Annotated in this window: 57 protein-coding genes and 5 tRNA genes (1 of these 62 only partly in view); 42 read left to right on the forward strand and 20 right to left on the reverse strand. The window is 65.4% G+C overall.

All coding sequences use genetic code 11. From position 1 onward, the window contains the following. From CR919_RS04580 to CR919_RS04685, 22 genes are all read left to right on the forward strand, one after another. On the forward strand, window positions 1-236 hold the final stretch of the coding sequence (locus CR919_RS04580; protein ID WP_099819055.1) for an NADH-quinone oxidoreductase subunit C. Its footprint begins 511 nt before the window's first position; the window shows 236 of its 747 coding nt (coding positions 512-747); the start codon falls outside the window, past its left edge; it ends in the stop codon at window positions 234-236. Then, a complete protein-coding gene (locus tag CR919_RS04585; RefSeq protein ID WP_025876202.1) occupies window positions 233-1,540 on the forward strand; it encodes an NADH-quinone oxidoreductase subunit D in 1,308 nt (435 codons plus the stop codon). Before CR919_RS04580 ends, CR919_RS04585 begins: the two co-directional genes overlap by 4 nt. A gap of 97 nt (window positions 1,541-1,637) precedes the next feature. Beyond that, window positions 1,638-2,165: an NADH-quinone oxidoreductase subunit NuoE gene (gene nuoE, locus CR919_RS04590; RefSeq protein WP_025876204.1), complete on the forward strand. Its 528-nt coding sequence runs from the start codon at window positions 1,638-1,640 to the stop codon at window positions 2,163-2,165. A gap of 4 nt (window positions 2,166-2,169) precedes the next feature. After that, a complete protein-coding gene (gene nuoF, locus CR919_RS04595) occupies window positions 2,170-3,510 on the forward strand; it encodes an NADH-quinone oxidoreductase subunit NuoF (protein WP_025876206.1) in 1,341 nt (446 codons plus the stop codon). Then, window positions 3,507-5,753 (forward strand): NADH-quinone oxidoreductase subunit NuoG, encoded by a 2,247-nt coding sequence (nuoG, locus tag CR919_RS04600; protein ID WP_099819056.1) that lies wholly within the window; start codon window positions 3,507-3,509, stop codon window positions 5,751-5,753. The genes nuoF and nuoG overlap by 4 nt, the downstream gene beginning before the upstream one ends. Then, complete coding sequence (nuoH, locus tag CR919_RS04605) at window positions 5,750-6,844, forward strand: NADH-quinone oxidoreductase subunit NuoH (protein WP_099819057.1); 1,095 nt, start codon at window positions 5,750-5,752, stop codon at window positions 6,842-6,844. Before nuoG ends, nuoH begins: the two co-directional genes overlap by 4 nt. A 3-nt stretch (window positions 6,845-6,847) precedes the next feature. Continuing rightward, window positions 6,848-7,336: an NADH-quinone oxidoreductase subunit NuoI gene (gene nuoI / locus CR919_RS04610; protein ID WP_005417924.1), complete on the forward strand. Its 489-nt coding sequence runs from the start codon at window positions 6,848-6,850 to the stop codon at window positions 7,334-7,336. 9 nt (window positions 7,337-7,345) lie between these two features. Next, window positions 7,346-8,002: an NADH-quinone oxidoreductase subunit J gene (locus CR919_RS04615; RefSeq protein ID WP_099819058.1), complete on the forward strand. Its 657-nt coding sequence runs from the start codon at window positions 7,346-7,348 to the stop codon at window positions 8,000-8,002. Further along, window positions 7,999-8,304 (forward strand): NADH-quinone oxidoreductase subunit NuoK, encoded by a 306-nt coding sequence (gene nuoK / locus CR919_RS04620; protein WP_006381125.1) that lies wholly within the window; start codon window positions 7,999-8,001, stop codon window positions 8,302-8,304. The genes CR919_RS04615 and nuoK overlap by 4 nt, the downstream gene beginning before the upstream one ends. Before the next feature lie 7 nt (window positions 8,305-8,311). Further along, window positions 8,312-10,471, forward strand: a complete 2,160-nt coding sequence (gene nuoL / locus CR919_RS04625) for an NADH-quinone oxidoreductase subunit L (protein WP_099819059.1) — start codon at window positions 8,312-8,314, stop codon at window positions 10,469-10,471. A 23-nt stretch (window positions 10,472-10,494) separates the two neighbouring features. Further along, window positions 10,495-12,003, forward strand: coding sequence for an NADH-quinone oxidoreductase subunit M (locus tag CR919_RS04630; protein WP_099819060.1), 1,509 nt, complete (start codon window positions 10,495-10,497; stop codon window positions 12,001-12,003). A 15-nt stretch (window positions 12,004-12,018) separates the two neighbouring features. Beyond that, window positions 12,019-13,479: an NADH-quinone oxidoreductase subunit NuoN gene (nuoN, locus tag CR919_RS04635; RefSeq protein ID WP_099819061.1), complete on the forward strand. Its 1,461-nt coding sequence runs from the start codon at window positions 12,019-12,021 to the stop codon at window positions 13,477-13,479. 129 nt (window positions 13,480-13,608) lie between these two features. Further along, window positions 13,609-13,685 (forward strand) — tRNA-Met (locus tag CR919_RS04640). Between the two features lie 84 nt (window positions 13,686-13,769). Beyond that, a tRNA-Met gene (locus CR919_RS04645) sits at window positions 13,770-13,846 on the forward strand. A gap of 400 nt (window positions 13,847-14,246) precedes the next feature. Then, window positions 14,247-14,837, forward strand: a complete 591-nt coding sequence (gene rimP, locus CR919_RS04650; protein WP_089236292.1) for a ribosome maturation factor RimP — start codon at window positions 14,247-14,249, stop codon at window positions 14,835-14,837. A gap of 4 nt (window positions 14,838-14,841) precedes the next feature. Beyond that, window positions 14,842-16,353: a transcription termination factor NusA gene (gene nusA / locus CR919_RS04655; protein WP_099819062.1), complete on the forward strand. Its 1,512-nt coding sequence runs from the start codon at window positions 14,842-14,844 to the stop codon at window positions 16,351-16,353. 92 nt (window positions 16,354-16,445) lie between these two features. Continuing rightward, entirely contained in the window at window positions 16,446-19,091 is a 2,646-nt protein-coding gene (infB, locus tag CR919_RS04660; RefSeq protein ID WP_099819063.1) for a translation initiation factor IF-2, read from the forward strand. Between the two features lie 99 nt (window positions 19,092-19,190). Beyond that, the gene (rbfA, locus tag CR919_RS04665; RefSeq protein WP_025876229.1) at window positions 19,191-19,574 is read left to right on the forward strand and encodes a 30S ribosome-binding factor RbfA; all 384 of its coding nucleotides are present in this window, start codon (window positions 19,191-19,193) and stop codon (window positions 19,572-19,574) included. A gap of 109 nt (window positions 19,575-19,683) precedes the next feature. Next, a complete protein-coding gene (truB, locus tag CR919_RS04670; protein ID WP_099819064.1) occupies window positions 19,684-20,592 on the forward strand; it encodes a tRNA pseudouridine(55) synthase TruB in 909 nt (302 codons plus the stop codon). Window positions 20,593-20,770: 178 nt separating this feature from the next. Next, a complete protein-coding gene (gene rpsO, locus CR919_RS04675; protein WP_005410445.1) occupies window positions 20,771-21,031 on the forward strand; it encodes a 30S ribosomal protein S15 in 261 nt (86 codons plus the stop codon). 147 nt (window positions 21,032-21,178) lie between these two features. Further along, window positions 21,179-23,287 carry a polyribonucleotide nucleotidyltransferase gene (pnp, locus tag CR919_RS04680; RefSeq protein WP_099819065.1) on the forward strand — a complete coding sequence of 703 codons (2,109 nt, stop codon included), beginning with the start codon at window positions 21,179-21,181 and terminating at the stop codon, window positions 23,285-23,287. 161 nt (window positions 23,288-23,448) lie between these two features. Beyond that, window positions 23,449-25,008: a winged helix-turn-helix transcriptional regulator gene (locus CR919_RS04685; RefSeq protein WP_099819120.1), complete on the forward strand. Its 1,560-nt coding sequence runs from the start codon at window positions 23,449-23,451 to the stop codon at window positions 25,006-25,008. On the opposite strand, the gene CR919_RS04690 is transcribed toward CR919_RS04685, so the two are convergent. Both CR919_RS04690 and CR919_RS04695 read right to left on the reverse strand, forming a co-directional pair. Beyond that, window positions 24,977-26,035, reverse strand: a complete 1,059-nt coding sequence (locus CR919_RS04690; protein WP_099819066.1) for a serine hydrolase — start codon at window positions 26,033-26,035, stop codon at window positions 24,977-24,979. The two genes, CR919_RS04685 and CR919_RS04690, sit on opposite strands and share 32 nt — an antisense overlap. Window positions 26,036-26,138: 103 nt before the next feature. Further along, the gene (locus CR919_RS04695; protein WP_099819067.1) at window positions 26,139-27,125 is read right to left on the reverse strand and encodes a hypothetical protein; all 987 of its coding nucleotides are present in this window, start codon (window positions 27,123-27,125) and stop codon (window positions 26,139-26,141) included. A gap of 205 nt (window positions 27,126-27,330) precedes the next feature. On the opposite strand from CR919_RS04695, the gene CR919_RS04700 reads away from it, so the two are divergent. Further along, window positions 27,331-28,521 (forward strand): glycoside hydrolase family 18 protein, encoded by a 1,191-nt coding sequence (locus CR919_RS04700; protein WP_099819068.1) that lies wholly within the window; start codon window positions 27,331-27,333, stop codon window positions 28,519-28,521. Window positions 28,522-28,624: 103 nt separating this feature from the next. Further along, complete coding sequence (locus tag CR919_RS04705; RefSeq protein ID WP_099819069.1) at window positions 28,625-29,017, forward strand: VOC family protein; 393 nt, start codon at window positions 28,625-28,627, stop codon at window positions 29,015-29,017. A gap of 25 nt (window positions 29,018-29,042) precedes the next feature. On the opposite strand, the gene CR919_RS04710 is transcribed toward CR919_RS04705, so the two are convergent. Genes CR919_RS04710 through CR919_RS04720 form a run of 3 tightly spaced genes read right to left on the reverse strand, consistent with a single transcriptional unit; the run spans window position 29,043 to window position 31,172 of the window. After that, complete coding sequence (locus tag CR919_RS04710) at window positions 29,043-30,602, reverse strand: PepSY-associated TM helix domain-containing protein (RefSeq protein ID WP_099819070.1); 1,560 nt, start codon at window positions 30,600-30,602, stop codon at window positions 29,043-29,045. Window positions 30,603-30,612: 10 nt separating this feature from the next. Next, window positions 30,613-30,876 carry a hypothetical protein gene (locus tag CR919_RS04715; protein WP_099819071.1) on the reverse strand — a complete coding sequence of 88 codons (264 nt, stop codon included), beginning with the start codon at window positions 30,874-30,876 and terminating at the stop codon, window positions 30,613-30,615. Next, window positions 30,876-31,172 carry a hypothetical protein gene (locus CR919_RS04720; protein ID WP_025876254.1) on the reverse strand — a complete coding sequence of 99 codons (297 nt, stop codon included), beginning with the start codon at window positions 31,170-31,172 and terminating at the stop codon, window positions 30,876-30,878. Before CR919_RS04720 ends, CR919_RS04715 begins: the two co-directional genes overlap by 1 nt. A gap of 417 nt (window positions 31,173-31,589) precedes the next feature. On the opposite strand from CR919_RS04720, the gene thrS reads away from it, so the two are divergent. From thrS to CR919_RS04775, 11 genes are all read left to right on the forward strand, one after another. Further along, window positions 31,590-33,491, forward strand: coding sequence for a threonine--tRNA ligase (thrS, locus tag CR919_RS04725; RefSeq protein WP_099819072.1), 1,902 nt, complete (start codon window positions 31,590-31,592; stop codon window positions 33,489-33,491). Between the two features lie 49 nt (window positions 33,492-33,540). Further along, window positions 33,541-34,083: a translation initiation factor IF-3 gene (infC, locus tag CR919_RS04730; protein WP_089236282.1), complete on the forward strand. Its 543-nt coding sequence runs from the start codon at window positions 33,541-33,543 to the stop codon at window positions 34,081-34,083. 274 nt (window positions 34,084-34,357) lie between these two features. Further along, the gene (gene rpmI / locus CR919_RS04735; protein WP_002811096.1) at window positions 34,358-34,555 is read left to right on the forward strand and encodes a 50S ribosomal protein L35; all 198 of its coding nucleotides are present in this window, start codon (window positions 34,358-34,360) and stop codon (window positions 34,553-34,555) included. An 11-nt stretch (window positions 34,556-34,566) separates the two neighbouring features. Next, a complete protein-coding gene (rplT, locus tag CR919_RS04740) occupies window positions 34,567-34,926 on the forward strand; it encodes a 50S ribosomal protein L20 (RefSeq protein WP_005410435.1) in 360 nt (119 codons plus the stop codon). Window positions 34,927-35,120: 194 nt separating this feature from the next. After that, complete coding sequence (pheS, locus tag CR919_RS04745) at window positions 35,121-36,116, forward strand: phenylalanine--tRNA ligase subunit alpha (RefSeq protein WP_049468839.1); 996 nt, start codon at window positions 35,121-35,123, stop codon at window positions 36,114-36,116. A gap of 83 nt (window positions 36,117-36,199) precedes the next feature. Further along, entirely contained in the window at window positions 36,200-38,596 is a 2,397-nt protein-coding gene (gene pheT, locus CR919_RS04750) for a phenylalanine--tRNA ligase subunit beta (protein WP_099819121.1), read from the forward strand. Between the two features lie 27 nt (window positions 38,597-38,623). After that, the gene (locus CR919_RS04755) at window positions 38,624-38,923 is read left to right on the forward strand and encodes an integration host factor subunit alpha (protein ID WP_005410432.1); all 300 of its coding nucleotides are present in this window, start codon (window positions 38,624-38,626) and stop codon (window positions 38,921-38,923) included. Continuing rightward, a complete protein-coding gene (locus CR919_RS04760; protein ID WP_005410431.1) occupies window positions 38,904-39,260 on the forward strand; it encodes a MerR family transcriptional regulator in 357 nt (118 codons plus the stop codon). Before CR919_RS04755 ends, CR919_RS04760 begins: the two co-directional genes overlap by 20 nt. A gap of 67 nt (window positions 39,261-39,327) precedes the next feature. Next, a tRNA-Pro gene (locus CR919_RS04765) sits at window positions 39,328-39,404 on the forward strand. A gap of 118 nt (window positions 39,405-39,522) precedes the next feature. Continuing rightward, the gene (locus CR919_RS04770) at window positions 39,523-39,726 is read left to right on the forward strand and encodes a hypothetical protein (protein WP_099819073.1); all 204 of its coding nucleotides are present in this window, start codon (window positions 39,523-39,525) and stop codon (window positions 39,724-39,726) included. Further along, on the forward strand, window positions 39,720-40,061 hold the full coding sequence (locus tag CR919_RS04775; RefSeq protein ID WP_099819074.1) for a phosphotyrosine protein phosphatase: 342 nt from the start codon (window positions 39,720-39,722) through the stop codon (window positions 40,059-40,061). The genes CR919_RS04770 and CR919_RS04775 overlap by 7 nt, the downstream gene beginning before the upstream one ends. Here CR919_RS04775 and CR919_RS04780 read toward each other — a convergent pair. Further along, a complete protein-coding gene (locus tag CR919_RS04780; RefSeq protein ID WP_099819075.1) occupies window positions 40,031-40,480 on the reverse strand; it encodes a GNAT family N-acetyltransferase in 450 nt (149 codons plus the stop codon). The two genes, CR919_RS04775 and CR919_RS04780, sit on opposite strands and share 31 nt — an antisense overlap. 115 nt (window positions 40,481-40,595) lie before the next feature. After that, window positions 40,596-41,105, reverse strand: coding sequence for a DUF3011 domain-containing protein (locus tag CR919_RS04785; RefSeq protein ID WP_099819076.1), 510 nt, complete (start codon window positions 41,103-41,105; stop codon window positions 40,596-40,598). A 275-nt stretch (window positions 41,106-41,380) separates the two neighbouring features. Here CR919_RS04785 and CR919_RS04790 point away from each other — a divergent pair, with 275 nt between their 5' ends. Further along, window positions 41,381-41,749 (forward strand): hypothetical protein, encoded by a 369-nt coding sequence (locus CR919_RS04790; RefSeq protein WP_243379908.1) that lies wholly within the window; start codon window positions 41,381-41,383, stop codon window positions 41,747-41,749. 7 nt (window positions 41,750-41,756) lie between these two features. Here CR919_RS04790 and CR919_RS04795 read toward each other — a convergent pair whose 3' ends face one another. Beyond that, window positions 41,757-42,449 (reverse strand): aspartate/glutamate racemase family protein, encoded by a 693-nt coding sequence (locus CR919_RS04795; RefSeq protein WP_099819078.1) that lies wholly within the window; start codon window positions 42,447-42,449, stop codon window positions 41,757-41,759. A gap of 136 nt (window positions 42,450-42,585) precedes the next feature. On the opposite strand from CR919_RS04795, the gene CR919_RS04800 reads away from it, so the two are divergent. From CR919_RS04800 to CR919_RS04810, 3 genes are all read left to right on the forward strand, one after another. Next, window positions 42,586-43,218: a cation transporter gene (locus CR919_RS04800; RefSeq protein ID WP_099819079.1), complete on the forward strand. Its 633-nt coding sequence runs from the start codon at window positions 42,586-42,588 to the stop codon at window positions 43,216-43,218. 99 nt (window positions 43,219-43,317) lie between these two features. Next, a complete protein-coding gene (locus CR919_RS04805; protein ID WP_099819122.1) occupies window positions 43,318-43,956 on the forward strand; it encodes a LysE family translocator in 639 nt (212 codons plus the stop codon). Window positions 43,957-44,060: 104 nt separating this feature from the next. Beyond that, window positions 44,061-44,234 carry a DUF1328 domain-containing protein gene (locus CR919_RS04810; RefSeq protein WP_025876319.1) on the forward strand — a complete coding sequence of 58 codons (174 nt, stop codon included), beginning with the start codon at window positions 44,061-44,063 and terminating at the stop codon, window positions 44,232-44,234. Between the two features lie 25 nt (window positions 44,235-44,259). On the opposite strand, the gene CR919_RS04815 is transcribed toward CR919_RS04810, so the two are convergent. The 5 genes from CR919_RS04815 to CR919_RS04835 all read right to left on the reverse strand — a co-directional run bounded on the left by CR919_RS04815 (window position 44,260) and on the right by CR919_RS04835 (window position 46,590). Then, complete coding sequence (locus CR919_RS04815; RefSeq protein ID WP_089236273.1) at window positions 44,260-44,592, reverse strand: SMR family transporter; 333 nt, start codon at window positions 44,590-44,592, stop codon at window positions 44,260-44,262. 13 nt (window positions 44,593-44,605) lie between these two features. Then, the gene (locus CR919_RS04820) at window positions 44,606-45,178 is read right to left on the reverse strand and encodes a TetR/AcrR family transcriptional regulator (protein ID WP_099819080.1); all 573 of its coding nucleotides are present in this window, start codon (window positions 45,176-45,178) and stop codon (window positions 44,606-44,608) included. A gap of 77 nt (window positions 45,179-45,255) precedes the next feature. Beyond that, window positions 45,256-46,011 (reverse strand): transporter, encoded by a 756-nt coding sequence (locus tag CR919_RS04825; RefSeq protein WP_099819081.1) that lies wholly within the window; start codon window positions 46,009-46,011, stop codon window positions 45,256-45,258. Between the two features lie 69 nt (window positions 46,012-46,080). After that, a complete protein-coding gene (locus CR919_RS04830; RefSeq protein WP_099819082.1) occupies window positions 46,081-46,314 on the reverse strand; it encodes a DUF1653 domain-containing protein in 234 nt (77 codons plus the stop codon). Window positions 46,315-46,326: 12 nt separating this feature from the next. Further along, window positions 46,327-46,590: a hypothetical protein gene (locus CR919_RS04835; RefSeq protein ID WP_099819083.1), complete on the reverse strand. Its 264-nt coding sequence runs from the start codon at window positions 46,588-46,590 to the stop codon at window positions 46,327-46,329. Window positions 46,591-47,006: 416 nt separating this feature from the next. Here CR919_RS04835 and CR919_RS04840 point away from each other — a divergent pair, with 416 nt between their 5' ends. The 3 genes from CR919_RS04840 (at window position 47,007) to CR919_RS04850 (ending at window position 48,285) form a co-directional block, all read left to right on the forward strand. Then, window positions 47,007-47,213, forward strand: coding sequence for a hypothetical protein (locus CR919_RS04840; protein WP_099819084.1), 207 nt, complete (start codon window positions 47,007-47,009; stop codon window positions 47,211-47,213). Between the two features lie 130 nt (window positions 47,214-47,343). Continuing rightward, window positions 47,344-47,907, forward strand: a complete 564-nt coding sequence (locus tag CR919_RS04845; RefSeq protein WP_099819085.1) for a DUF3011 domain-containing protein — start codon at window positions 47,344-47,346, stop codon at window positions 47,905-47,907. Window positions 47,908-48,081: 174 nt separating this feature from the next. After that, on the forward strand, window positions 48,082-48,285 hold the full coding sequence (locus CR919_RS04850; protein ID WP_032978640.1) for a hypothetical protein: 204 nt from the start codon (window positions 48,082-48,084) through the stop codon (window positions 48,283-48,285). A gap of 277 nt (window positions 48,286-48,562) precedes the next feature. On the opposite strand, the gene dxs is transcribed toward CR919_RS04850, so the two are convergent. The 7 genes from dxs to CR919_RS04885 form a co-directional block, all read right to left on the reverse strand. Further along, on the reverse strand, window positions 48,563-50,470 hold the full coding sequence (dxs, locus tag CR919_RS04855) for a 1-deoxy-D-xylulose-5-phosphate synthase (RefSeq protein ID WP_099819123.1): 1,908 nt from the start codon (window positions 50,468-50,470) through the stop codon (window positions 48,563-48,565). 105 nt (window positions 50,471-50,575) lie between these two features. After that, on the reverse strand, window positions 50,576-51,241 hold the full coding sequence (locus CR919_RS04860; RefSeq protein WP_025876340.1) for an HNH endonuclease: 666 nt from the start codon (window positions 51,239-51,241) through the stop codon (window positions 50,576-50,578). 431 nt (window positions 51,242-51,672) lie between these two features. Further along, the gene (locus tag CR919_RS04865; RefSeq protein WP_099819086.1) at window positions 51,673-53,463 is read right to left on the reverse strand and encodes an acyl-CoA dehydrogenase C-terminal domain-containing protein; all 1,791 of its coding nucleotides are present in this window, start codon (window positions 53,461-53,463) and stop codon (window positions 51,673-51,675) included. A gap of 65 nt (window positions 53,464-53,528) precedes the next feature. After that, window positions 53,529-54,005, reverse strand: coding sequence for an LEA type 2 family protein (locus tag CR919_RS04870; RefSeq protein WP_099819087.1), 477 nt, complete (start codon window positions 54,003-54,005; stop codon window positions 53,529-53,531). Between the two features lie 162 nt (window positions 54,006-54,167). Continuing rightward, window positions 54,168-54,719, reverse strand: coding sequence for a lipocalin family protein (locus CR919_RS04875; RefSeq protein WP_099819088.1), 552 nt, complete (start codon window positions 54,717-54,719; stop codon window positions 54,168-54,170). A 174-nt stretch (window positions 54,720-54,893) separates the two neighbouring features. Continuing rightward, a tRNA-Phe gene (locus CR919_RS04880) sits at window positions 54,894-54,969 on the reverse strand. A gap of 42 nt (window positions 54,970-55,011) precedes the next feature. Beyond that, a tRNA-Phe gene (locus tag CR919_RS04885) sits at window positions 55,012-55,087 on the reverse strand. Between the last annotated feature and the right edge of the window lie 78 nt (window positions 55,088-55,165).

The following is a 55,165-nucleotide window of genomic DNA, read 5'->3' on the forward strand; positions in this document are numbered from 1 at the left end:
AAGGTCACCCGGACCTGCGCCGGATCCTGACCGACTACGGTTTCGTCGGCCATCCGTTCCGCAAGGACTTCCCGCTGATCGGCAACGTCGAAGTCCGCTACGACGAAGAAAAGAAGCGTGTCATCTACGAACCGGTCACCTCGGTGGAGCCGCGTGTCGGCGTGCCGCGCGTGATCCGCGACGACGCCCGCCTGCAGACCGCTGCCGGCGAGCGCTCGCAGGAGGCAGTGAAGTGAGTCACGTACACCAGGCCGGCGAAGCATTCGCCAGCAATGCTGCCGAAAGCCGGCAGGAAATCCGCAACTACACCATGAACTTCGGCCCGCAGCATCCGGCCGCGCACGGTGTGCTGCGCCTGATCCTGGAAATGGACGGCGAGACCATCATGCGTGCCGACCCGCACGTGGGTCTGCTGCACCGGGGCACCGAGAAGCTGGCCGAGTCCAAGCCCTTCAACCAGTCGATCGGCTACATGGATCGCCTGGATTACGTGTCGATGATGTGCAACGAGCACGCCTACGTGCGCTCGATCGAGACCCTGATGGGCATCGAGGCGCCGGAGCGTGCGCAGTACATCCGCACGATGTTCGACGAGATCACCCGCATCCTGAACCACCTGATGTGGCTGGGCTCCAACGCCCTCGACCTGGGTGCGATGGCGGTGATGCTGTACGCCTTCCGCGAACGCGAAGAGCTGATGGACTGCTACGAAGCGGTCTCCGGCGCGCGCATGCACGCGGCGTACTACCGTCCGGGCGGCGTTTACCGCGACCTGCCGGACCACATGCCGAAGTACAAGGAATCGCGCTGGCACAAGGGCAAGGCCCTGAAGAACCTCAACGCCTCGCGCGAAGGTTCGCTGCTGGACTTCCTGGAAAACTTCACCAATGAGTTCCCGGGCCGTGTCGACGAATACGAGACCCTGCTGACCGACAACCGTATCTGGAAGCAGCGTACCGTTGGCATCGGCGTGGTCACCCCGGAACTGGCCCACCAGTGGGGCATGACCGGCGTGATGCTGCGTGGCTCGGGCGTTGCCTGGGACCTGCGCAAGAAGCGTCCGTACGCGAAGTACGATGCCGTCGATTTCGACATCCCGCTGGGCAAGGAAGGCGACTGCTACGATCGCTACCTGTGCCGCGTGGCCGAAATGCGCGAGTCCAACCGCATCATCAAGCAGTGCGTGGCATGGCTGAAGGCCAACCCCGGCCCGGTCATGGTCAAGAACTTCAAGGTCGCTCCGCCCAAGCGCGAGGACATGAAGGACGACATGGAAGCGCTGATCCATCACTTCAAGCTGTTCAGTGAAGGCTATTGCGTGCCGGCCGGCGAAACCTACGCCGCGGTTGAAGCGCCCAAGGGCGAATTCGGCTGCTACCTGGTTTCCGACGGCGCCAACAAGCCGTTCCGCGTACACCTCCGTGCGCCGGGCTTCGCCCACCTGTCCTCGATCGATTCGATCGTGCGCGGCCACATGCTGGCCGACGTGGTGGCGATGATCGGTACCTACGATCTGGTGTTCGGCGAGGTTGACCGGTAATGCCGTCCGCCACGCCAACGCCCGCTGCAGGCAGCCGGCGCAAGCCGGCGCCGCAGTTTCTGCAATTTCACGTTATGCATTTCGCTGAGGTCGGCCGATGAAGGCGACAGGTAATTTCGAGGCGGCGCGCGACGTCGACCCGATGGTGGTGTTGAGCGACAAAACCCGCGCTCACATCGATCACTGGCTGTCCAAGTTCCCGCCGGACCGCAAGCGCTCTGCCGTGCTGCAGGGTCTGCATGCTGCCCAGGAGCAGAACCAGGGCTGGCTGACCGACGAGCTGATCGCCGGCGTGGCCAAGTACCTGGATCTGCCGCCGGTGTGGGCCTACGAGGTTGCCAGCTTCTACTCGATGTTCGAGACCGAGAAGGTGGGCCGCAACAACGTGGCCATCTGCACGAACATCAGCTGCTGGCTCAATGGCGCCGAAGACATCGTGCGCCATTGCGAGAAGAAGCTGGGCATCAAGAACGGTCAGTCGACCGCTGACGGCCGCGTCTACCTCAAGCGTGAGGAAGAGTGCCTGGCCGGCTGCGCGGGTGCACCGATGATGGTCATCAATGGTCACTACCATGAGCGTCTGACCCTGGAAAAGGTCGACGAGCTTCTGGACGGGCTGGAGTAAGGGCATGGCACATCACCACGAATCCAAGGGTCCGGTCGGCCCCGCGCCGCTGCCGCACCAGGTGGTCTACACCACCCTGCATTACGACACCCCGTGGTCGTACGAAAGCTATCTGAAGACCGGTGGCTACGCCGCCCTGCGCAAGATCCTCGAAGAGAAGATCCCGCCGGAGCAGGTCATCGAGATGGTCAAGGCCTCGGGCCTGCGCGGCCGTGGCGGCGCTGGTTTCCCGACCGGCCTGAAGTGGTCCTTCATGCCCAAGGGCAACGTGCAGAAGTACATCCTCTGCAACTCGGATGAATCCGAGCCGGGCACCTGCAAGGATCGCGACATCCTGCGTTACAACCCGCATTCGGTGGTGGAAGGCATGGCGATCGCCTGCTACGCCACCGGTTCCACCGTGGGCTACAACTACCTGCGCGGTGAGTTCCATCACGAGCCGTTCGAGCACTTCGAGCAGGCCCTGGCCGATGCCTATGCAAACGGCTGGCTGGGCAAGAACGTGCTGGGCTCGGGCGTGGATATCGACATCTACGGCGCCCTCGGTGCCGGCGCCTACATCTGCGGCGAAGAAACCGCACTGATGGAATCGCTGGAAGGCAAGAAGGGCCAGCCGCGCTACAAGCCGCCGTTCCCGGCCAACTTCGGTCTGTATGGCAAGCCGTCGACGATCAACAACACCGAAACGTACGGTTCGGTGCCGGCGATCATCCGCAATGGCCCCGAGTGGTTCAAGGGCCTGAGCCTGACCGCCAATGGCGGCCCGAAGTGCTTCTCGGTGTCCGGCTGCGTGCAGAAGGGCGGCAACTTCGAAGTGCCGCTCGGCACCACCTTCGACGACCTGCTGGAAATGGCTGGCGGCCTCAAGCCGGGCCGCAAGCTCAAGGGCGCGATCCCGGGCGGCGTGTCCATGCCGGTGCTGACCGCGGCCGAGCTGAAGGGCCTGCCGATGGACTACGACACCATCCGTGCGCTGGGCTCCGGCCTGGGTTCCGGTGCGGTCGTGGTGCTGGATGACAGCGTCTGCTGCGTCAAGTTCGCTTGCCGCATCAGCCAGTTCTTCCACAAGGAATCCTGTGGCCAGTGCACCCCGTGCCGTGAAGGTACCGGCTGGATGCACCGCGTGCTGGAGCGCATCGTCGCCGGCAAGGCCACGATGGAAGACCTGCACCAGTTGAAGACCGTGGCCGGTCAGATCGAAGGTCACACCATCTGTGCGTTCGGCGAAGCGGCGGCGTGGCCCATCCAGGGCTTCCTGCGCCAGTTCTGGGACGAATTCGAGTACTACATCGTCAACGGTCATTCGATGGTTGACGGCAAGAAGGTGGAGGCAGCCGCTGCATGAGCGCGCAACCCAATAATCCTGGAGTGACCCCCAGCGTGCCACCGGATCACGTCACCATCGAGATCGATGGCAAGGCGCTGGTCGTGCCCAAGGGTTCGATGATCATCCAGGCCGCCGACAAGGCGGGCATTTCGATTCCGCGCTTCTGCTACCACGAGAAGCTGCCGATCGCTGCCAACTGCCGCATGTGCCTGGTCGACGTGGAAAAGTCGCCGAAGCCGGCGCCGGCTTGCGCCACGCCGGTGATGGACGGCATGAAGGTCGCCACCCGCAGTGAGAAGGCGCTGAAGTTCCAGCGCTCGGTGATGGAGTTTCTGCTGATCAACCACCCGCTGGATTGCCCGATCTGCGATCAGGGCGGCGAGTGCGAACTGCAGGACGTGTCGCTGGGTTATGGCCGTTCGGTCAGCCGCTTCAACGAGCGCAAGCGCGTGGTGGCCGACGAGGACATGGGGCCGCTGGTCGCCACCGAGATGACCCGCTGCATCCAGTGCACCCGCTGCGTCCGCTTCACCGCCGACGTCGCCGGTACCTACGAACTGGGTGGCATGTACCGCGGTGAAAACCTGCAGATCGGCACCTACGACGGCAAGCCGCTGACCACCGAGCTTTCGGGCAATGTGGTCGACGTGTGCCCGGTCGGCGCGCTGACCAACAAGGTGTTCCAGTTCCGCGCCCGTCCGTGGGAACTGACCGCGCGCGAATCGCTGGGCTACCACGACGCGATGGGCTCGAACCTGTTCCTGCACGTGCGTCGCGGCGAAGTGCTGCGTACCGTGCCGCGCGACAACGAGTCGGTCAACGAGTGCTGGCTGTCCGATCGTGACCGTTATTCGCACCAGGGCCTGTACAGCGAAGACCGTGCGGTCAAGCCGCTGCGCAAGGTCAATGGCGAGTGGAAGGAAGTGAGCTGGGCCGAAGGCCTGGCCGCGGCCGCCGAGATCCTCAAGGCCAACCAGGGCGACAACCTGGGCGTGCTGGTGCACCCGTCGACCTCGAACGAAGAGGGCGCACTGCTGGCCCGCCTGGCCACTGGCCTGGGTTCGAGCAACATCGACCACCGCATCAACAACCGCGACTTCTCCGACGCCGCCACCGCCGAAGTGTTCGGCCTGCCGCTGGCCGAGATCGAAGGCGCCGACCGCATCGTCGTTCTGGGCAGCAACATCCGCCACGAACTGCCGCTGCTGCACGCCCGCCTGCGCAAGGCGCAGACGACCAACGGCGCGAAGATCCACGTCGTCAACCCGGTCGACTTCGACTTCGCGTTCAGCGTTGCCGGCAAGCAGATCGTGGCCCCGTCGAAGTTCGTCGATGCGCTGGCCAACGCCGAGCTGCGTTCGGCGGTGCAGGGCGGTACCAACACCGTGCTGATCGTCGGTGGCATCGCCGAGAACCACCCGCAGGCTGCCGCGATCCGCGCCGCTGCGCGTGATTTCGCCGCCGCTACCGGTGCCAAGCTGTGCCGTATCCCGCAGGGCGCCAACGCCATCGGCCTGACCCGCGCCGGCGTGCTGCCGGCCGGCAAGGACGTCGCCGCGATGCTGGCCGATCCGCGCAAGGCCTACGTGGTCTACGGCCTGGAACCGGGCCTGGACTTCGCCGATGCTCCGGCCGCGCGCAAGGCGCTGGTCGGCGCACAGGTGGTGGCCTTCAGCCAGTTCGCCTGCGCCTCGACCCGCGACGTTGCCGACGTGATCCTGCCGATCGGTGCGCTGCCGGAAATCGATGCCACCCTGACCAACCTCGATGGTCGTGAGCAGTCGGCGCGTGCCGGCGGCAAGCTGCCGGGCGAGGCTCGCGAGGGCTGGCGCGTGCTGCGTGCGCTCGGCGGTGAGCTGGCCGTCGCCGGTTTCGAGTTCATCGACCTGGCCGGCCTGCGCGCCAGCCTGGCCCCGGTGACTGTTGCCGTCGCTGCCTCGGCCCAGCCGGCCCTTGCCGGCGAAGGCCTGGAAGTGGCCTCGACCGCTGCGATCTACCGCACCGATGCGGTGGTCCGTCGCGCCGCGGCGCTGCAGTCGCATCCGCTCAACAACGCCCCGCGCATCGTGCTCAACGCTGACGATGCCGCCCGCCTGCAGCTGCAGGAAGGGCAGATGGCCAAGGTCGGCACCGATGCCGGCAAGGCCACCCTGCCGGTGGTGGTCGACGCCCGCGTCGCTGCGGGTTTGGTCTGGATTGAATCGGGCCACGGCGCAACCGCGCCGCTGGGTGCCGCTCGTGTTTCGGTGGTGGCTGCATGAACGAATTGCTGATTAACGCGGTCGATCCGCTGCACCAGTGGCTGCTTGGCCTCGGTGACATCGGCGCGCTGATCTGGATCATCCTGAAGATCCTGGTGATCACCGTTCCGGTGATCGTCTCGGTGGCCTTCTACGTGGTCTGGGAACGCAAGCTGATCGGCTGGATGCACGTCCGCCACGGCCCGATGTATGTGGGCATGGGCATCTTCCAGGCCTTCGCCGACGTCTTCAAGCTGCTGTTCAAGGAAGTCCTGCAGCCGAGCAGCGCCAACAAGGCGATCTTCCTGCTGGCGCCGCTGATCACCCTGGCGCCGGCCTTCGCGGCCTGGTCGGTGGTGCCGTTCGATTCGCAGATCGTGCTGTCCAACGCCAACGCCGGCCTGCTGTATCTGTTGGCGATGACCTCGCTCGGCATCTACGGCATCATCCTGGCCGGTTGGGCATCCAACTCGAAGTATGCCTTCCTGGGTGCGATGCGCGCCTCGGCGCAGATGATCAGCTACGAAATCGCGATGGGCTTCGCCCTGGTCGGCGTGATGATCGCTGCGGGCAGCCTGAATCTGAGCAACATCGTGATGGCGCAGGCCGGCAATTCCGGTTTCTTCGACTGGTTCCTGCTGCCGCTGTTCCCGCTGTTCGTCATCTACTGGGTGTCGGGCGTTGCTGAAACCAACCGCGCGCCGTTCGACGTGGTGGAAGGTGAATCGGAAATCGTCGCCGGTCACATGGTCGAGTACTCGGGCGGTGCGTTCGCGCTGTTCTTCCTGGCCGAATACGCGAACATGATCCTGATCAGCTTCCTGATCTCGATCTTCTTCCTCGGCGGCTGGCTGAGCCCGATCCAGGGCTGGGTCAACCCGGGCGATATCTCGCCGCTGGTCGACTGGATCTGGAAGGGCGGTGCACCGTGGCTGTTCGTCAAGGTGTTCTTCTTCGCCAGTGCCTACATCTGGTTCCGTGCCAGCTTCCCGCGCTTCCGCTATGACCAGATCATGCGCCTGGGCTGGAAGGTCTTCATCCCGCTGGCCATTTTGTGGATTGCGGTTACCGCCGTCATGGTGTTCTTCGGCGTGATTCAAAAGGGCGTCTAAGTGATGAACAGGATTACCCATTACTTCAAGAGCCTGCTGCTGCTCGAACTGCTGGCCGGTCTCTGGCTGACGCTGAAGTACAGCTTCAAGCCGAAGTACACGATGATGTACCCGATGGAGAAGTTCCCGCAGTCGCCGCGCTTCCGTGGCCTGCACGCCCTGCGCCGTTATCCCAACGGTGAAGAGCGCTGCATCGCCTGCAAGCTGTGCGAAGCGGTGTGCCCGGCATTGGCCATCACCATCGATTCGGCCAAGCGCGAGGACGGCACCCGCCGTACCACCCGCTACGACATCGATCTGTTCAAGTGCATCTTCTGCGGCTTCTGTGAGGAAAGCTGCCCGGTGGACTCGATCGTCGAGACCCACATCCTCGAGTACCACTTCGAGAATCGTGGCGAAAACATCGTTACCAAGCCGCAGCTGCTGGCCCTGGGCGACCGTCTCGAATCCGAGATCGCCGAGCGTCGTGCCGCCGATGCCGCTTACCGCTGAGGTCGAGAGATGGATTGGGTAAATATCGCTTTCTGGGTCTTCGCCATCGCGGCAACGGTTTCGGCCGCTGCGGTGATCAGCGTGCGCAACCCCGTGCATGCTGTCCTGTGCCTGGTGCTGACCTTCTTCTCCATCGCCTGCGTGTGGCTGCTGGTCGGCGCCGAGTTCCTCGGCGTTGCGCTGGTGCTGGTCTACGTCGGGGCGGTGATGGTGCTGTTCCTGTTTGTGGTGATGATGCTGGACATCGATCCTACGAAGATGCGTGAAGGCTGGGTGCGCTACCTGCCGGTCGGCCTCATCGTTGCCGTGGCGATGCTGGTGCAGATGCTGACCCTGATCGGCGTGAAGAGCAGGGCGGTCACTCCGTTCCCGGCCGACAACGCCGCTGCGCTCGCCGCCGACAGCTCCAACGTCACCTGGCTGGCCCGCACCCTGTTCACTGAATACCTGCTGCCGTTCGAGTTCGCTGCCGTCATCCTGACCGTGGCCGTGGTCGCCGCGGTGATGCTGACCCTGCGCCGTCGTACCGGTGTAAAGAGCCAGAACCCGGGTGAGCAGACCATGGTCAAGGCGGGCGACCGTCTGCGCATGGTCAAGATGGGCGCCGAAGTGCCGGTCGTGCACAGCAACAGCAAGCCGGTTGCCGGCGAGGAGACCCAGCCGTGATTACCCTTGGCCACATGCTTGCGCTCGGCGCGGTGCTGTTCGCCATCAGCCTGGCCGGTATCTTCCTCAACCGGAAGAACGTCATCGTCCTGCTGATGTCGATCGAACTGATGCTGCTGTCGGTGAACGTCAATTTCGTCGCGTTCTCGCGTCAGTTGGGTGATCCGTCCGGTCAGCTGTTCGTGTTCTTCATCCTGACCGTCGCCGCAGCCGAGGCCGCCATCGGCCTGGCGATCCTGGTGACCCTGTTCCGTACACGCCGAACGATCAATGTCGGCGAAGTCGATTCGTTGAAGGGCTGATCCACAGATGGAAATCACTCTCTCCAAGAGTCTGTTGATCGCAGTGGTGCTTGCACCGCTGTTCGGCAGCATCATCGCCGGCCTGTTCGGTCGCCAGGTCAAGCGCTTCGGCGCGCAGACCATCACCATCCTCGGTGTCGCCGTTGCCTGCGGCCTGTCGATGCACACGCTCTACCAGCTGCTGTGGGGCGGGGCGCAGCCGTTCAACGAGAACCTGTACACGTTCTTCGAAGTCGGCCAGTACTCGGCCCACGTCGGTTTCATGGTCGACAAGCTGACCGCGATGATGATGGTGGTGGTGACCTTCGTGTCGCTGCTGGTCCACATCTACACGATCGGCTACATGCAGGACGATCCGGGTTACCAGCGGTTCTTCAGCTACATCTCGCTGTTCACCTTCTCGATGCTCACCCTGGTGATGAGCAACAACTTCCTGCAGCTGTTCTTCGGCTGGGAAGCAGTGGGTCTGGTGTCGTACCTGCTGATCGGTTTCTGGTTCAAGCGCCCGACCGCGATCTTCGCCAACATGAAGGCGTTCCTGGTCAACCGCGTCGGTGACTTCGGCTTCCTGCTGGGCATCGCCGGTGTGTTGTGGGTGTTCGGTACCCTGGATTACTCGCAGGTGTTCTCGCAGGCCGGCATGCTCGCCGACCCGCGCACCCAGCTGCAGATCTGGGACGGCACCATGTTCGGCATGCAGCTGCTCAACGAGCCTGTGATCTGGTCGATCGCCACCGTGATCTGCATCGGCCTGTTCATCGGCGCCATGGGCAAGTCGGCGCAGGTTCCGCTGCACGTGTGGCTGCCGGATTCGATGGAAGGCCCGACCCCGATCTCGGCACTGATCCACGCCGCGACGATGGTGACCGCCGGTATCTTCATGGTCACCCGCATGTCGCCGCTGTTCGAGCTGTCGCAGACCGCGCTGAACTTCATCCTGTTCATCGGTGCCACCACTGCGTTCTTCACCGGCCTGATCGGCATCGTGCAGAACGACATCAAGCGCGTCGTCGCGTACTCCACGCTGTCGCAGCTGGGTTACATGACCGTGGCGCTGGGCGTGTCGGCGTATTCCGCTGCCGTGTTCCACCTGATGACCCACGCCTTCTTCAAGGCGCTGCTGTTCCTCGGTGCCGGCTCGGTCATCATCGCGATGCACCACGAGCAGGACATGCGCAAGATGGGCGGCCTGCGCAAGTACATGCCGATCACCTTCATCACCATGTGGATCGGTACCCTGGCCCTGGTCGGTACGCCGTTCTTCTCCGGCTTCTACTCGAAGGACACCATCATCGAGGCCGCCGAGATCCACGCCCACATGCAGAACAGCTGGGTGGCCACCTATGGCTACTGGGCCGTGCTGGGTGGCGTGCTGGTGACCAGCTTCTACAGCTTCCGCCTGCTGTTCCTGACCTTCCATGGCAAGGAACGCTTCCGCGATGCACACGATGATCACGGCCATGGTCATGACGACCACCATGCCGCCGACGCGCACCATGCCGACGCGCATGACGACCACGGCCACGGCCACGGTCCGCATGAGCCGCATGAAACGCCGTGGGTGGTGACGCTGCCGCTGATCCTGCTGGCCATCCCGTCGATCGCCATCGGTTTCTTCAGCATCGGTCCGATGCTGCACGGCACCGACTGGGCCGGTCATCACGCCCACGAGGCGATCAAGGGCCAGGTCAACACGTTCTTCACCGGCATCGTCGATTTCTACGATCCGGCCAAGAACACCGTGGCCTTCCTGGGCGAGGAGTTCCATGGTCCGGTGGCGTTCGCGCTGCACGGCATGATGCTGCCGCCGTTCTGGCTGACCCTGGCAGGCTTCCTGCTGGCTGCGTTGTTCTACCTGTGGAAGCCGGACCTGTCGGGCAAGGCGCGCAAGACCTTCGCCCCGGTGGTGTCCGTGCTGGAAAACAAGTACGGCTTCGACAAGCTGTGGATCGATGGCCTCGCCGGTGGCAGCGTCAAGCTGGGCAAGGTCTCGCGCTGGATCGACAGCAATATCGTCGACGGCGTGGTCAATCTCTCGGCACGTGTTGTGGACGTCGCAGCCAGCGTGCTGCGCCGTACCCAATCCGGTTTCCTCTATCACTACGCCTTCGCGATGATCATCGGCCTGATTGCCCTCCTGGGCGTGCTGATGCATTACCTGCGTTGATGACCTGTACGGAATAAGAAGACGTGTCGAACTGGCCTCTACTCAGTGTCCTCATCTGGCTGCCGATCCTCGGCGGTGCCCTGATCCTTGCGATCCGTGATGCGCAGACCGCCCGCTGGGCGTCGCTGGGCGTCGCGGTGCTGACCTTCGTGGCGAGTCTCTCGCTGCTGGGCGGCTACAACCCGGGCATCGACGCGCTGCAGTTCGTCGAGACCCGCGCCTGGATCCCGACCTACAACATCGGCTACAACCTGGGCGTGGACGGCATCGCCGTAGCGCTGATCCTGCTGACCACGCTGGTCAGCGTGCTCGCCCTGATCGGTGCCTGGAGCGCGATCGACAAGCGCGTGAACCAGTACGTGGCTGCCTTCCTGATCCTGGAAGGTGTCACCGTCGGTATCTTCTCGGCCACGGACGCGATGCTGTTCTACGTGTTCTTCGAGGCGATGCTGATCCCGATGTTCCTGATCATCGGTGTCTGGGGCGGCCCGCGCCGCATCTACGCCGCGCTGAAGTTCTTCCTGTACACCTTCCTCGGCTCGGTGCTGATGCTGGTGGCGCTGATCTACCTGTACATGAAGGGTGGCAGCTTCCAGCTGGCCGACCTGTATGCACTGCAGCTGTCGGGCAAGGAGCAGACCTGGATCTTCTTCGCCTTCCTGATCGCGTTCGCGGTCAAGGTGCCGATGTTCCCGGTGCACACCTGGCTGCCGGACGCGCACGTGGAAGCGCCGACCGCCGGTTCGGTGATCCTGGCCGCCATTGCACTGAAGATCGGTGGCTACGGCTTCCTGCGCTTCAACCTGCCGATCGTCCCCGATGCGTCGCAGGAATGGGCATGGCTGGTCATCGCACTGTCGCTGATCGCGGTGATCTACGTCGGCCTGGTCGCCCTGGTGCAGGACGACATGAAGAAGCTGATCGCCTATTCGTCGATCGCGCACATGGGCTTCGTCACCCTGGGCACCTTCATCGCCCTGTGGCTGGTGCGTGAAGCCGGCAACGTCGATGCGGCCCGCCTGGGCCTGCAGGGCGCCATGGTGCAGATGATCTCGCACGGCTTCGTGTCCGGCGCGATGTTCTCCTGCGTCGGCGTGCTGTACGACCGCATGCACAGCCGCCGCATCGCCGATTACGGCGGCGTGGTCAACGTGATGCCCTGGTTCGCCACCTTCGCCATGCTGTTCTTCATGGCCAACGCGGGCCTGCCGGGTACCAGCGGTTTTGTCGGTGAATTCATGGTCATCCTCGCGGCGTTCCAGCGGAACCCGTGGATCGCCCTGGGCGCAGCCACCACCCTGATCATCGGCGCGGCCTACACCCTGTGGCTGTACAAGCGCGTCTTCTTCGGCGAGGTGGCCAACAGCCACGTCGCCGAACTGAAGGACATCAACGGCCGCGAATGGCTGGTGCTGGGCGTGTTCGCCATTGGCGTGCTGGCCCTGGGCATCTACCCCAAGCCGCTGACCGACCTGATGGAGCCCTCGATCGCAAAGCTGGCGATGCAGATCGCATCCAGCAAGTTGCTGTAATTCCAGGATTTGATGATGACCACCTCGCCGCTGCTGCCACTGACCGCCGCTGACCTGCCACCGCTCGCTCCCGAGCTGGTGCTGATCGGCAGCGCCTTCGCCCTGATGATCCTCGACCTGTTCGTCAGTGAACGGAACAAGATCGTCACCCACCTGTTCTCGGTCGCCGCACTGGCCGTGGTGCTGTTCATGCTGGCCACCGGCGTGGGCGGGCAGGGGGAGGTCTTCCATGGCATGTTCGTGCGCGATACCGCCGCGGACGTGATGAAGACCGGGATCGTGCTGCTCAGCGGCCTGACCCTGATCTATGGCTGGGGCTACCTGCGCGAGCGCAAGCTGTTCCAGGGTGAGATCCCGGTGCTGATCCTGTTCGGCACCGCCGGCATGATGATCCTGGTCTCCGCCGGCAGCCTGCTGATGGTGTACCTGGGCCTGGAACTGCTGGCACTGTGCTCCTACGCGCTGGTCGCCAGCAACCGCGAAAGCGGCTTGGCCTCGGAAGCGGCGATGAAGTACATCGTCCTCGGCTCGCTGGCCTCGGGCCTGCTGCTGTACGGCATGTCGCTGATCTACGGCGCCACCGGCAGCCTCCACCTGGATGCCATCCAGGCCGCCATCCCGCACTCGGAAGAGCGCGTGCTGCTGATCACCGGCGCGGTATTCATGATTGCCGGTGTCGCCTTCAAGCTGGGTGCCGCACCGTTCCACATGTGGCTGCCGGACGTGTACCAGGGTGCTCCGGCACCGATCGCGCTGTTCATCAGCTCGGCACCGAAGCTGGCCGCCTTCGGCATGGCCTATCGCCTGCTGGAAATGGGCGTGGGCCCGCTGTCGACCGAACTGCAGCTGATGATTGCCGGCCTGGCCGCGTTGTCGCTGGTGATCGGCAACCTGATGGCCATCGCGCAGAGCAACCTCAAGCGCCTGCTGGCGTTCTCCACCGTGTCGCACATCGGCTTCCTGCTGATGGGCATCGCCGGCGGCGGTTCGCAGGGCTATGCGGCGGCGCTGTTCTACGCTCTGGCTTACGCGATCATGTCGACCGCAGCCTTCGGCGCGATCATTGCCCTGTCGCGTGCCGGCTTCGAGGCGGAGAACATCGAGGACTTCAAGGGCCTGAACGCCCGCAACCCGTGGATGGCCGGCCTGGTGCTGTGCATCATGGCGTCGCTGGCGGGCATCCCGCCGTTCCTCGGCTTCTGGACCAAGCTGGCCGTGCTCGGCGCCGCCGTCAACGGTGGCCTGCTGTGGCTGGCGATCCTGGGCGTGCTGTGCGCCGTGGTCGGCTGCTTCTACTACCTGCGTGTCATCAAGGTCATGTACTTCGATGAGCCGGTGGGCGAGGCCATGCCGCGCAGCAAGGACCGCGTGCTGGGTGTGGTGCTGGGCGTGAACGCACTGGCATTGCTGGTGCTGGGCCTGGCCTGGAACCCGATCATGGTCTGGTGCCAGCAGGCATTTGCGCATCTTGCATAAAAGTTGACACAAAGCTGCGCGATTCGTGTAATATACGCAGCTTGAGTTGTCACTGCAGCGGTTCAGCCAGAACATCGTTGCGGGGCGCCTCCCTCGCCAGAGTGGAGGCGGCGGTTCAAACACTTCCGGTGCGGGGTGGAGCAGTCTGGCAGCTCGTCGGGCTCATAACCCGAAGGTCGCAGGTTCAAATCCTGCCCCCGCTACCAACACATCGAATCGGCGCCAACCAGTTCGATGAATGAGGAAAAGCTTGCAGGTTTTGAAGTTATCCCTCATAATTCCGCTTCTGATGCGGGGTGGAGCAGTCTGGCAGCTCGTCGGGCTCATAACCCGAAGGTCGCAGGTTCAAATCCTGCCCCCGCTACCAAGTAAAGAATGCGCCTTCGAAGTTCTGCTTCGAAGGCGTTTTTCTTTGGCGCTTCCGCTGATCCACCGGGCATGGCCCGGCGCTGCCATCGCGCGGTCATCCGGTAGCGCCGGGCCATGCCCGGCGAGCGCAGCGGAGGGTTTCAGCACGGCCGCAGCCTTGCACCAGAGCGGTGCAGGGGCTATCATCAGCGGCCTAGAAGTACCCCTGACGGCGGCGCTCCCCATCGGAGATCCACCCGGAAGGAGGGCCGCAACACGCTTGTTCAGCGCGTTGCAACCGGAATCCAGTCACCGGAGTCTTTCCGGAAAAGGGGCCCAGCGGGCCCTTCGTCGTTTTCGGGGCGTCATGTTTCCATGCTGGCCACGGCCGGCACCCAACCAAGAGATCAAGGCAGGCTGTGAGCGACAAGGCAACCGACATCGCGAATCTGCTCGCCCCGACCGTTGTGTCGCTGGGCCTGGAGCTGCTGGGCGTTGAGTATCTGCCGGCCCCCGGCGGTGCGACCCTTCGCCTTTACATCGACGTGCCGCTGGCGGAACAGCCGGAGCGCATCATCAATGTGGACGACTGTGAGCGGGTAAGCCGCGAAGTCTCCGCACAGATGGACGTCGAAGACCCGATCAGCGGCAATTACACGCTGGAAGTGTCTTCGCCGGGCGTGGATCGCCCGCTGTTCAACCTGGAGCAGTTCGGTCGTCACCTCGGCGAATCGGCCAAGGTCACCCTGAAGCTGCCGCAGGAAAACCGCCGCCGCCTGCAGGGTCGCATCGACGCGATCGACGAGGCGCAGGGCAGCATCACTTTCATCGTCGACAATACCGCACTGGTGGTGTCGGCCGACAACATCGACAAGGCGCGGATCATGCCTGACTGGGTGGCGCTGGGGCTGGCCCCGAGCAAGCCGACCGGTCCGGCACCGAAGCGTCCGAAGCCGAACAAGAATTCTTCTTCCAACGAGCCGGCGGCAAAGAAGCCGCGCGCGGAGTGAGCCAATGAGCAAGGAACTGTTGCTGGTAGTGGACGCGGTCGCCAACGAGAAGGGCGTGCCGCGTGAAGTGATCTTCGATGCCATCGAGGCCGCCCTGGCCTCGGCAGCGAAGAAGCGCTATCCCGACGAGGAAGTGCTGACCCGCGTGGTCATCGACCACAAGGATGGCAACTACGAAACCTACCGCCGCTGGGAAGTGGTGGCCGATGACGTGGTGATGGAATCGCCGGATCGCCAGATCCGCCTGATGGACGCGATCGACGAAGCCGAAGGCGTGGACGTCGGCGATTACATCGAAGAGCAGATCGAGAACCCGGACTTCGGTCGCATCGCCGCCCAGGCCGCCAAGCAGGTGATCGTGCAGCGCGTGCGCGAAGCCGAGCGCCAGCAGGTGGTCGATGCATGGGCCGACCGTGTGGGCGAGCTGATCACCGGTGTGGTCAAGCGCGCCGAGCGCGGCAACATCTATGTCGACCTTGGCGGCAACGCCGAAGGCTTCATTCCGAAGGACAAGGGCATTCCGCGTGACGTCCTGCGTGCCGGCGACCGCGTCCGCGGGTACCTGGCCGAAGTGCGTTCGGAGCCGCGTGGCCCGCAGCTGTTCATCAGCCGCGCCGCGCCGGAATTCATGATCGAGCTGTTCAAGCTGGAAGTGCCGGAAGTCGGCCAGGGCCTGGTGGAAATCAAGGCCTGTGCCCGCGACCCGGGCGACCGCGCCAAGATCGCCGTGCTCGCCCACGATGCCCGCACCGATCCGATCGGCGCCTGCATCGGCATGCGCGGTTCGCGCGTGCAGGCCGTGTCCAACGAGCTCAATGGCGAGCGCGTGGACATCGTCCTGTGGAACGAGAACCCGGCCAACTTCGTCATCAACGCGATGGCACCGGCCGAAGTGCAGTCGATCATCGTCGATGAAGACAAGCATTCGATGGACCTGGCCGTTGCTGAAGACCGCCTGGCGCAGGCGATCGGCAAGGGCGGCCAGAACGTGCGCCTGGCCAGCCGCCTGACCGGTTGGCAGCTGAACGTGATGACCCAGGACCAGGTGACCGCCAAGTCGGAAGCCGAACAGGCCTCTGCCCGCCAGCTGTTCATGGACAAGCTGGAAGTGGACGAGGAAATCGCCGGCATCCTGGTCAGCGAAGGCTTCGGCACGGTCGAGGAAATTGCATATGTACCGGTCGGCGAACTGCTGGCCGTGGAAGGTTTCGACGAAGACATCGTCGAAGAGCTGCGCGCACGTGCCCGCGATGCGCTGCTCAATGAGGCCCTGGCAGTCGAGGAAGGCCTGGAGGACGGCCAGCCGGCGCAGGACCTGCTGTCCCTGAAGGGCATGGACGAAGCCACCGCATATGCGTTGGCCGGCCACGGCGTGCGTACCAGCGAGGACTTGTCCGACCTGGCCGCCGACGAGGTCATGGACTTCGGCATCGAAGGGCTGGACCAGGAGCGCGCCGCGGCGCTGATCCTGGCCGCGCGTGCCGAGGAAATCGCCCGACTGGAACGCGGCGAATGAGCCGGCAATGAACAGGGCCCTGAGCCGATCAGGGCGTAGAATCCGCGCCACCTCCAGATGCGGGGGGGCGCCCACAAGATCATAGGATCCGAATGTCGCAGCAAACCACCATCCGCAAGCTTGCTGAACTGGTCAATACACCGGTCGAAAAACTGCTGGAACAGCTGGCTGGTGCCGGCATGAAGTTCAGCGGTCCCGACCAGGTCGTGACCAGCTCCGAGAAAGTGAAGCTCCTGGGCTTCCTTCGTCGCTCGCATGGCAAGCCCGAGCAGGCCCCGGAAGAGACTGATCAGTCTGCCAAGAAGATCACCCTCAACCGTCGCAAGCAGCAGGAAGTGACGGTCAATTCCGGTCGCAGCAAGACAACCGTGAACGTGGAAGTGCGCCAGAAGCGCACCTACGTCAAGGCCGATGGTGGTCGTGCGATGACCCCGGACGAAGAGCGTGCCGACATCCTGCGCAAGCTGGAAGAGTCGCGCGCACGCAACCTCGCCGAGCAGCAGGCCCTGGCCGAGAAGGACCGCCTGCGTGACGAGGAAATCGTCCGCAAGCGCGAGGAAGAGGTCGCTGCCAAGGAGCGTGCCGAGGCCGAGAAGAAGGCGGCCGAGGAAGCTGCGGTTGCCGCCAAGGCTGCCGAGGCCCTGGCTGCCAGCAAGCCCAAGGTGCGTGCTCCGATCGACGAAACCGCGCCGCGCCCGCCGCGCGCTCCGGCCGCAGCCCCGGCTGCTCCGCGTAGTGCAGCGCCGCCGCGCAGCGACGACCGCAACAACCGCAACGCGCCGCGCAACGAGCGTGGTCCGGGTGACCGCTTTGCCGGTCAGATGCACCTGTCCGCCGCCGATCGTGCGCGCCGTGGCAACAGCAACAACAGCAACAACCGTGGTCGCCCGGGCAGCCGCCCGACGTCCGGCCGTCGCGACATGTCGCGCGGCGGTGGCAACTCCGGCCCGCACGCCTTCGAGCGTCCGACCGCACCGGTCGTGCGTGAAGTGGCGATCGGCGACACCATCACCGTGGCCGACCTGGCGCAGAAGCTCGCGCTGAAGGGCGGCGAGGTGGTGAAGGCGCTGTTCAAGATGGGCGTGATGGCCACCATCACCCAGTCCATCGACCACGACACCGCGGCACTGGTCACCGAAGAGCTGGGCCACAAGGCGATCCGCGCCAGCGACAACGACGCCGAAGACGCGCTGTTGGCGTCGGCCGGTGAGAACCAGGGCGAGGCCGTGCAGCGTCCGCCGGTGGTCACCATCATGGGCCACGTCGACCACGGCAAGACCTCGCTGCTGGATTACATCCGTCGCACCAAGGTCGCCACCGGCGAAGCCGGCGGCATCACCCAGCACATCGGTGCGTACCACGTTGAAACGCCGAAGGGCGTCATCAGCTTCCTGGATACCCCGGGCCACGCTGCGTTCACCTCGATGCGTGCCCGCGGTGCCAAGCTGACCGATATCGTGGTGCTGGTCGTGGCGGCCGATGACGGCGTCATGCCGCAGACCAAGGAAGCGATCCAGCACGCCCGTTCGGCGGGTGTGCCGCTGATCGTGGCGATCAACAAGATCGACAAGTCCGGCGCCGACCCGATGCGGGTCAAGAACGAGCTGCTCTCCGAGCAGGTCGTGGCCGAAGATTTCGGTGGCGACACCCAGATGGTGGAGATCTCGGCCAAGACCGGCCTGGGCATCGACGATCTGCTGGAAGCTGTTTCGGTCCAGGCTGAGCTGCTGGAACTGAAGGCGGTCGACGACGGTCGTGCCAACGGCGTGGTCATCGAGTCGTCGCTGGACAAGGGCCGTGGCCCGATCGCGACGGTGCTGGTGCAGCAGGGCCGCCTGAAGAAGGGCGATTACCTGGTGTGCGGCATCCAGTACGGCCGCGTGCGTGCGCTGTTCGACGAAACCGGCAAGCAGCCGGAGTTCGCGGGCCCGTCCATCCCGGTGCAGGTCCTGGGCCTGTCCGGCGTGCCGGAAGCCGGTGACGACTTCGTCGTCGTCGACGACGAGCGTCTGGCCAAGGACGTTGCCCAGCAGCGTGAGACCAAGCGCCGCGAATCGCGCCTGGTCGCTACCGCTGGCAGCCGCATGGAAGACATCATGGCGACCCTCGGCAAGGGCGAGGGCCAGCAGGTCCTCAACCTGGTCATCAAGGCCGACGTGCAGGGTTCGGTGCAGGCGTTGAGCCAGGCTCTGGTGGCGCTGTCCAACGACGACATCCGCATCAACGTGATCCACTCCGGCGTGGGCGGCATCACCGAGTCGGACGCCAATTCGGCGGCCGCTTCGAAGGCGACCGTCATCGGCTTCAACGTGCGTGCGGATGCTTCGGCCCGTCGCATCATCGAATCCAACGGCGTGGACCTGCGTTACTTCTCGATCATCTATGACGTGATCGATCAGGTGAAGCAGGTGGCCTCCGGTCTGCTGGGCGTGGAGATCCGCGAAGAGATCATCGGTATCGCCGAGGTCCGCGACGTCTTCCGCAGCTCCAAGCTGGGTGCCGTCGCCGGCAGCATGGTCATCGAGGGTGTGGTCAAGCGCAACAAGCCGATCCGCGTCCTGCGCGACAGCGTGGTGATCTTCGAAGGCGAACTGGAATCGCTGCGCCGCTTCAAGGAAAACGTCGAGGAAGTCCGCAACGGTACCGAGTGTGGTATCGCGGTGAAGGCCTACAACGACGTCAAGCCGGGTGACCAGATCGAGTGCTTCGAGCGTATCGAAGTGCCGCGCACCCTGTAATGCTGCAACGGACCGGCCCTCACGGGCCGGTCTCGTTTCATCCCGTAAACTGTAGTGCCTGACCTCGGTCGGGCCACAATCGAATCAAGAGCCTGCCGCGTGCCCAAGACTTTCCACCGAACCGACCGTGTATCCGCCCAGCTGCGCCGTGAACTCGGCACCCTGGTGCACAACGCCGTGCGCGAGCACGGGTTGCCCTCGGTGAGCGTGTCCGACGTGGAAATCACCCGCGACATGGCCCACGCCAAGGTGTTCGTCACCGCGCTGATGCCGGAACGTTCGGTGGAAGCAGTGAAGGGCCTGAAGGAACTGGCCTGGGGCCTGCGCATGGAGCTGGCGCGCGCAATGAAGCTGCGGCATGTGCCGGAGCTGCATTTCCACTACGACGACTCGGTCGATCGTGGCGAGCGCATCGACAACCTGCTGCGCGACCTGCCCGATACCGTGGCTGCCGAAAAGCGTCGCGAAGGCGACGAAGAATAACCGCGCGACGCCGGGCATGCCCGGCGTTGCTGCATTCCGGCTGCGCGATGTCTGATGCAGACCGCGCTGCGCGCTCGCCGGGCATGGCCCGGCGCTACCCGTACCTGTCATGACCCGAATTCAGTTCCGCCGCCTGGATGGCATCCTGCTGCTCGACAAGCCGACCGGCATGAGCTCCAACGCCGCGCTGCAGGTCGCCCGTCGCCTGTTCCGTGCGGAAAAGGGCGGCCACACCGGCAGCCTTGACCCGCTGGCCACCGGCCTGTTGCCGTTGTGCTTCGGTGAGGCCACCAAGATCGCCGGCCTGCTGCTGGGCTCGGCCAAGGCCTACGACGCCGAGATCGTGCTGGGCCAGACCACCGATACCGATGACGCCGAGGGCCAGGTGCTGCTCGAGCGGCCGGTGCCCGCGATCAGCCCCGAGACCCTGCAGGCGGCGATCGCGCCGTTGCTGGGCGACATCCTGCAGCGTGCGCCGATCTATTCCGCACTCAAGCAGGGTGGGGAGCCGCTCTATGTGAAGGCCCGCCGTGGCGACGCCATCGAAGCGCCCGAGCGCCAGGTCAAGGTCCACGCCATCGAGATACTGGAGCAGCAGCCCGAGCGGCTGCGGCTGCGGGTCACCTGCGGCTCGGGCACCTATATCCGCAGTCTGGCCCGTGACCTGGGTGAAACGCTGGGCTGCGGCGCACACATCAGTGCCCTGCGCCGGTTGTGGGTGGAGCCGTTCCGCGAACCGGCGATGGTCACCCTGGATCAGTTGAGGGCCTTGGTGGCCGCACAGGACGAGGCCGCCCTGGACGCGCTGCTGCTGCCGTTGGCGGCGGGTCTGTCCGAGTACCCCCGGGTCGACCTGGACGCCGAGCAGGTCCAGCGTTTCTGCGTGGGCCAGCGCCAGCGCGACCCTTCCTGGCCGCGCGGCCTGGTGGCCGTGTTCGGTCCCGGATCGGCGGCGCAGGGCCTGGGCCAGGTCGACGATAGCGGTCTGCTGGCCCCGCAGCGCCGCTTCAACCTCTGAACGGGGAAGCCCGGTTCAGCCCCGGACCTTGTTCCAAAGCCCCCTGGCCGTTACAATTCCGCGGCCGTTTTACGGCAGCCTGCCGAAGGCGGGTTTCATCCATTTGTTGGTTCACGGCGAGCCAGGCGGTGCGCGAAAGCGCGTTCCTGCCGGCCACGCATCACAGAGAAAAAAAGACATGTCGATCGACACCCAGAAGGTCATTGAAGACAACAAGCGCAGCTCGGCTGACACCGGCTCCCCGGAAGTCCAGGTTGCACTGCTGACCGCCCGCATCGAACTGCTGACCGGCCACTTCAAGACCCACAAGAAGGATCACCACAGCCGCCGTGGTCTGCTGCAGATGGTCAACCGCCGCCGCAGCCTGCTCGACTACCTGAAGAAGAAGGACGTCGAGCGTTACAAGGCCCTGATCGAGAAGCTTGGCCTGCGTCGCTAAGCAACGAATCCCCCGCGGCGCAGCGATGCGCCGCGGTTTTGTTTTGTAGCACCGCAATACCTTTTTCAGACCGGAACGACCGGTCATCCGTTGGCGGCAAGGGTCGCCCCCGGTCCATTCGCAGACAGCATCCCCAAGGACACCCCCGTGGCAAAAATCACCAAAACCTTCCAGTACGGCAAGCACACCGTCACGCTTGAGACCGGCGAAATCGCCCGCCAGGCCGGTGGCGCCGTCATCGTCAAGTTCGACGATACCGTGCTGCTGGTCTCCGCCGTTGCCGCCAAGAGCGCGCGTGAGGGCCAGGACTTCTTCCCCCTGACCTGTGACTACCAGGAGAAGTTCTACGCCGGTGGCCGTATCCCGGGTGGCTTCTTCAAGCGCGAAGGCCGCGCGACCGAGAAGGAAACCCTGATCTCGCGTCTGATCGATCGTCCGATCCGCCCGCTGTTCCCGGAAGACTACAAGAACGAAGTCCAGATCATCGCCACGGTGATGTCGCTGAACCCGGACATCGACGGTGACATCCCGGCGCTGATCGGTGCCTCGGCTGCGCTGTCGCTGGCCGGTACCCCGTTCAAGGGTCCGATCGCCGCCGCCAAGGTGGGTTACAAGAACGGTGAGTACATCCTCAACCCGACCGTGACCGAGCTGAAGGATTCGGAGCTGGAGCTGGTCGTTGCCGGTACCGCCAACGCCGTGCTGATGGTGGAATCCGAAGCGGCGCTGCTGTCCGAAGACGTGATGCTGGGCGCTGTGACCTTCGGTCACCGCGAAATGCAGAAGGTCATCAACGCCATCAACGAGCTGACCGTCGAAGCCGGCACCAAGCCGTCGACCTGGGAAGCCCCGGCCAAGAACACCGCGCTGATCAGCGCCCTGCAGGAAGCCATCGGCCCGCGTCTGGGCGAAGCCTTCCAGGTGCGCGACAAGCTGCAGCGCCGTGACGCCATCTCGGCGATCAAGAAGGACGTGACCGAGTCGCTGGCTGGCCGCGTTGCCGCCGACGGCTGGAACCCGGCCGAGCTGTCGAAGGAATTCGGTGAGCTGGAATACAGCACCATGCGCAACTCGGTGCTGGACACCAAGGTCCGCATCGACGGCCGTGCGCTGGACACCGTCCGCCCGATCGCCGTGAAGACCGGCATCCTGCCGCGTACCCATGGTTCCTCGCTGTTCACCCGCGGCGAAACGCAGGCCATCGTGACCATCACCCTGGGCACCGCCCGTGATGGCCAGGTCATCGATGCCGTCTCCGGTGAGTACAAAGAGAACTTCCTGTTCCATTACAACTTCCCCCCCTACTCGGTGGGTGAGACCGGCCGCATGATGGGCCCGAAGCGTCGCGAGATCGGCCACGGCCGTCTGGCCAAGCGCGGCGTGCTGGCAGTGATGCCGTCGCTGGAATCCTTCCCGTACACCATCCGCGTCGTCTCGGAGATCACCGAGTCGAACGGTTCCTCGTCGATGGCCTCGGTCTGCGGCTCGTCGCTGGCCCTGATGGACGCCGGCGTGCCGGTGAAGGCACCGGTTGCCGGTATCGCCATGGGTCTGGTCAAGGAAGGCGATCGCTTCGTCGTCCTGTCCGACATCCTGGGTGACGAAGATCACCTGGGCGACATGGACTTCAAGGTTGCCGGTACCGCTGAGGGCATTTCCGCCCTGCAGATGGACATCAAGATCGAAGGCATCACCGAAGAGATCATGAAGCAGGCTCTGCAGCAGGCCAAGGCTGGCCGTCTGCACATCCTGGGCGAAATGGCCCATGGCCTGACCGCTCCGCGCGAAGAGCTGTCGGACTACGCGCCGCGTCTGCTGACCATCAAGATCCACCCGGACAAGATCCGCGAAGTGATCGGCAAGGGTGGTTCGACCATCCAGGCCATCACCAAGGAAACCGGCACCCAGATCGACATCCAGGATGACGGCACCATCGTCATCGCGTCGGTCAATGCCATCGCTGCGCAGGCTGCCAAGGCCCGCATCGAGCAGATCACCTCGGACGTCGAGCCGGGCCGCATCTACGAAGGCAAGGTCGCCAAGATCATGGACTTCGGTGCGTTCGTCACCATCCTGCCGGGCAAGGACGGCCTGGTGCACGTGTCGCAGATCTCCAGCGACCGCGTCGAGAAGGTCGGCGACGTGCTGAAGGAAGGCGATGTGGTCAAGGTCAAGGTGCTGGAAGTCGACAAGCAGGGCCGTATCCGCCTGTCGATGAAGGCCGTCGAGGAAGGCGAAGGCGCCACCGCCGAGTAATCGACCTCCGGTCGATTCCGGTAGGTGTCAGCCTTGGTTGACACGCCTCGATTCCGGTAGGTGTCAACCTTGGTTGACACGCCGAAATGAAAAAGCGGGCTTCGGCCCGCTTTTTCTTTGCCTGCTGTCGCGTCGGCCGCGCCGACCGCTATGCTTCGCGCATGGACAGCCTGCGTCTGCTCGACCTTGAAATCGATTGCCCTGCACAGCGGGTCACCCGCGCAGGCGTCGCATTGCCGGTCCATGGCCTGAGCTGGCGCCTGTTCGGAGTGCTGCTGGAGCGCGGTACCGACATCGTCGATTTCGACACCCTGGCCGAACAGGTCTGGGCACCAGCGGTCGTCGGCGAAGATGCGATCAGCCAGCGGGTGAAGCTGCTGCGGCAGGCACTGGGGGATGACAGCCGCCGCCCGCGCTATATCCGCTCGGTACGTGGACGTGGCTACCAGCTGTGCGCTGCGCCGGTCGTGCTGGAGCCGACCTCGCCGCCAACTGCGCGCCGCAAGTGGCCTTGGCTGGCTGGCGGTGCCGCCGCCGTTGCCGTACTGGCCACTGTTCTACTGTGGCCCACTACGACAGCGCCGCCGGCCGCGCAGGCGCTGCTGCAGCGCGCGGAGTACTATGCCAGCATCGGCCAGGCCGGTAACAACGAGCGCGCCATTGCTCTGTACCGTCAGGCGCTGCAGGTGGATCCCGAATCCAGCAGCGCACGACGCGGGCTGTCACGCGCCTTGTCCGCGCAGGGGTGCCTGTTCAATGGCTCGGCTGCGCAGATGGACGAAGCCCTTGCCCTGGCGGACGCTGAACTCCGTCGCGCTTTCGATGACGGTGCGGCACACGCATTGCGCGGCTATGCCTACGACTGCCTGGGGCGAATGGGTGAGGCCATTGCCGATTACCAGCGCGCCATCCAGCTGGATCCCGCTGATGAGCGCACGCGCGCATCGCTGGCCTATCTGCACCAGGAGCAGGGCCATCTCGTTCTTGCGCTGCGCGACAACCTCGCATTGAAGGCGCCCGAGCGCCTGCGTTTCCGCGACGTGCAGGTGGCACGTGAACTGGAGCTGCTGGGCTTCACCCAGGCGGCGGCACAACGTCACGCGCGGAACTTCCAGCTGTACCCCGACAACGTCTTTGCCAACATCGCCTGGCCGCGCAGCCTGTTTGCAGCCGGTGCATCCGGGCCCGCCAGGCAGGCGCTGTCCGAAGCACTGTCGCGCGGCACCCCGCATCCACAACTGCTGCGACTGCAGGGCGAACTGGCGCTGCAGGCCGGGGATCGCGCCGCCGCCGCCGCTGCCTTCGAGCAGGGTCGCCAACTGCGTCCGCAGCAGTCGTTGGGACAGGCCCTGGCCATGCTGTACGCAGAGCCGGGCCCGTCACCGGAATGGATCGGCAACCGCCTGACGGTGTTGCAGGCGCAGCGCGGCGACGGTTGGTCCGATGCGGCACTTGAGCGGGCCCTGCTGTTGCAGGCGCAAAGCGACCCGGAGGCTGCCGTCACCGCGCTGCAGCAGGCGGTCAATGATGGCTTCCGCGATGCGGCGTGGCTGCGCGCCACGCCGCTGTTCGCGCCCTTGCACAGCACTTCGGGATGGGCGGCTCTGCTGGCGCGCATCGATGCCGACATCGCACGCCAACGCAGCCGGGTACTGGCTGCTGACTGGCGTCCCGCCGACCTCTCGGGCCTCAGCGCAGCGCCGGCAACAGGAACTCGGTGAGAATCCGTCGCGACTGTGGGTGGGCCAGGCTGCGGTTGTAGGCCTGGCTGGCGATCACGGCCACGGCGCGATGCTGCGGCAGCAGGAAGACGTAGTTGCCGCCATTGCCGGACATTGCCCACACCGTCTGTGGTTTGCCGTCGACCACCAGCTTCAATCCCCACCATTGATAGCCGTAGTCACTGCCATCACCGGCCTGTGTCTGCGGTTGGATCATGGCGGCAATGTAGTCGGGCGGCAGAAGTTGTCGGCCCTGCCAGCGGCCGCCATCCAGTACCAGTTGGCCCAGCCTGGCCAGATCGCGGCTGCGGTAGCGGGTGCCGCCGCCGCCCATGCCGATGCCCTCGGGTGAACGGTTCCAGTGGCTTGCGGTGATTCCCAGCGGTCGCTCCAGCACGCGTGCGGCGTAGTCTGCCAGCGGCTGACCGGTCGCCTGTTCCAGCACCGCGCCGAGCACGAAGGAATTGGCGGTGCAGTAGGCGAAGGCACGCCCGTGCGGGCTGTCCGCCGGACGCGGTATCCATGGTGCGAATCCTTTGACCGGCAACCCCAGGGTGAAATCGAGCCAGCGTTCGGTCACGTACATGCGCTCTTCGTTGCCTGCCGAGAACGCATTCTCGTCATCGCACTCCCACAGGGAACTCATGGTCAGCAGATCTTCCACCGTGGTTTGACGCAGGCGCGGGTCCACCGGATGGCGGGCTGTGTAAGCGGGGAAGTAGTCATAGACGCGCGCGTGCACGCCCGGCAGCTTGCCCTCGCCGATGGCGGCCCCCACCAGCAGGGCGGTCACGCTCTTGCTGGCCGAACGCACGTCGTGCAGGGTCTGCGCATCGGCGCCGTTGAAGTAGCCCTCGTAGACGACCTTGCCGTCCACCTGCAGCAGCACGCTGCGGATCTGCTTCAGTTCATCGCTGGCAATGGCGTGTTGCAGTGCCTGCAGGCGCGCAGGGTCGGGTGGGGCGGCAGTGCAGGGCAGGCTGAGAAGAGACGCCAGCAGGCCGGAAATGGCCAGGAGTGAACGCATGATCGGGCTCCATCGAAAGGAGCCCGATTGGGCCAGAGCACCGGCTGAAGTGCTGGAAATTCCCCTGAAGAATTCTGAAAGCCTTGCGCTGCAAGGCTCGGCGCTACACGGGCTGTTCTTCTTCGTGCCCCAGCCACCACACCTGACCGGGCTCCGGGTCCTGAAGTGGATGCTCGCGCTGTTCAATCGCCTCCAGCACGCGCCCGCTGCCGGCTGACGTCCATGCCGCCATCAGCCTCTCCACCGCGGCGCGACCCTGCGCGGCAATACCGAGATTGCGTTCGCGCGCCCAGCCCTGGTCATCATCGGGGCTGTCGTTATCGTGCTGGTGAGGTGCACCATAGCTGCAGCGCAGGCACAGGTGGCGTACCGAACGGGTCCAATCCTCGACCAGGCCGATGCCGGGCAATGTGAGCGCCCGCAGCGCGGCGATGTCGTCCTGCGAATCGCATTGCACGAACACCGCGTAGGTCGCCATGTCCGACTGCCGCAGGCGCTGCATGGCATTGAACACGGGTACTTCGCGCTCGCCGTACGCGCGACGCCCGGTGGATGCACCGTCGTGCAGGACGATGTCACCGAAGCGGAATCCGCTCTCAGGCAGCGGTACGTTCTCCAGCCGTGCGCGTACCGGATCCAACCGGCGCATGTACACGGTCTCGCCGCCGGACCACGGATTCAGGCGGACACAGGCAACGCCGAAATTGCCGTCGATCGGGCCTTCGCCTTCGGGCAGTGTGATGCCGCAACGGGTCCATTGCCGGCGCGCCTCGGCCCAATCACCGGCGCCGGTGGCGGCAATGCCGGCATTCCATGTGGTGGCCTCATCGAGGCCATCGCGCAATTGCTCGGAGCGCAGGTTGTCCTGCAGCGACGCAGGCCAGTCACGCAGGTACTTGTGTGCCAGCCCGCGCATGTAGTGCAGGTGCGGGATGTCGGGCGTCCATTCGACAAGCTGGCCGAACAGGGCCGCTGCATCAGCCAGCTCGCCTTCGTCAAAGGCCGCGTAGGCACTTGCCTCCAGTGCCTGCAGCTTCTCCAGGGTCTCGTCGTCGAGCAGTGTGCCGTCTGCCTCGTGGTCTGTGGTCATGTCCGTGTGCCAGTGAAATTCCAGCGCCACCTTAGCTCAGGCAGGTCGTGTGTTGTCCTGCAGCGAAGTGCTTTCGACATAGCGCAGCCACGTCGGTGTCAGCTTCCCTTGCCCGGCTATTGTCCAGCGGACGACTTGCACGGACATCCGCACCCTGGAGCGATCTGTTTGCTAACGTGGCTGCGCCTTCGACCCGGGAGTTTCCATGTTCCGCCAGACCATGGCCGTACTTGCAGTGCTGATCGCCAGCGCCCTGCCCAGTGCAGCGCAGGCAGCGCCGGCGCAACCGCCGATTTTCGGTGCGTACTATCCCGGTGGTTCTGCCGAGCGTTATCCGGTATCGAGCATCCCGGCCGAACGACTCACCCATCTGTTCTATGCGTTTTCCACCATCGAGGACGGGCGCTGTGCGATCGGAGCCGAGGCGCCGGCCAACTTCGCCGCGTTGGCCGAGCTCAAGCGCCGTCATCCGCATCTGCGCACGTTGATTTCGATCGGTGGCTGGGGCGCGGGCGGATTCTCCGACGCAGCACTGACCGAGGCCAGCCGCAGGCGCTTGGTCGACTCGTGCATGGCGTTGTTCTTCGAGCGCCATGCCGGCAGTTTCGATGGCGTGGACATCGACTGGGAGTTCCCGGTCAGCGGTGGCCCGAAGGAGCTGGCGCACCGGCCGCAGGACCGCGCCAACCTGACCAGGCTTGCGCAGGCCTTCCGCGTGGCGCTGGATGCACGTGGCAGAAAGGCGGGGCAGCCGATGCTGCTGACCGCGGCGCTGGCCGCGGGTCGCCTGCAGACCGATGGGCCCTACGATCCCGCCGCCAGCTACGATCTGCCGGCGTTGGCCAAGGTGTTCGATTTCATCAACCTGATGAGCTACGACATGGGCACCGGCTTCTCGGCGGTGTCGACCTTCAATGCGCCCCTGCATGAAGTGCCGGCCGACCCGCTGGCGCCAGAACTGCGGCGCTGGAACAACGTCGCCGGTGCCGTGCAGTACTACCGCGAGCACGGGGTGCCGGCGGACAAACTGGTGCTGGGCGTGCCGTTCTATGGGCGCGGTTTCAAGGTGACCGGCGAGTCGGCGGATGGCCTGTACCAGGCCTACAGCGCTCCGGCCGATGCCGGTGACTGGCGGGTGATCAAGGCGCGCTATCTCGACCAGCCGGGCTGGAGCAAGCACTGGCAACCGCAGGCGCAGAGCCCGTGGCTGTACAACCCGACCGAGAAGATCTTCATCAGCTATGAAGACCCGCGCTCCATCGGCCTGCGGGCGCAGTTCGCGCGCGAGCAGGGCCTGGCTGGTGTCTTCATGTGGGAGCTGACCGGTGACGACGAGCAGGCCAGTCTGCTCAACGCCATGCTGGCTCCCTGGCAGAAGGCCCGCGTCGGCGACTGACCGCTTCAACATGTTCGAGCCAGTCCGGGTTCGGCGGTTCCAGGCACGGCCTGCGGCCCGAAACCGCACATCTGCGCCACGCACGCAGCGCTAAGCTGCGTGCATGATCATCATCGACCGCTTGGACCATCTGGTTCTTACCGTTGCCGACATCGAACGCAGCTACAACTTCTACCAGCGCGTGCTGGGCATGCAGGTCGTGCGCTTCGGTGCCGGTCGCGTCGCCCTGCAGTTCGGCCAGCAGAAGATCAACCTGCACCCGGCCAGCGCGCCGCTGCAGCCCCACGCCCTGCAGCCTACCCGCGGCAGTGCCGATCTCTGCCTGATCACCTCGATGGGAATACAGGCGATGCTGGGCCACCTGCAGGCAGAGCAGGTGCCGGTTGAAGAAGGGCCGGTGCCGCGTACGGGAGCGCTTGGGCCGATCGAGTCGGTGTACTTCCGTGATCCGGATGGGAACCTGATTGAAGTTGCCCGCTACGTGGACGCCACGTAACCGCGCAGGCTGCGAGCAGGCCTGGTCAGTTTGCCCACACGCTGTTGGGGTCACCGTTGCGGGCCCGCCGCTGGCTCGCATATGCCAGGCGGGCAAAGCCAAAGGCCATCGCCAGTGCCATCGCATCGATCCAGAACAACGGCCAGTGGCCGCGTGCGGCGGCCAACCACAGCCAGTCACCGTTGAGGGCGCCGTGTGCCACCGGCACCAGCGCGGTGCTGATCGCTGCGGCCCATAGCAGCTCGCGCGCCGCCTGTGCCGGGCGGCGCAGGGCAGCCCACAGCGCACACGCCGCCCAGGTCACGAAGCAGGCCCAGCGGATGCCGTGGTCGACCTGGGCAGGTGCGACCCGCTCCAGCACCAGTGCGGCGACGAAGGCCACCGAGATCGCCACGCACAGGCCGATGCAGACACCCACCGTGGCCCGCGCCATGTTGACGGCCGCGCGCGACTGCTGCGGCTGACGGCGCTTGCGGCGCGACTCGATCCACAGCAGGTTGCCCGAATAGAACAGGAAGGCGCCGCCGAGGCCGAGCAGGAAATACAGCCAGACCACCACGCCATTGCCGAATTCGCCGAAGTGCAGGGCATAGGCGGCACTGAGCGTGGCGTGGTTGGCATCGCGTTGGCCAGGCAGCTGGCTGGCCAGCACGCGGCCGCTTTCGACATCCAGCGCGACAGCACCGAGCGGGCCAAGCGTGCCGCTGGCCTCGCCGGTGATCTCGATGGTCGCGTTGGCATCACCGCCATTGGCCAGTTTCAGGTAGGCCGGTTCAAAGTTGGCCACGCCCTGCGCGCGCGCCACTTCCAGCGCCCGTGCGTGCAGTTCGCGCAGGCTGCCCGGTGCAGCAGGGATGCCACTGGCCTCGCGCAGCGGCGCGGTATCCATCGCCGTCGGTACCGCCTGCAGTGCCTTGCCGTCGTAGATCAGGGGATTCAGTACGGCCATCTGCATGAACACCAGGCAGAGCAGGGCACCGGTGACCGCGAACATCAGATGGAACGGCAGGCTGAGCACGCCGATCACGTTGTGCGCGTCCTGCCACTGCTGCTTGAGGTTGCGGCCCGGGCGCAACGCGAACAGATCGCCCAGCAGCTTGGGCAGGTGGATCACCAGGCCGCTGAGCAGGGCCATGCCGTACAGCAGGCTGACGATGCCCATCACGTAGATGCCGGCCACCGGCAGGCCCAGGCTGTAATGCAGTTCGTTGACCAGTTCGGCCAGCCCGGTCTGCGGTGGCGTCGGGCTGCCGCCGGTCTGTCCCGGCCATGCATAGCGCCAGCTGCCGTCCTCGGCCTGCCAGTAGGCCAGCGGCTGCGGATGATCGGCGCCCGGGAAGGTCATGCCGACGTGGCGACGCGCCTCCGCGTGCGTGGCCAGCACGTCGTCGAGCAGGTACTGCGCGTCATCCAGGCCGGCGGGCAATGCGGTTGCCGCGCCAGGTGTCTGCCACAGCGGGAGATCGTGGTGGAACAGGGTCAGCGCGCCGGCATAGAACGCCACGAACAGCCCGAAGCCGGCGACCAGGCCAACCCAGGTGTGCAGGGTGGTGAACGTACGCAGGGTCTGGGAACTGAATTTCATTCGGTCGATCTCATTGCACCGCGCCGGTCAGGCGCAGCAGGCCGAGTGCGGCGAAGCCAAGGGCCGCGCAACCGGCCAGAGTCAGCCAGGCGCGCAACGGGCTGCGGAAACTGAAGGCCCACAGCGCGGCCAGCATCCACAACGGGACGAACGCGATCAGGCTCGGCACCAGGGCTTTCTGCCAGGGGCCCGGCGGCAGCCAGGCGACCAGGCCGGTCGCCGCCGCGGCAAGGAAGAAGCCGGCGACGATGCCGGCCAGTGCGCGCGACCACATCAGCGCGGCTCCACATCGGGGCGGTGCCACGCGGCCAGTGCCGGCAGCAGCATGGCGGCCAGCATCCAGGTGCACAGCATCGCCACCAGGCCGGCGGCAAAGCCCAGTTCGGCCATCCACAGCCACAGTGCGGCCACGGCAGCGACCAGGCCGATCTGCCGGCCCAGGCGCCCGGCACGGCGCAGCCGCGGCCAGCGGCAATGCGGGGAGGCGGCATAGAAGGCCAGCGCGGAGAACATCGCCGACAGCATGCCGAGGCTGCAGAAGCCCAGGGTCGACAGGCCGACGGTGATCATCGGGGGCTCCGGGCCCGGCACAATGCCGGTGAACGCGGGGCACGGGCGGGACCGGCGGGCGCCGGTCGGGGCGGGTGGCGCATTGCAGGGTCCTGGGGGAAGCGGGCAGGCCGGCACGGGGGCTGGCTGCGCGCACATGGTAATCATTGCGTTTTCACGCCGCCAGCCAGCGCCATTCAGGCGCCGCTTGGGCTTTGTCGGCCACTGGTTTAAGATCATCGGCAACCCCATCCTGGAACAAGGTGGCCCGCGCCCAGCGCCGGCCGAGCGTGCGACATGAGCACTACCACCGCCCACTGTTGACCTGCCCCGAAGGCCCTGCATTCCAGGCGCCCTCGCGGCGCTTTTTTATTGCCCGGGCGTTGGCCCGGGAGCGCTTTCCAGCCCGCCCGGCGGGCCCCGCATGAAGCCATTGCAATGATCACGATTACCCTTCCCGACGGCAGCCGCCGCGAATTCGAACATCCCGTCAGCGTCATGGACGTCGCCCAGTCGATCGGCGCCGGCCTGGCCAAGGCCACCATCGCCGGTTCGGTGGATGGCGTGCTGGTCGATGCCAGTGACGTCATCGAACACGACGCCTCCCTGCGCATCATCACCGCCAAGGACGAGGAGGGCGTGGAGATCATCCGCCACTCCAGCGCCCACCTGGTCGGCCACGCGGTCAAGCAGCTGTACCCGGACGTGAAGATGGTCATCGGTCCGGTGATCGCCGAAGGCTTCTACTACGACATCTACTCCGAGCGTCCGTTCACGCCCGAAGACATGGCGGCGATCGAAAAGCGCATGGGCGAGCTGATCGCGCAGGACTACGACGTGATCAAGAAAGTGACGCCGCGTGCGGAAGTCATCGAAATCTTCAAGGCCCGTGGCGAGGACTACAAGCTGCGCCTGATCGAGGACATGTCGCCTGACATCCAGGCGATGGGCATGTACTACCACCAGGAATACGTGGACATGTGCCGCGGCCCGCACGTGCCCAACACGCGCTTCCTGAAGGCCTTCAAGCTGACCCGCATTTCCGGCGCCTACTGGCGCGGCGACGCGCAGAACGAGCAGCTGCAGCGCGTCTACGGCACCGCCTGGGCCGACAAGAAGCAGCTCGATGCGTACATCAAGCGCATCGAAGAAGCGGAGATGCGCGACCACCGTCGCATCGGCAAGCAGCAGGATCTGTTCCACCTGCAGGAAGAGGCCCCGGGCCTGGTGTTCTGGCACCCGAAGGGCTGGGCGCTGTGGCAGGTGGTCGAGCAGTACATGCGCAAGGTGTACCGCAGCACCGGCTACGGCGAAGTGCGCTGCCCTCAGATCCTGGACGTGTCGCTGTGGCAGAAGTCGGGCCACTGGGACAACTACCAGGACGCGATGTTCTTCACCGAGTCGGAGAAGCGTACCTACGCGCTGAAGCCGATGAACTGCCCGGGCCACGTGCAGGTGTTCAACCAGGGGCTGCACAGCTACCGCGACCTGCCGATCCGCTACGGTGAGTTTGGCGCCTGCCACCGCAACGAGCCCTCCGGCGCGCTGCACGGCATCCTGCGCGTGCGTGGCTTCACCCAGGACGACGGCCACGTGTTCTGCACCGAAGACCAGGTCGAGGCGGAAGTGACCGCGTTCCACCAGCAGGCGCTGGCGGTGTACCAGCACTTCGGCTTCGAGGAGATCCAGGTCAAGATCGCGCTGCGCCCCGAATCGCGCCTGGGCGATGACGCCACCTGGGACAAGGCAGAGGGCGCGCTGCGCTCGGCACTGTCCAGCTGCGGGGTGGAATGGCAGGAGCTGCCGGGCGAGGGTGCCTTCTACGGCCCGAAGATCGAGTACCACCTGAAGGACGCCATCGGCCGCACCTGGCAGCTGGGCACCATGCAGGTCGATTTCATGATGCCCGGCCGTCTGGGCGCTGAATACGTGGACGAGAACAGCCAGAAGAAGCATCCGGTGATGCTGCACCGGGCCATCGTCGGCTCGATGGAGCGTTTCCTGGGCATCCTGATCGAGCACCATGCCGGTCAGTTCCCGGCCTGGCTGGCGCCGACCCAGGTGGTGGTGGCCAATATCACCGATGCGCAGGCTGAATACGTGTCTGCCGTGACCAAAAGCCTTGCGGATCAAGGCTTCCGCGTCAGCGCCGATTTGCGTAACGAGAAGATCGGCTATAAGATTCGCGAGCACACGCTGCAGCGCGTGCCGTACCTGCTGGTCATTGGTGACCGCGAGAAGGAAAACGGCGCTGTGGCGGTGCGTACGCGTTCTGGCGAAGATCTCGGCAGCATGAGCCTTCAGGCCTTCACCGAGCGGCTCCAGGCCGAGGGCGCGTAAACAAAGGTCCGGCCCGTGCGCATTGGCGCCCGGGCCGGGTTCGACACCCTTGGGAGATCGCAATATCAGTACCCCTGACAACAAACAGAACCGCAAGAATCAGGAAATCCGTGTGCCGCGCGTCCGCGTGATCGGCAGTGACGGAGAAATGATCGGCGTGTTGACGCGAGACGAAGCGTTGTCCATGGCCGAAGATGAAGGCCTGGACCTGGTCGAGATCCAGCCGCAGGCCGACCCGCCGGTGTGCAAGATCATGGACTTCGGCAAGTTCAAGTTCGAAGCCCAGAAGAAGGCCAGCGAGGCCAAGAAGAAGACCAAGCAGGTCGAGATCAAGGAAGTGAAGTTCCGTCCGGTCACGGACGAGGGCGACTACCAGATCAAGCTGCGCAAGATGCGCGGTTTCCTTGAAGAAGGCGACAAGATCAAGGTCAACATCCGTTTCCGTGGCCGTGAAATGAGCCACCAGGAACTGGGTCGCGAGATGGCCAGCCGGATCGAGGGTGATCTGGGCGAGGACATCGTCATCGAATCCCGTCCGCGCCTGGAAGGGCGTCAGATGGTGATGATGATCGCGCCGAAGAAGAAGACCTGAGGCCTGACGGGCTGCCTCGCGGGGCGCCTGGCGGCTGAATGGATGAAGGTGAAGGGGCGCCGCTGGCGTCCTTTTGCTTTTCCGCGACCGGCGCAGCCCGGTTGCGGATGAAAAGCTGTATGGGGGCTGGTTACAGGGCGGTTTTGCCTGTATCATGCCCGGCTCGACCCACCCAGGACGGGTCGTACGCCGATCATGGCAGGACGGAAAGAGCGGCCCAGGCCGCCGCCAGATCAGTCAGAAACCAGGGTCATATCCCATCAAGGACATTGCAATGCCCAAGATCAAGACCAACCGGGCGGCGGCCAAGCGTTTCCGCAAGACCGCCTCGGGCAAGTACAAGTGCGGCCACGCCAACCGTAGCCACATCCTCACGAAGAAAGCGACCAAGCGTAAGCGTAACCTGCGTCAGACGAATCACGTCCGCGCAGAAGACGCAGGCCGTCTGGACCGCATGCTCCCTTACCTCTGAGGAACTGAAAAATGGCACGAGTTAAGCGTGGCGTACAGGCGCGTCGCCGCCACAAGAAAATCCTTGATCTGGCGAAGGGCTACTACAATGCCCGTCGCAAGGTCTTCCGCGTCGCCAAGCAGGCGGTCATCAAGGCACAGCAGTACGCCTACATCGGCCGTAAGCAGAAGAAGCGCAACTTCCGTTCGCTGTGGATCACCCGCATCAACGCGGCTGCCCGCATCAACGGCCTGAGCTACAGCCGTTTCATGAACGGCCTGCTGAAGGCTGGCATCACCCTGGACCGCAAGGTTCTGGCTGACATCGCCGTGCACGACGCAGCTGGCTTTGCTGCACTGGCCGAAAAGGCCAAGGGCGCACTGGCGGCATAAGTCCTTCCCGATGCCGTTGCCGTTCACGGAGAACGGTGTCAGGTAGAGGCAATGCATGGGGAAGGGCGCAAGTCCTTCCCCATTCTTTTTTGTGCCGGGCGCAGCTGTGCAGATGGCGGGCGACCGGCAAGCGGTGGCGACGGCGCGGCCCTTCGCGCATCGCGATGGCAGACCGACTGGAGTTCCGGCTACCCATGAGCGACATTCAATCCCTCACTTCCCAGGCGCTGGCCGACGTGGCCGCCGCGCAGAGCCCTGACGCGCTGGAGCAGCTGCGCGTGGCCCTGCTTGGCAAGAGCGGCAGCATCACCTCGCAGCTCAAGCAGCTCGGTGCGCTGCCGGCCGACGAGCGCAAGGCCGCCGGTGAAGCCATCAACCAGGCCCGCGATGCGCTGAGCAGTGCGCTGGGCGAGCGCAAGGCGGTGCTGGAAGACGCTGCGCTGGACGCGCGCCTGGCCGCCGAGGCGATCGACATCACGCTGCCGGGCCGCAGTGGCGAACGCGCCGGCCTGCATCCGATCACCCGCACCCTCGAGCGCATCACCGGCATCTTCGGCCGGCTGGGCTACGAGTTGTCCGAAGGTCCGGAGATCGAGGACGACTGGCACAACTTCGAGGCGCTGAACTTCCCGCCGCACCATCCGGCGCGCGCGATGCATGACACCTTCTACTTCGGCGACGGCCGCCTGCTGCGCACGCATACCTCCGGTGTGCAGGTGCGCTACATGGGCGACCACGCGCCGCCGCTGCGCATGATCGCCGCTGGCAAGGTCTATCGCAGCGACAGCGACCAGACCCATTCGCCGATGTTCCACCAGGTCGAAGGCCTGCTGGTCGACGAGCATTCGACCTTCGCCGACCTGAAGGGCACGTTGTCCGAGTTCGTGCGCGCGTTCTTCGAGCGCGATTTCGAGATGCGCTTCCGCCCCAGCTACTTCCCGTTCGTCGAACCCGGCGCGGAAGTGGACATCGCCTGGCAGCAGCCCGACGGCAGCACCCGCTGGCTGGAAGTGCTCGGCTGCGGCATGGTCCACCCCAACGTGCTGCGCAACGTCGGCATCGATCCGGAACGCTACACCGGCTTCGCCTTCGGCATGGGCGTGGAACGCTTTGCGATGCTGCGCTACGGCGTCAACGACCTGCGCGCGTTCTTCGAGAACGACGTGCGGTTCCTGAAGCAGTTCGCGTAACGCATTAGGTAGCGCCGGGCCGTGCCCGGCGGACTCAACAACGCAGGCCCAGGCGCATGCGCCGGGCCCACCAGGGTGACACCATGAAATTCTCCGAAAACTGGCTGCGCAGCCACGTCCCGACCACTGCCTCGCGCGATGAGCTCAGCGCAGTGCTGACCGCCATCGGCCTGGAAGTGGAAGAGGTGACCGCGCTTGGCGATGGCCTGCAGCATGTGGTCGTCGCGCGCATCGTCGAAGCCGAGCGCCATCCCGAAGCCGACCGCCTGCAGGTATGCAAGGTTGATGCGGGCCAGGCTGAGCTGCTGCAGATCGTCTGTGGTGCGCCGAATGCGCGCCCGGGCCTGGTCGCGCCGCTGGCGATGGTCGGTGCGCAGATCGGTGAATTGAAGATCAAGCCGGCCAAGCTGCGCGGCGTCGAATCCAACGGCATGCTGTGCTCGGCCAAGGAGCTGGGCCTGGACAACGATGCCTCAGGCCTGCTGGAACTGCCGGACGATGCGCCGGTCGGCCAGACCCTGGTGGAGTACCTCGGCCTGCCGGACGCCAGCATCGAGATCAAGCTGACCCCGAACCGCGCCGACTGCTTCAGCATCCGCGGCATCGCCTACGACGTTGCAGCAGCGACGCGCAGCGAAGTACTGGATTTCATCGCAGAGCCGATTGCTGCCCAGGGCAGCCGCGAGCTGGCGATCCAGCTTGATGCCGGTGCTGAAGCGCCGCGCTATCTCGGTCGTGTCATCGAAGGTGTCAACGCCGCGGCGAAGACCCCGTTGTGGATGGCCGAGCGCCTGCGCCGCAGTGGTGTGCGGCCGGTGTCGCTGCTGGTCGACATCACCCAGTACGTGATGCTCGAGCTGGGCCAGCCGATGCACGCCTACGATCTGGGCACCCTGCAGGGCACGATCGGTGTGCGTCGTTCGCGCGCCGGTGAAAGCCTGAAGCTGCTGGATGGCCGTGATGCTGCGCTGGACGACAGCTTCCTGGTGGTTACCGATGCTGACCGTGCGGTCGGCCTGGCCGGCCTGATGGGCGGCTTCGACACCCGCGTCACCGACGCCACCACCGCCGTGTTCCTGGAAGCGGCGCACTTCGCGCCGGCCGCGATCATGGGCCGTGGCCGCAAGCTCGGCCTGCACACCGATGCCGGCCACCGCTTCGAGCGTGGCGTCGACCCGGCGCTGCCGCGTACCGCCATCGAATACGCGACCCGCCTGGTGCTGGACCTGGCCGGCGGTACGCCGGCGCCGGTGACCGAGGCGGTACATGCGGCCGACCTGCCGCAGCCGGCCACGATCCTGCTGCGCCGCGCGCGCATCACCCGCGTGCTGGGCATCACCATCGACGACGCCGAGGTCGAGCGCATCCTGCGCGCGCTGGGCATGCAGGTGGTGGTCGCTGGGGAAGGCTGGCAGGTCACTGCGCCGAGCCGCCGCTTTGACATCGCCATCGAAGAAGACCTGATCGAGGAACTGGCCCGCATCCACGGTTACGAGCAGATTCCAACCACGCTGCCGGGCGGTGCCTCGCGCGTGGCGATGCCGAGCGAAACCCAGCTGGACGCGTTGAGCGCGCGCCGCCAGCTGATCGCCCGCGATCTGCAGGAAACCGTCAATTTCGCCTTCGTCGACGACGGCCTGCTGAGCCACTGGCAGCTGCGCGATGCTCTGGTGCCGCTGGCCAATCCGCTGTCGGCCGAACTGGCGGTGATGCGCCCGTCGCTGCTGCCGGGCCTGGTCGCCACCCTGGGCCGCAATGCCGCCCGCCAGCTGGGCCGCGTGCGCCTGTTCGAGCTCGGCCGCGTGTTCGCCCAGCAGGGCGGCGACGCGTCGCTCGGCGAAAGCCGGCCCGCGCCGCTGGAAACCCCGCGCGTGGCCGCTGCGGTCTGCGGTGACGCGCAGGCGGTGCAGTGGGGCCTGCCGACCCGCAAGGTCGATTTCCATGACCTGAAGGGTGACCTGGAATCGCTGGCCGCCGCCAGTGGCGCGGTCCTGGAGTTCCGCCCGTCCACCCGTGCCTACGGCCATCCGGTGCGTTCGGCCGAGGTCTTCCGCGACGGTGTGGCGATCGGCTGGATCGGTCAGATCCACCCGCGCCTGGCCAAGGCGATGGACATCGACGTGGACGTGTACGCCTTCGAGCTGGATCTGGAAGCGCTGTCCGCCCGTGCGCTGCCGCGCGCCGGTGAACTGTCGCGCTACCCGGCGGTGCGCCGCGACCTGGCCTTCCTGGTGCCTGAACAGGTGGCCTGGAGTGACCTTGCCGCGACCATCCGCCAGGCGGCCGGCCCGCTGCTGCGCGAGCTGAACCTGTTCGACCGCTATGTCGGCCAGGGCGTCGAGCCGGGATTCAAGAGTCTCGCTATGGGCTTGATTTTGCAGGACAAGTCGCGCACTCTGACGGACCGCGACGTGGAAGCGGTAGTGGCCGAGGCGGTCACTGCCATCGAGCGTGAACACCACGCCCGGATCCGCGGCTGAGCGGGCAGCACTCGGGGGTAGCAGGCAATGGCATTGACCAAGGCGGAGATGGCGGAAAAGCTGTTCGACGAAGTCGGTCTGAACAAGCGGGAAGCCAAGGAATTCGTCGACGCGTTCTTCGATGTGCTGCGTGAAGCATTGGAACAGGGACGTCAGGTGAAGCTGTCGGGCTTTGGCAATTTCGACCTGCGGCGCAAGAACCAGCGCCCGGGTCGCAACCCCAAGACCGGCGAGGAAATTCCGATTTCCGCCCGTACGGTGGTTACCTTCCGTCCGGGCCAGAAGCTCAAGGAGAGGGTGGAAGCTTATGCTGGATCCGGGCAGTAACCGCGAACTTCCGCCGATTCCGGCCAAGCGCTACTTCACCATCGGTGAAGTCAGCGAACTGTGCGACGTCAAGCCGCACGTGCTGCGTTACTGGGAAACCGAGTTCCCCAGTCTCGAGCCGGCCAAGCGCCGTGGCAACCGTCGTTACTACCAGCGCCACGACGTGCTGATGGTGCGGCAGATCCGCAGCCTGTTGTACGAACAGGGCTACACCATCGGTGGCGCGCGCCTGCGCCTGGATGGTCCGGATGCGCGCGAGGAATCGGCCTTGAGCAACCAGATCATCAAGCAGGTGCGGATGGAACTGGAAGAAGTGCTGCAACTGCTGCGTCGCTGACCCATTTCCGCCGTAATCCGCTATACTTCACGGCCCGCCGTACTGGCGGGCACATCGCAGCATCAGTCGGGGCGTAGCGCAGCCTGGTAGCGCATCTGCCTGGGGGGCAGAGGGTCGTCGGTTCGAATCCGGCCGTCCCGACCACTGTGATGAAACAGACAAGCCTGCGCAGCGATGCGTGGGCTTTTTTGTTGCGGCGTTGTATCCTGCGCGCACTCGTACTACCGCGGCTGCTGAACCCGGTACTCACGAGAATACGATCATGGAAACGCAAAGGAACCGCGCCTGGAGGCGCTCGCAGTCGCGCCACCACGGCGGCGACCACACGGCACCACTGCCGATCTTCAAGCCGGAAAAGAACTGGAAGCTGGTGTATACGCGTGGCGACAAGCTGCTGCGGGCGCGCCAGCTGGGTTTCACCTATCCGGTCCGCAGCCCGCGACAACTACTGGATCAGGAATGTTGAACCTGTTGTTTGTCTGCAGCCGCAACCAGCTGCGCAGCCCCACCGCCGAAGCGATGTGGCAGCGCCGGCCAGGTATCAGTGCGTGCTCGGCTGGTACCAGCCCGCACGCGCGCCGGCCCATCAGCCCAGCGGATATCCGCTGGGCGGATGTCATCTTCGTGATGGAGCCCAAGCACCAGCATCGGCTGCAGGCGAATTTCGCGCGCCTGCTTGAACACACGCCGCTGCACTGCCTGGACATCCCAGACGACTATCGCTGCATGGACCCGGCGTTGATGGCGCTGCTGGAAGCGAAGGTCGCCCCTTACCTCGCATCGTCAGCGGTGAAGCGGTAGATCAGCTCCGGGTCGTCTTCGTCGAGGCCGTGCACGATTCCGCACTGCACGAAGCCAGCGGCTGCCAGCAGCCGCTGCATGTTGGTATTGGACTGGTTGGTCGAGGTGAAAAGCCGGGCACCTGCGCTGCGCGACGTTGCATGCAGAAGCAGCGCGCGACCAACGCCGTGTCCGCGCAGCGGCGCGGCCACCATCAGCATCTCGATGAAGGCTTCACCGAAGAAGTGCCGATGCTGCACGCGGTAGCCGGCCAGCGTGCCATCGAGCTCGGCAACGTGCATGTGGCCGTCCGCCAGCCACTGGCCGATCTGCACCGCACGTCGTGGGTCATGCGCCGCAACGCTGTCGAGGGCGATCAGTGCCGGAAGATCCGTGCATTCGGCCTCGCGTATCCGAAGTGGCGGAGCCTGCAGCGTCATCGCCGACGGCTGCACAGCAGCAAGGACATCATCGTTGCCAGATACCAGCGGTCCATGCGGTGCTTCCTGCTGTAGGAGCTTTATTCTAGCGAGGATGGGCCCGCCGCCATCGCACTCAGTAGACGCGGAACTCGGCGCGGCAGCCGTCGCTGACCCATACGCCGCGTCGGTCCCAGCCCCAGTTGCGGTCCTCGGTGCAGGTGGTGACCGACTTCTGCTTGACCAGCTGCACGTCATGACGGACGCGGATGCGGCACTGCTTCTCCTTGTTCTCGTAGGATTCGCAGACCAGGCGCTCGCCATCGCGATCACGGTCACGGTCACGCCCGGGCCAGCGTCCACGCCCACGCTCTTCGGCGACGAATTCGGCACGACAGCCGTCGGTGACCCACAGCATGCCGCGGCGCTGTCCCCAGTTGTCATCTTCCACGCACGGCGTCACCGACAGCTGCCGCGCCAGGCGCGCGCGTCCCTCGAACGGACACTGCTGGGTCTTGTTGAAGTGCGATTCGCAGGTGGTGCGCGGAGACGACTCGATGTCGTAATCCTGGGCCGAAACGGTGGTCGCGGCCAGCAGCAGGGCAAGCGCAGAACCGCCCAGGGGCAGTAGCAGGCGAAGGCTCATTGAAACACCTCGGGTTGGGAGTGGGACGCAAGAATGGCGCACGTGCGGCGCTCTGCGACGACAGGGCCCTGCGCCGGCTCAGGACGGATTTATAAGTGTCCGGCGGCGCATGCAAGGCGTTACATCCCGTATCATCCCGGGCACATCCGATTGCATCGGTTTACAGTTTTTTACACGTTCCAGCGCTTTCGGACACAGCCCTCGGGCATCGCCCGGGGCCGCTGGCGCGGGTGCGGACAAGGATGTGCGGACCACGACGACCACAGGGGGTTGCGTTGATCAGCAGTATCGTCATTCATCGCTCGGCCGGCACAGGCGCGGCCGAAGTGCAGGTCCTGGACACGACGTTCAAGGGCAAGCGTGTTTTTGTTGCCTGGGGCCAGCGTGGCCTGGAATTGACACGCGAAGCCGAACCGGAAGATACGGTCGCGGCCCGCCATGCCTTGCGGCTGGTTTCGCGCCAGGCCGACGGGCCGCGCAGCAGCGAGATTTTCATCGCCAGCCAATCGGGTGTGGCGATCAGCGTCTACCGGATGCTGACCGAAGCCCGCAGCGGCGACGCAGTATTCTTCCTGTGCGATTCGCCAGCGGTAGTGGAATGGCTGGTCACGTCGCTGGCGGTGCAGCCGGAATCGCCCGCGTGACCGTGCGTCATGCCAACGCCGCCTCCACTGCCGCGCGCGCATGCAGCGTCGTGGTGTCGAACAGCGGCACCGGGCTGTCTTCGGCACGTACCAGCAGCATGATCTCGGTACAGCCCAGGATGATCGCTTCGGCACCGCGGGCAACCAGGCGTTCGATCACCTCGACGTACACCTGTCGTGATCGCTCGTTGACCACGCCGGCGATCAGTTCCTCGTAGATGATCGCGTGCACATCGCGGCGGTCGTCGGCCTCCGGAACCAGCACGTCCAGGCCGAAGCGCTCGCTCAGCCGGCCACGGTAGAAGTCTTCCTCCATGGTGAAGGCCGTGCCGAGCAGGCCCACACGCTGCAGACCGGCCTGCACGATCGCCGTGGCGGTCGGGTCGGCGATGTGCAACAGCGGCAGCGGGCAGGCCGCCTCGATCTCACCAACGAGCTTGTGCATGGTGTTGGTGCAGATCAGCAGCAGTTCGGCGCCACCGGCCTGCAGCCGCTGTGCCGCATCGACCATCTCGTTGCCCAGGGCATCCCAGTCGCCATCGTGCTGCAGCTGCTTGATGCGGGCGAAATCCAGCGACCACAGCAGCAGCTGCGCCGAGTGCGCGCCGCCCAGCCGCGCGCGCACCTCTTCGTTGATGAGGCGGTAGTACTGCGCCGAACTTTCCCAGCTCATGCCGCCGATCAGGCCAAGCGTCTTCATGGGTCTCTCCGTGCCGGGGAGTGCCATTGCAGCACATCGCAGGCCGGGACGCGCAATCGCAGATGGGGCCGTCGCAGCCGCTGCCGGCACGCCTGATCAGCGTGATAATGGGGTACGACAGGCAGAGGACAGGGCGATGGGCGAATGCTGTGGCTGCGGCAAGACGCTGGATGTGGCAGCCATGCAGGCGCGCCACCGGCGGGTGCTGTGGATCGTGCTGCTGATCAACCTGGCGACGTTCCTGATGATGGTCGGCGCGTCGTGGTACAGCCACTCGTCCGCGCTGCTCTCCGGTGCGCTGGACAACCTGGGAGACGCCGCTACCTACCTGCTGAGCCTGCTGGTGGTGGGTGCCGGCGTGGCGGCCAAGGCGCGGGTTGCGCTGTTCAAGGGCGTGCTGATCCTGGCGGCAGCGGTGGCAGTGGCGGTACAGATCGGATGGCGGCTGGCGCATCCGCAGGTTCCCCTGTTCGAAAGCATGGGCCTGGCCGCGCTGCTGAACCTGGCCGCGAACGGTTTCTGCCTGTGGCTGCTGACGCCCTATCGCAATGACGACGTGAACCTGGCATCGGCCTGGGAATGCGCACGCAACGATATCTTCGAGGGCATTTCGGTGGTGCTGGCGGCGGGTCTGGTGGCGCTGTTCGGTGCCGGTTGGCCGGACCTGCTGGTCGCGGTCGCACTGCTGGTCGTGTTCCTGCGCTCGGCGCTGCGGGTGCTGCGCATCGCGATGGCCGAACTGCGTGCGTCACGCGTTGCCAGCGGCTGAGCCGCCGCAGCTGTAACCGTCGATTCGACCCGGGACTGTGCATGGTGGGGACAGCCGCTGCGCACTATCCTTGCAGGGATTATTCCGGTGGACGAAGTGATGGCCCTGCATACCTGGTGGTGGTTCCTGGCGACGGTGTTCGTGCTGTGCGGCACGCCGGGTCCGAACATGCTGCACATCCTCGGGCGCAGTGTCGGCCTGGGCTTCCGTCGCAGCGTGCCTGCCATGGCCGGTTGCCTGCTGGCGATGCTGCTGGTGCTTGCGGCGTCCGCGGCTGGCCTGAGCGCGGTGCTGCGCTCGTCGCCGATGCTGTTCGATGTGCTGCGTTATCTGGGTGTGGCATACCTGGCCTGGTTGGGCATCAAGGCCTGGCGGGACAGCTGCCGGCAGGCGCCGGTGGCGACAGACGTCGATGCAGCGCTGGCGCCGGTGCATGGTGCCTGGGCCGTGTTCCGTGGTGGCCTGCTGGTGGGGCTGAGCAATCCCAAGCTGCTGCTGTTCGCCGCGGCGTTCCTGCCGCAGTTCGTCGACCCGGCGCGTGGCCAGGCCGTGCAGTACACGGTGCTGGTGGCCACCTTCGCTACCTGCGAACTGTTCTGGTACGTGATGTACGCGGCGGGTGGACATGGGCTGCGCCGTTGGCTGGCAAAGCCCTTTGCGCAACGCTGGTTCGAACGCCTGGTCGGCAGCGTGTTTCTCGCCTTCGCAGTGGCGCTGCTGCGCTTCCGGCCGCGCTGAGCCGGATCGTTTCACGCCGCGCCTGCGACCTGTTCACGTGTGTGGCATCGCGGCCTGCCTAACCTGATCGCACCTTCAGTATTCCCGCCAGGGAGAGGATCGACATGATCAAGTGGGCCATCATTTTCGCCATCATCGGCCTGATCGCCGGCGCGCTGGGTTTCGGCGGTATTGCCGGCGCTGCGGTGGGCATCGCCAAGTTCCTGTTCTGGGCCGGCATCATCATCGCCGTCGTACTTTTCGTGCTCGGCATGACCGTCGCGAAGAAGGTCGCCTAGCCCGTCAGTTCGTACAGCGGCGCGCTCAATGCGCGCTGCTGTGCGAGAACAGGTTGATGACCAGCACGCCGGCACAGATCAGGCCGATGCCGATCAGTGCCGGTGCATCCAGGCGCTGCTTGAATACCAGCAGGCCGATCAGCGAGATCAGCACGATGCCGACGCCGGACCAGATGGCATAGGCAATGCCGGTGGGGATCGACTTCATCGTCAGCGACAGCAGGTAGAAGCACACACCGTAACCGGCGAGCGCGCCCAGCGTCGGACCGAGGCGGGTCATGCCTTCGGATGCCTTGAGCAGGGAGGTGGCGATCACTTCCAGCACGATCGCGCCGGCCAGGTAGAAATAGGGGTTCATCGCAGTTTCCCGTTCATGCCGGTTCGCACAGTTTCAGTGCCTCCAGGGCCATGGCCTGTGCATTCTGGCGTTCGGTTTCGTCCAAGGGCCGCCCATAGGCGGTAGCCCAGTAGCCATCGGCAACGCAACGCGCAGCGTACAAACGCGGATCGCAGGCTTCAGCCGGAAACTCGGCCAGCATGCCGCGCATCCACGTTCTCCAGTGGACCAGCAGCGCTGGCTCCAGCATGTTGCCCATGGTGAGCCCGATATCGTTGATCTGCTCCTGCTGCAGCAGATGCTCGAAATTGACCTGCACATAGGCACGGCTGAAGCCGCCATGGCGGGGCGGGGACTGTCGCAGCACCTCGCGCACTCTGTCCTCGAAGTCGGCGATGAGCGAGGTCAGCGTTGCCTCGACCAGGTCCTGCTTGCTGCTGAAATGATGGAACAGCGCGCCCTTGCTGACACCGGCCGCGTCGGCGACGTCCTGCACGGTAAGGGCCGCCAGTCCATTCTGGCCGATGGTGTGGGCGGTCGCGTGCAGCAGCGCCTGGCGCACGCTGTCGGGCGCCTTGCGGCGGGAGCGGGGAGGGGATTCTGGCATGGGGGAACGAAACCGACTGGACGGTATGATTGTAGCCCGAGGGCGATGCGCCCGACGCGCACGATCAGTTCAGCAGGTCACTGCAGATAGAACGCGATGCCGGTGCCGAGCTGCAGGTCGGGGCTGTTGCGATTGAGGCCCAGATCGAAAGAGGCATCCAGCTGCACGTTCGGCCGCAGCATCCAGGTCAGGCCTGCGCCGGCGATGGCCTGGTCGGGTTGCTGCCTGGCGCGGGTGAAGCCGGCTTCGATGTAGGTACCCAGCCGCTCGGTCACGCTCAACGCGAGGCTTGGCGACCAGGTCGTGCTGCGCTGGCCCGCGCCGCGCTGGTGACTGCCATACAGCGCACCGCTCCAGCGCTCGTTGAAGGTGTGCTCGACGCTGGCGGCCAGCGCGTACTGGCGGCCGTCGCTGAAGGCGGCATCGCCACGCGCGATCACACCGCTGGCCAGCAGCGCCCAGGCCGTGCGCTCGGTACTGCCGGGACCGGCCCATTTCACTCCGACCGTGCTGTCGCCGGCGCCACGTTGCTGCGTGCGCGGCATGTCAGGGCCACGTTCGCGCTGGCGCTGCCACGGTGTGGACGCCAGCTGCAGTTCCCAGCCGGGTGCGAGGCCCGTGCGCAACAGCAGGTCGCTGGACAGCGATGTCATGCGCAGGCCGTCGCGATCACGATCACGTTGATAGCTGGGCAGGCCCACTTCGACGGCAACGCCGCCACGCGGCACGGTGTCGGTGCCGAAGCCGATGCCGGGACGGTCGAAGCTGGGAAGTTCTGCGGCCAGCACCGGGGTGCTGGCCAGCGACAGGGCGATCAACAGGGTGTGGCGCATGCGGGTTCCGTCTCGCAGGGGGCTCCAGCATGCGCGGGGATGCCGTGCGCGCAGCGTGAGCCGCGCCGTTCAGTCGCCGATGCGGGCGAAGCGTGGCTGTGGGCCGTGCTCGCCGGGCACCTGTTCAATGAACATCGGATAGGGACGCACCCACAGTCCGCCTTCGCCGTACAGCGCGCGATAGAGCACCATCGGCTGCAGCGTTTCACTGCTGCGGACGATGTCGATCACCTCGTACTCGCCACCTTTGAAGTGGCGGTAGCGGCCGGGTGCCAGCGCCGGCAGCGGGGACAGATCGGTCATTGGCGGCATCCGTTACCTGCGCGCCGGCGACGCCGGGGTAGCGCAGTAGGCATCGATGGCTTCGGCGGTGTTGGCCAGGCCCTGTGCTTGCGCCAGTTCCCACGGCCGCTCGCAGCGCTGGCTGTGCTCGCACCACTGATAGCCGGCCGAACCGATGCATCCGTGCGCATCGCGGTCGCCACCGACCACGGGTGTGGCGGCGTCACGGGTGACCGGTTTTTCCGGGCTGGCACAGGCGGCCAGGGCCAGCAGCGGGATCAGGAACAGGACTTTCATGGGTGCGGCTCCGTGCCGTAAACCGACAGTCTGTGCGGTCCCCGCAGCGGCGGCAAGCATCGCTGGCCAAGCCTCAACTCAGCGACGCGCGGACCAGTTCCTCGATCAGAACCACGTAGCTGGCGGCGAAATAGAACTTCAGCAGCGTCGAACGCTGCAGTGGAAGCGAGGTGCGCATGTGGAAGGGGCCCCTGTTGATGACGGTAGTGTGAAGCGCGGCTGACTTCGTGACAAGGGTCACGGAATGGATTTCCTAAATGGCCTCAGGGATGTGATGGGCGGCGCTTTCTTAGGTGCTGGTAGGGAGTTTTCGGATAAATCCGATAGGTCTTCCCCGAGGCGCTGGCTAGGCTGGTCGGGCATCGGAGATCGGCCTTGTGCCGGTCCCGGATTTCCCAGAAACGCAGGAGCCTACGATGGTCATCACTGTCCAATGCAATGCCCAGCGCTGGTCCGTGCTGGATCCGCAGACGCGCGCGACCGAAGTGTTCAGCACCGGCGCGGCCGCCTTCGACGCCGCTGCCTCGCGGGCCAGCGAACATCACTGCCGTACCGGCCAGCACAGCACCGTGCGCGTGGAAGCCCTGGGCAACGCGGTCGACGCGCTGCACTTCGGCCGCTGAGCCGGCGCAGCCGCAGTCAGTTGCGGTTGGGTTGGTTGAATGGGGGAAAAACCGCCGTCGCAGCTCCCTCTGTGCGCCACGCCGAGAATCCCCGATGCTTGCCTCCACCGTATTCACCTGGAGACGAGGGATGGGCAAGGGACTCACTTGGCGCACCGTGGCGTGCACCCTGTTGCCGATGATGGCTGCCGCTGGCGGCGCGCAGGCGCAGAACTATGGCTACGACGATCGCTACGATGATCGTGGCGGCAATGGCATCGTGCGCTGTGAATCGATCAAGAACCGTAGTAATGAGTGCCGGCTGGAAGGGCGCGCGCGCATGATCCGCCAGTTGTCCGGCTCTCCCTGCGTGGAAGGTGAGACCTGGGGCCAGTCCCGTTACGGTGTCTGGGTTACCCAGGGCTGCCGCGCCGAATTCGTCGGTGAGTACCGGCGGCCGGGCGGTGGCGGCGGTGGTTGGGGCGGCGGTGGCGGCAACGGCTGGGGCGGAAGCCAGTGGGGTGGTGGCGGCCAGGTGATTGCCTGCCATTCCAATGACCGGCGCCAGCAGTACTGTGATGCGCAGGTTCGTCGCGGCGTGCGCCTGGTACGACAGGAATCGCGCAGCGCCTGCATCGAAGGCCAGAGCTGGGGCTGGGACCGTCGTGGCATCTGGGTCAGCAATGGCTGCAGGGCCCAGTTCCAGGTGAACTGAGCGGCCGACGCAATCGGCTCAAGATCAGAGAAATCTGATAGCGATCACACTTCTTTCCTCGTATTGTCGACTCCCGGGACGCCTTGCGCGTCCCGGTTCGCACTGGCCATCCCTGTCGCGCCCGGTGCGGTCATTCTCTCGTCGTCGATACGCTGTTCAAGGAGTGAGCAACGCATGTTGATCCGACTGCAATGTGAGCAGCGCCAATGGCGCGTGCTGCACCCGGACAAGCCGGAACCGATCGAGTTCCGCGATGGCGTCCGTGCCTTCGATTTCGCCGAAACCCTGGCCCGCCTGCATTTCACCGACACCGGCCAGCGCGCCTCGGTGCGGGTGGAGTCCAGCGGTGCTTTTGTCGAAGCGATCAGCTACGGCTGAGCGCCGTTCGCCGGCAGGGTCTGCGGCATCCACGCATGGCGTGGATCTACTTTTACCCTGGCAGATCCACGCCATGCGTGGATGCATTTCTGCGTCACCAGCACCCTGGTAGATCCACGCCATGCGTGGATGTATCTCTGAGTCCACCAGTACCCTGGTAGATCCACGCCATGCGTGGATGTATTTCTGCGCCACCAGTGCCTTGGTAGATCCACGCCATGCGTGGATGAGGGGCCTGGGGAGCCACGCATGGCGTGGCCCATACCTCTGCGGTTTCTCAGCCCGCCGCGCTCAGCGGCGGGTTACCGGCTGCCAATTGCGGCCAGCGCTTGAGCAGTGCCGCACGGATGCCGGCGGCATCGATGCCGGCCTCGGCCAGCAGGTCTTCGCGGCTGGCGTGATGCTGGAAGGCATCAGGCAGGCCCAGGTGCAGGATCGGGCGCAGCACGTCCTCGGCATTGAGCAGTTCGGCCACGGCCGAACCGGCGCCGCCGGCCACCACGTTGTCTTCGATCGTCACCAGGGCGTCGTGCTGGTTGGCCATGGCCAGCACCAGTTCGCGATCCAGTGGCTTGACGAAACGCATGTTGACCACGCTCAAACCCAGTTCGCGACCCACCTGTTCAGCGGCGGCGACGGTGCTGCCGAAGGCGAGCAGGGCGACGCGGTTGCCCTGCAGGCGCAGCTCGCCCTTGCCGATCGGCAGGGTCGACAGATCGCTGCCGGCATCCACGCCGGTACCGCTGCCGCGCGGATAGCGCACCGCAGCCGGGCCGGGGTGCTGCAGGCCGGTACTGAGCATCTGCCGGCACTCGGCTTCGTTGGACGGAGCCATCACCACCATGTTCGGCACGCAGCGCAGGAAACTGAGGTCGAGGTTGCCGGCGTGGGTTGCACCATCCGGGCCGACGACGCCGGCGCGATCGATCGCGAACAGCACATCCAGGTCCTGGATGGCCACGTCGTGCACCAACTGGTCGTACGCGCGCTGCAGGAACGTGGAATAGATCGCGACCACCGGCTTGCCGCCCTGGGTGGCCATGCCTGCGGCCAGGGTCACCGCGTGCTGCTCGGCGATGGCCACGTCGAAGTAACGCTGCGGATATTCCCGGCTGAAGCGCACCAGGCCCGAGCCTTCGCGCATCGCCGGGGTGATGCCATACAGGCGCGGCTCGGCCGCGGCGGCGTCACACAGCCAGTCGCCAAACACATCGGTATAGGTCGGTTTCTTCGCGCCGGTCTTGGCCACCAAGCCCTTGTCCGGATCGAACGGGCCCACCGCGTGGTAACCGATCTGGTCACCTTCGGCCGGCTCGTAGCCCTTGCCCTTGGTGGTCATGACATGCAGCAGCTTCGGGCCCTTGGAGGCACGCAGCGTCTTCAGCGCGGACAGCAGCGCCGGCAGGTCATGGCCGTCGATCGGGCCGGTGTAATGGAAGCCCATCTCCTCGAACATCGTGGACGGCACGAACATGCCCTTCCAGTGTTCTTCCCAGCGCTTCACGAAACGGGCCGGGTTGTTCTTCTTGTCACCGAGGATCTTCTTGCCGCCTTCGCGCAGCGCATTGAGCGTGCGGCTGCCGGTGGCGCGGCCGAGCATCTTGGTCAGCCCGCCCACTGCCTCGGAGATCGACATGTTGTTGTCGTTGAGGATCACCAGCAGGTTCGGTTCCGGTTCCATGCCGCCGGCGTGCATCAGCGCTTCGAACGCCATGCCGGCGGTCATCGCGCCGTCGCCGATCACGGCCACGACCTTGCGGTCGTCACCTTCGGTCTGGCGCGCGATGGCCATGCCCAGCGCTGCCGAGATCGAGGTCGAGGAGTGGCCGACGCCGAAGGTGTCGTATTCGCTCTCTTCGCGCTTCGGGAACGGCGCGACGCCATCCTTCTGCTTGACGGTGTGGATCTCGTCGCGGCGACCGGTCAGGATCTTGTGCGGATACGTCTGGTGGCCGACGTCCCAGACCAGCTGGTCGACCGGGGTCTGGTACAGGTAGTGCAGGGCCACGGTGAGCTCGATCACGCCCAGACCGGCGGCGAAATGGCCGCCGCTTTTGCCCACCGATTCGATCAGGTAGGCACGCAGTTCATCGGCAACCGCCGTCAGTTCGGATTCGTCGAACGTGCGCAGGTCATCCGGTGTCTGGATGCGCGCGAGGCGGGGATAGCGGGCAGAGTCGATCATCATGTTCGCACTTGTTCTGAACGCCCATTTTCGCCCTCAAACGGGGGTGGGGCAAGCAAACGCCGCCGTCCGTGACAGGACGGTGAGGGTTGCAATTTCAGGTGTTCAGGTGCAGAGCTTGGAACGCTTGGGCAGCTGGGCCCTCAGGAACGCCATCTGGTCGGCCAGGATGTTGCGGTTGGACAGGATCAGGTGCTCGATCCAGCTCGGCCGGTAGGGCACCGCCAGCAGTGGCATGCCGGCCTGCTGCGGGGTGCGGTCGCTCTTGCGCGAATTGCAGTGGAAGCAAGCGGTGACGACGTTTTCCCAGGTATCCAGGCCGCCTTTGGACAAGGGCATGACGTGGTCGCGGGTGAGGGTGGGGCGGCCGAACTGCTGGCCACAGTAAAGACAGAGATGGGCATCGCGGGCGAACAGGGCCGGGTTGGTCAGGTTCGGTGTCGGGTCCAGCGCACGTGAGCGGGCGTGGCCGCGCGCGGCGATGATCGGGTGCAGGTCCATCCCGCTCTGCATGCCACTGCGACGATTGGTCCCACCGTGGATGTGCAGGCAGGGGTCGCCGAGCGTCCAGGCGACGGCATCGCGAGCGTAGAGGCAGGCGGCGTCCTGCCAGGTGATCCAATCCAGGACCCGCCCGTGGCCATCAAGTGAGAGCAACCGGACCGTGCCGGGGCGATGCAGCGTCGTGGCGTTGGGCGATGCTTCGGCGCCCGGAGCAGAAAACGGAGCTCCGGCTTCGATCAGACCCAAGCGTGTAGTGTCTGTCTCCATCGGGAAAACAGCTTATACCTGAATGTTGACGATTTGTGTATCGCCCAGCGGGCGATACACAAATCGTCAACATTCAGGTCCGCGCATTCCTCCTATTCCCCGCGCCGTTGGCGCGCCCCCTTTAACAAAAGGGGGCTTTTCTCCAGATGGATTTCGGGGGGGGGCCATCCACGCATGGCGTGGATTTGCGTGTCGACCAAGGTCGACACCTACCAACAGCCGCGGGGAATTGTCGAAGGCGGGGTGGGGCCGGTTGCGGGGGCGTGAGCGCCATGGATGGCGCGACCGAGGCTACAGGGACGTACTTGCGCCGTCCCCCGCAATTGGACCCACCGCGCCATCCCCCAGGAAACCAGCTGTTGCTGTTGCTCCAGCTGTTGCAGGTGCCGGCCAGCGGCCGGCACTACCGCGGGTGCCGGCCGCGGCCCGGCTCAGGCGCCGAAGCGTTCGTCGTCCATTGCCATCAGCGGTGCGGCACCCGCCTGGATGGCGGCGGCGTGGCCGAGGGTGCGCGGCAGCACGCGGGCGAAGTAGAAACGCGCGGTCTCGCGCTTGCCCTGGGCGAATGCTGCGCCGTGTGCGCTGGCATCGGCGGCGGCAACGCTGCGGGCCCACCAGTAGGCCAGCACCACATACCCCGAATAGAACAGGTAGTCGTAGCTGGCTGCACCCAGTTCGTCCGGGTTGGCGGCCGAACGCTGCAGCACGTCCATCGTCAGCTTGCCCCACTCGGCGGCCTTGGCGCGCAGCGGGCCGATGAACTCGGCCAGGCTTTCGTTGCCCTCGTTGGCCTTGGCGAACGCTTCGATCTCGGCCAGCATCAGCTTCAGGCCAGCGCCCTGGCTGGACGCGGTCTTGCGGCCGATCAGGTCCAGCGCCTGGATGCCGGTGGTGCCTTCATACAGCGTGGTGATGCGGGCATCGCGGGCCAGCTGTTCCATGCCGTGCTCGCGGATGTAGCCGTGGCCGCCGAAGCACTGCAGCGCGTTGTAGGTGTTCTCGATGCCCCATTCGGTCTGGCAGGCCTTCGAGATCGGGGTCAGGAAGCTCACCAGGGTGTCGGCGCGCTCGCGTTCGCCGGCATCGTCTGCATGATGGGCGACGTCGATCAGGGTGGCGGCGTGCAGCGCCAGCAGGCGGCTGCCTTCCACCAGCGACTTGATGGTCAGCAGCATGCGGCGCACGTCCGGATGCACCAGGATCGGGTCGGCCGGCTTGTCCGGGAACTTCGCGCCGCTGAGCGAACGCGACTGCAGGCGCTCACGGCTGTACTTCAGCGCGTTCTGGTAGGCGCGCTCGGACAGGCCGATGCCCTGCAGACCGACACCCAGGCGAGCAGTGTTCATCATGGTGAACATCGCCTGCAGGCCCTTGTGCGGCTGGCCGACCAGGTAGCCCTGGGCGCCATCGAAATTCATCACGCAGGTGACCGAGCCCTTGATGCCCATCTTGTGTTCGATGGAGCCGCAGCGCAGCGCATTGCGCTCGCCAACGTTGCCGTCGCGGTCGACCTTGAACTTCGGGGTGACGAACAGCGAGATGCCCTTGGCGCCCGGGGGAGCGTCGGGCAGCTTGGCCAGCACCAGGTGCACGATGTTGCCGGTCAGGTCGTGCTCGCCGGCGGTGATGAAGATCTTGGTGCCGGTGATCGAATAGCTGCCATCGGCGTTCGGCTCGGCCTTGGTCTTCAGCAGGCCCAGGTCGGTGCCGCAATGCGGTTCGGTCAGGCACATGGTGCCGGTCCAGCGGCCTTCGATCAGCGGCTTCAGGAACGCCTCGTGCTGCCAGGCTTCGCCATGCTGCTTCAGCGCTTCGATGGCGCCGTGCGACAGCAGCGGGAAGTTGCCCCAGGCCAGGTTGGCGGCGTTGATCATTTCGTTGAGCGGCACGCCCAGGGTGTGCGGCAGGCCCTGGCCGCCCAGTTCCGGCGACGCGGTCAGGCCGGTCCAGCCGCCGTCGACGAACTGATCGTAGGCCTGCTTGAAACCGGGCGGCGTGGTCACTTCGCCGCTGGCCTGGTCGAGCACGCAGCCGATCTCGTCGCCCACGCTGTTGAGCGGGGCCAGTACGCTGGCGCTGAAGCGGCCGGCTTCTTCCAGCACGGCATCGACGACGTCAGCAGTGGCGTCGGTGAAGCCCAGGCGGGCGAACAGCGGCTCGACCTTCAGCACATCGTGCAGGCCGAAACGAAGGTCGGAAAGCGGGGCGGTGTAGCTGCTCATCGGTGCGTCTCGATTTGATCAGTAACAGGGGGAGCGGCGCGATGCGTCGCGGCGGAAAGCGGAGATCAGCGCAGCACGCCCGGCAGGCCCGGGGCCTGGTTCAGCGTGCTGCGGCTGTTGATATCGAAGGTGCGCTGCTTCTTTTCCTGCGGCGTGGCCGACACCGTGCCCTTCAGGCTGTAGGCGAGGGTGCGGTTGCTGGCCAGTGCGTCGGCGATCACCAGGCGTGCAGCCGGGCTGGGCTTGAAGTTGACGTTGATGACATCGGCAGAGACACCGCCAATGGAGATGCCCGGCTTGGCGGACAGGGGTCCGGCTTCTGTGTCGCCGATGGTCAGGGCCAGCGCGACGTCGTCGAAGCTCATCGGCATCGAACTGTAGTTCTGCAGACGGAGGGCGACGGTCCAGTCGCCGTTGGCCTGCACGGTCAGCTGCTGCAGGCTCGCGGCCGGTTCCGAAACACGCTTGACGATGCCATCGCCGCAAGCGGCCAAGGCCAGGGTGCACAGGATGATCAAGACGGTACGGAAGCGGTGGAGCATGGGCGCAGGTCCTCTGAAGGCGGTGCGTGGAATAAGCATACTACGGCGTATGGTGGAAAGGGCGCCTGCGGCGACCGGCCACAGAGGGTAGCGCGTGAAGATGCACGCGAGGCGTGCGCGATGCCGGATTGCGGACGTAGCGTGCCCCGGTTGGGCGGCGCCTCAGTCGGCCGGGGTGTCGCGCAGGGGTGCCATCATGCGCAGCGGTGCGAGGTCGTAGCCCATCGCTTCGGCCTTGGCCTTGAGCCGGTCGAACAGGGCGCGGTCCATCTCCGGCAGGCGCGCGAGGATCCACAGATACTTGTGGCCGGGTTCACCGACCATCGCCCACTGGTAGTCCGGGTCCAGCGCGATCACCCAGTAGTCGGCCCAGACCAGCGGCACCCAGCTCAGCCAGTCGGGAACGAAGCGCACCTGCAGCTGGCCGGGCTGTCCCGCAACGGGCCGCGCCACGCCTTCGGCGACAACCCGCTCGCCATCGGCCTTGCGGCAGGCATTGGTGACGCTGATGCGGCCATCGCGGCGCAGCCCGTAGTTGGCGGTGATCTCGCCGACGCACTGCTTCTGGAACGACACCGGCAGATGGGCGATCTCGTGCCACTGGCCGGCGTAGCGATCGATGTCAAGTTCGCTGACGGCGCGCACGGGCTCGGCAGCGAGTGCCGGTGCGGCGAAAAGCAGCAGGCAGGCGAGCAGGGCAGGGCGCAGATGCATGGGTCGGCTCCGGGCAGGACTCTGGAGCGTAGGTTGCCCGGCACGCGGAGGTGTGAATGTTTCGTCAACCCACGTGCCGCATCCGCGCAGGATCGATGCGGCGCGATCCACGTGGTGCTTGGTCGGAAACTCACAGACAAAAAAAAGACCTGCATCTCTGCAGGTCTTTGAACATGGTGGCCGAGGACGGAATCGAACCGCCGACACGGGGATTTTCAATCCCCTGCTCTACCAACTGAGCTACTCGGCCATGTAGAAAAAAAAGACCTGCATTTCTGCAGGTCTTCGAAAGTGGTGGCCGAGGACGGAATCGAACCGCCGACACGGGGATTTTCAATCCCCTGCTCTACCAACTGAGCTACTCGGCCACTTGTTTCGTTGCAGCGATGTCGCTGCCGAGGACGCGCATATTACGGACGTAGGACAGGTTCGGCAAGCGTTTTGGA

This window comes from Stenotrophomonas sp. LMG 10879 (assembly GCF_002750935.1).
GTDB classification, from domain to species: domain Bacteria; phylum Pseudomonadota; class Gammaproteobacteria; order Xanthomonadales; family Xanthomonadaceae; genus Stenotrophomonas; species Stenotrophomonas lactitubi_B.

Bases quoted from the DNA above. Each gene is read 5' to 3' on its own strand.
- nuoF (WP_025876206.1), top strand. From the start codon at position 2,170: ATGGCACATCACCACGAATCCAAGGGTCCGGTCGGCCCCGCGCCGCTG.
- CR919_RS04715 (WP_099819071.1), bottom strand. From the start codon at position 30,876: ATGTGGTCGCGCGCACTGGCCGGCATCGTCGCCGGCTTCTTCCTTGCC.
- rpmI (WP_002811096.1), top strand. From the start codon at position 34,358: ATGCCCAAGATCAAGACCAACCGGGCGGCGGCCAAGCGTTTCCGCAAG.
- CR919_RS04830 (WP_099819082.1), bottom strand. From the start codon at position 46,314: ATGACCGATCTGTCCCCGCTGCCGGCGCTGGCACCCGGCCGCTACCGC.
- CR919_RS04785 (WP_099819076.1), bottom strand. From the start codon at position 41,105: ATGAGCCTTCGCCTGCTACTGCCCCTGGGCGGTTCTGCGCTTGCCCTG.
- nuoI (WP_005417924.1), top strand. From the start codon at position 6,848: ATGAACAGGATTACCCATTACTTCAAGAGCCTGCTGCTGCTCGAACTG.
- CR919_RS04795 (WP_099819078.1), bottom strand. From the start codon at position 42,449: ATGAAGACGCTTGGCCTGATCGGCGGCATGAGCTGGGAAAGTTCGGCG.
- CR919_RS04760 (WP_005410431.1), top strand. From the start codon at position 38,904: ATGCTGGATCCGGGCAGTAACCGCGAACTTCCGCCGATTCCGGCCAAG.
- CR919_RS04705 (WP_099819069.1), top strand. From the start codon at position 28,625: ATGATCATCATCGACCGCTTGGACCATCTGGTTCTTACCGTTGCCGAC.
- rpsO (WP_005410445.1), top strand. From the start codon at position 20,771: ATGTCGATCGACACCCAGAAGGTCATTGAAGACAACAAGCGCAGCTCG.
- CR919_RS04810 (WP_025876319.1), top strand. From the start codon at position 44,061: ATGATCAAGTGGGCCATCATTTTCGCCATCATCGGCCTGATCGCCGGC.
- CR919_RS04840 (WP_099819084.1), top strand. From the start codon at position 47,007: ATGGTCATCACTGTCCAATGCAATGCCCAGCGCTGGTCCGTGCTGGAT.
- CR919_RS04805 (WP_099819122.1), top strand. From the start codon at position 43,318: ATGGCCCTGCATACCTGGTGGTGGTTCCTGGCGACGGTGTTCGTGCTG.
- CR919_RS04815 (WP_089236273.1), bottom strand. From the start codon at position 44,592: ATGAACCCCTATTTCTACCTGGCCGGCGCGATCGTGCTGGAAGTGATC.
- CR919_RS04615 (WP_099819058.1), top strand. From the start codon at position 7,346: ATGGATTGGGTAAATATCGCTTTCTGGGTCTTCGCCATCGCGGCAACG.
- rplT (WP_005410435.1), top strand. From the start codon at position 34,567: ATGGCACGAGTTAAGCGTGGCGTACAGGCGCGTCGCCGCCACAAGAAA.
- truB (WP_099819064.1), top strand. From the start codon at position 19,684: ATGACCCGAATTCAGTTCCGCCGCCTGGATGGCATCCTGCTGCTCGAC.
- CR919_RS04770 (WP_099819073.1), top strand. From the start codon at position 39,523: ATGGAAACGCAAAGGAACCGCGCCTGGAGGCGCTCGCAGTCGCGCCAC.
- thrS (WP_099819072.1), top strand. From the start codon at position 31,590: ATGATCACGATTACCCTTCCCGACGGCAGCCGCCGCGAATTCGAACAT.
- infB (WP_099819063.1), top strand. From the start codon at position 16,446: ATGTCGCAGCAAACCACCATCCGCAAGCTTGCTGAACTGGTCAATACA.
- CR919_RS04845 (WP_099819085.1), top strand. From the start codon at position 47,344: ATGGGCAAGGGACTCACTTGGCGCACCGTGGCGTGCACCCTGTTGCCG.
- nuoL (WP_099819059.1), top strand. From the start codon at position 8,312: ATGGAAATCACTCTCTCCAAGAGTCTGTTGATCGCAGTGGTGCTTGCA.
- nuoH (WP_099819057.1), top strand. From the start codon at position 5,750: ATGAACGAATTGCTGATTAACGCGGTCGATCCGCTGCACCAGTGGCTG.
- CR919_RS04865 (WP_099819086.1), bottom strand. From the start codon at position 53,463: ATGAGCAGCTACACCGCCCCGCTTTCCGACCTTCGTTTCGGCCTGCAC.
- nuoE (WP_025876204.1), top strand. From the start codon at position 1,638: ATGAAGGCGACAGGTAATTTCGAGGCGGCGCGCGACGTCGACCCGATG.
- pheT (WP_099819121.1), top strand. From the start codon at position 36,200: ATGAAATTCTCCGAAAACTGGCTGCGCAGCCACGTCCCGACCACTGCC.
- CR919_RS04820 (WP_099819080.1), bottom strand. From the start codon at position 45,178: ATGCCAGAATCCCCTCCCCGCTCCCGCCGCAAGGCGCCCGACAGCGTG.
- CR919_RS04875 (WP_099819088.1), bottom strand. From the start codon at position 54,719: ATGCATCTGCGCCCTGCCCTGCTCGCCTGCCTGCTGCTTTTCGCCGCA.
- dxs (WP_099819123.1), bottom strand. From the start codon at position 50,470: ATGATCGACTCTGCCCGCTATCCCCGCCTCGCGCGCATCCAGACACCG.
- CR919_RS04695 (WP_099819067.1), bottom strand. From the start codon at position 27,125: ATGACCACAGACCACGAGGCAGACGGCACACTGCTCGACGACGAGACC.
- CR919_RS04835 (WP_099819083.1), bottom strand. From the start codon at position 46,590: ATGAAAGTCCTGTTCCTGATCCCGCTGCTGGCCCTGGCCGCCTGTGCC.
- nusA (WP_099819062.1), top strand. From the start codon at position 14,842: ATGAGCAAGGAACTGTTGCTGGTAGTGGACGCGGTCGCCAACGAGAAG.
- CR919_RS04850 (WP_032978640.1), top strand. From the start codon at position 48,082: ATGTTGATCCGACTGCAATGTGAGCAGCGCCAATGGCGCGTGCTGCAC.
- pheS (WP_049468839.1), top strand. From the start codon at position 35,121: ATGAGCGACATTCAATCCCTCACTTCCCAGGCGCTGGCCGACGTGGCC.
- CR919_RS04700 (WP_099819068.1), top strand. From the start codon at position 27,331: ATGTTCCGCCAGACCATGGCCGTACTTGCAGTGCTGATCGCCAGCGCC.
- CR919_RS04780 (WP_099819075.1), bottom strand. From the start codon at position 40,480: ATGACGCTGCAGGCTCCGCCACTTCGGATACGCGAGGCCGAATGCACG.
- CR919_RS04685 (WP_099819120.1), top strand. From the start codon at position 23,449: ATGGACAGCCTGCGTCTGCTCGACCTTGAAATCGATTGCCCTGCACAG.
- CR919_RS04710 (WP_099819070.1), bottom strand. From the start codon at position 30,602: ATGAAATTCAGTTCCCAGACCCTGCGTACGTTCACCACCCTGCACACC.
- CR919_RS04800 (WP_099819079.1), top strand. From the start codon at position 42,586: ATGGGCGAATGCTGTGGCTGCGGCAAGACGCTGGATGTGGCAGCCATG.
- CR919_RS04690 (WP_099819066.1), bottom strand. From the start codon at position 26,035: ATGCGTTCACTCCTGGCCATTTCCGGCCTGCTGGCGTCTCTTCTCAGC.
- CR919_RS04825 (WP_099819081.1), bottom strand. From the start codon at position 46,011: ATGCGCCACACCCTGTTGATCGCCCTGTCGCTGGCCAGCACCCCGGTG.
- CR919_RS04755 (WP_005410432.1), top strand. From the start codon at position 38,624: ATGGCATTGACCAAGGCGGAGATGGCGGAAAAGCTGTTCGACGAAGTC.
- CR919_RS04775 (WP_099819074.1), top strand. From the start codon at position 39,720: ATGTTGAACCTGTTGTTTGTCTGCAGCCGCAACCAGCTGCGCAGCCCC.
- nuoN (WP_099819061.1), top strand. From the start codon at position 12,019: ATGACCACCTCGCCGCTGCTGCCACTGACCGCCGCTGACCTGCCACCG.
- CR919_RS04870 (WP_099819087.1), bottom strand. From the start codon at position 54,005: ATGCTCCACCGCTTCCGTACCGTCTTGATCATCCTGTGCACCCTGGCC.
- CR919_RS04860 (WP_025876340.1), bottom strand. From the start codon at position 51,241: ATGGAGACAGACACTACACGCTTGGGTCTGATCGAAGCCGGAGCTCCG.
- CR919_RS04720 (WP_025876254.1), bottom strand. From the start codon at position 31,172: ATGATCACCGTCGGCCTGTCGACCCTGGGCTTCTGCAGCCTCGGCATG.
- nuoG (WP_099819056.1), top strand. From the start codon at position 3,507: ATGAGCGCGCAACCCAATAATCCTGGAGTGACCCCCAGCGTGCCACCG.